Below are 55,011 nucleotides of genomic sequence, written 5' to 3'. Positions count from 1 at the left end.
ACGGACGCTCACTCGAGGAGTTCGCGCGTTCGCCGGTGTCGGAACCGGAACATGGGTTCGAAGCCGACACGGGCTAGCGGCGCGATGGCGTCGCCAAGCGGCCCGAACGGGAGGGCGTAGACCACCCGGTCGTCGACGACCGTCTCGTCCCCGTCGGCGAAAAAGCGGTGGGTGTGCTCCCAGTGGCGGAACGGTCCGCCGGCCATCTCGTCGGTGAAGTGGGCGGTCGCTCCCTCGCGTTCGCGCTCGGTGATCAGCGAGGTCCACTGCTGTCGCGGCCCGGCGCCGAAGGGTTGGACCGAGGCTTCGATGCGCGATCCGGGAACCAGAATCTCCGGATCGGGATTACCGTCCGGTCCCTGAACCTCCTCGATCCGGAGGTGCATCCACCCCGGGGTCAGCGCCTCCAGTCCACTCACGCGGGAGTGAAAGTCCCACACCGACTCCAGCGGCGCGCCGACACGCGTCCGGCGTTGGTACACGGCCATGCCTGTGTGTAGGAACGAACGGCGGATAAGCACCCGGATCACGTCTGTCGACTGATCAGGTCAGCCGGCCGACGGTATGAGGGATCTTTTTATGTGATAGATCACATCATGCCTAGCGGACGGTATTACCATGGACGAAGCTAGGCGGGAGTTCCTCAAGCGAGCAGGTGTAGCGACAGTAGCGACAACCACCCTTGCCGGCTGTTCCGGCGGCGGGGGCGGGGGCGGCGGCGATGGGGGCGACGGTGGCGGCGGTCAGGCGAGCTGGACGCTCGGCACCTCCTCGGAAGGGTCATCGTCGTTCCGGATCGGGTCCACGTGGAGCCAGTACGCGGAGCAAAACGACGCGCTCGATTCGGTCTCTGTCGACGCCGTCATCACGGAGGGGACGGGAGCGTCGTACCGTCGCTTCGACGCCGGCGAGTTCGAGATGAGCGGAACGACGACACAGCTCCTCGACGCGGCGCCCGATACGGGCCCCTACGAGGACCAAGGGCTGCAGGACTTCAGCAACCACCGGCAGGTCCGCGGCTATATGGGCTTCTACAACTTCGGCCTGTACAACGCGGACGCGGTGAGCGGCTGGGACGACCTGGAGGGGCGCCCAATCGCCATCTCGTCGGCCGGCTCCGGGACGCGGCCACCGGTCGAAGCCATTGTCGACGCCGAAATCGGTCTCGACAACGTCGACAACCGGTATATGGCCTTCGCCGACATTCCGAGCGCGCTCCGTTCGGGACAGGTCGACGCGGCGTTCACCTGGACCGTCAACCAGACGACCCCGCAGGGCTGGTTCCAGGAGATCGACGCGACGGTCAACTGGGAGCCGCTCCCGATCTCGCAGTCCACGCGCGACCTCCTCAATAACGACCTCGGCTACTCGACGTACGTCCAGCTGGACGCCGACACGGTCTCGCAGTTCGCCGAGAACTACCAGGACCCCCTCGATACGTTCACGCTGACGTACCTCTACGTCGTGAACGCCAACGCGGACGCCGACATCGTCTACGACATCGCTCGGTTCACCCATCAAGAAGGGGAGGCGCTCCTCGAACAGGACGACGTCATGGCCTTCTTCCCGGACCCGGACCGCTTCCTCGGCCAGCTCCACCCCGACATCCCGCTGCACGAGGGTGCCTACCGCTACTACGAGGAGGAAGGGCTGCTCGAAGACTACGACCTGACCGCCCCACCCGAGGCATAGCTACCCACGATGGCCACCGGCAACGACGCCGATCAGGACACCCGTTCGCTCGCGGACATAGAGCGGACTATCGACGAGAAGTTCCGGGATAGCTACTCCGAACAGATCTGGAACAAGGGGCCGGTCGAGTTGCTGGTGTACGCGATCACGGTCGTCTTCTTCCTCTATCACCTGTGGTACGCCCAGACGTTCCAGCTGCCGCGCGCTCGCCACGGGATCATCCACCTCGCGATGGTGCTCTCGCTGTGGGGCATCATCCAGATGCTGGACGAAGACTGGTCGGCGACCACGGGGAAGGCTAAGACGGTCGGATACGCGCTGTACAGCGTTATCTCGGTGATCCCGCTGTACTACATCCAGTCCAACTACGACCAGATACGGCTGACCGCGGGGGTCTACACCGACACCGCGATCATCTCCGGCGTGCTGGTGATCCTCCTGGTGTTGGTCGCGCTGGCACACGTCTCCCGGCTCATCACCGGGATTGCGCTGGTCGGCCTGGTGTACTCCTACTTCGGGCCGCTGATGCCTGGGCTGCTCTCCCACCGCGGGCTGACGGTCCAGCGGATCATCACGATGAACACCGTCGAGATGGAGGGGCTACTCGGAACGCTCCTGCAGATTTCGGCGACCTGGGTCGTCATCTTCCTCATTCTCGCCGGACTGATGGAGAAGTACGGCGGGATGGCGACGTTCATCAAAGGGATGACGCGACTGGCCGCACGTCGCAAGTACATCGAGATCGGTCAGGTGGCCGTCGCCGCGAGCATGTTCATGGGGTCGATCAACGGATCGACCGCTGCTAACACCGCAACGACCGGTGCGTTCACCATCCCGCTGATGAAGGAGAACGGCTACCGGCCGAAGATTGCGGCCGCCATCGAGGCGGTCGCCTCCTGTGGCGGGCAGGTACTCCCGCCGATCATGGGCGCCGGCGCGTTCCTGATGGCCGAACTCATCGATCCGAACTACTCCGACATCGTCATCGGCGCGATAGCGCCGGCCATCCTCTTTTTCCTCACCGTCTCGGTCGCCATCTCGCTGAGCACGAGCAACAGCGTCTCGACGACGATCACCACCGAGCCTGATCCGCGGGGTCTCGGCAAGCGGCTGTTCGATATCGTGCGTCACTTCGAGTATATCGGGATGTTCGCCATCCTGCTGTGGTGGCTGATCGGTATCGGCGCCGACCCGATGGTCGCCGGCTTCTACGCCATCGTCTCGCTGATGGGACTGCGTCTCGTCCGCGTCGCCTTCGAAGTCGTCACCGACGCCAAAGAGGAGGATCTCGCGGCCGCGTTCAAACTGTTCCTCCGTGAGTCTCTCGAAGGGATGCGCCGTGGCGCCGAGGCGACGCTCAACATCACGATCCTGCTGGCGAGTCTCGGTATCGTCATCCGAGCGCTGATCGTCACTGGGTTCGCACAGCAACTCTCGTCGTACCTCGTCTTGCTGTCCGGTGGTGTCGTCGTCGTCATGCTGTTCCTGGCGATGCTCGCCGCCATCGCGTTCGGCATGGGGATGTCGACGACTGCGGCCTACATGATCGTGGCCGTGCTCGTGGCGCCGTCGCTGGTGCAGATCGGCGTCCAGGAGTTCACCGCTCACATGTTCGTCTTCTACTTCGCCATCGTCTCGAACATCACGCCGCCGATTGCGCTCTCGGTCATCATCGGCCAGGGGATTGCCGGCTCCGACTTCTGGGAGACGGCCGTCGAGTCGCTCCGCATCGGCTTCCCGATGTTCCTGCTTCCCTTCGCGTTCTTCTACAACGAGGCACTCCTCTACCCCAGTCCGATGACGCTCGTCGCCTTCGTCATCGTCTTCGCGGGATTCGTCTCGGTGAGCATCGGGCTCACCGGGTACATCCGACAGCAGATTCCGACACTTCTGCGGCCGGTCTTCCTCCTGCTGGGACTGGGTGCTATCTTCGTCCCCACGATGATCGGTCAGGTGTTGCTCGTGGCCGCCATCGTCGCCGCCTGTGGCTACTTCCTCCGGTCGGGATCGGTGGACGTCACCACCCCCGCCGAGGGATAGGCGGCGCCTGCGGGCGATTTATTATTGTCGCGGGTGACCGCACCGTATGTCCGAAGGCTGGCAGCGCGTTCGTCCATCCGAGAGCGACCCACGTGACGACAAACCTGGAACGCGCTGGGAACTGTCGCCGAAACTCGATATCGAGCCGTTCAACCTGAACGTCGCCGTCCTCGAACCCGGCGAGCGTCTCTCCCAGAGCCACTTTCACTACCACCACGACCAGGCGGAGTTGATCCACGTCGCGGCCGGCCGGTGTCGGGTCGAAGTCGCGGACGACCGATTTATCGCCGAACAGGGCGACACTGTCCGCTTCGACGCGGGACCGGAGGGCGTCCACCTGGTTCACAACCCGTTCGACGAGCCGTGTCGGATCGTCGCCATGGGCTGGCCGCCCTCGGGTCGCCACCCGGTCGAGACGGTCAAGACGATCGGCGAACTGCTCGACGAACGCGAGTGACGGTCTCGCCGTCACCGTGCAGTTAAGTCGACGGCCGAAAACGGGGTTAGCATGCCGAGACTACTTGTCCCGATGGACCAGAACCGGGACCACATCGACCGCCTCGTGTCGGGGATCGGTGACCTTCACTACGATCCGAGCGAGACACGGCTGACGGTGCTCAACGTCTTCGAGGAGTTCGAGGTCCACGGAGAGTGGTCGGACATCGAGTCCGACGAGTTCTACGACGCCGAGGAACTCCCCGACGTCATCACGGACGCGGCCGGCCGGCTCTCCGAGAGCGGGTTCACCGTCGACGTCCACTCCCGGCACGGCGACCCGGCCGAGGAGATCATCGCGTTGGCGGCGAGCGAGGACGTGGATGCGGTCGTCATGGTCGCCCGCCAGCGCAGCGCGGTCGGCAAAGTCCTGCTCGGAAGCGTCACGCAGGGTGTCCTCCTCGGGACCGACCGCCCCGTGATCGTCATCCCACACGACGAGTGAACGGCCGCAGACAGAACGTAGAACCGGGAAGCGACCAAGTGCAGGCGACCGACGATCCAATCCATGAAGGCAATCCGATACCACGAACACGGCGACGCGGATGTACTGACAGTCGACGACGTACCGACACCGGACCCGGGCCACGACGAGGCGCTCGTCCGAGTGCACGCGGCGAGCGTCAACCCCATCGACACCTACGTTCGGGAGGGCGGAGTCAGCCCCGCGGGCGGCCTCCCACACGTCGGCGGCTCGGACGCCGCCGGCGTCGTCGAGGCGGTCGGTGACGGCGTTGAGGGCGTCGCGGTCGGCGACCGGGTGTTCGCCACCGGCCTCGGCCTGTTCGAGGACGGGACGTACGCCGAGTACGTCGCCGCTCCGGCGGCGTCGCTCGCCCCCCTCCCCGACGAGGTATCGTTCGCCGACGGCGCGGCCGCCGCGATGGCCTTCGCGACGGCGTGGCGGGGCCTCGTCAACCGGGGCGGACTCTCGGTCGGGGACACCTGTCTGATCCAAGGCGGGGCGGGCGGCGTCGGCCACGCGGCCGTCCAAATCGCCGACCACGCGGGTGCCACCGTCGTTGCCACGGCGGGGAGCGACCGGGCGTTCGTCGGTGATCTCGGCGCCGACGGCGTGATCGACTACGCCGGCGACGACGTCGCTGACCGGATCCGCGAGGCCGCGGGCGGCGAGATCGACGTGGTGCTCGAAACCCACGCCGCCGCCAACGTCACGACGGACCTCGAGGTCCTGACCCGCGGAGGACGGATCGTCGTCCTCGGCGAGGAGGAGCCGATCACCATCGACCCCGGCGCGTCGATGACCGGCAAAATCGCCGACGCCGACCTCTCCTTTATGTCGATCATGGCCTCGCGCGACGATCAAGCGCCGATCCTCGAACGGGTGGGCCGCCTGCTCGCCGACGGCACCTTCACCGTTGAAATCGAGGCGACCTACCCCCTCGAAGCGGCCGCCGAGGCACAGCGACACGTGCTGTCCGACGGCTCGCGCGGCAAAGTCGTCCTCACGGTTTCCGACGCGGCGTAACCGAGGGATTAATTCACGTCCCTCCGTCGGAGGGGATATGTCGGTTACACTCGATTCGGACGACTCGGTGGTCGTGCTCGCCCACGAGCAGTTTCCAGGCCGGGCGAAGACGGCCGTCGGCGTTCTCCGATACGCGGACTACGACGTGGCGGCGGTGCTCGACCGCGCCCACGCGGGCGAACGAGTCATCGACCACGTCCCCGACGTTGACGACGCGCCGATTGTCGAGAGCATGGACGCGGCACTCGAGATGGACCCCGACGCGCTGGTGATCGGCATCTCGCCCATCGGCGGCGCGTTCGACGAGTCCTGGCGGCCGGACGTCCAGACCGCCATCGACGCCGGCTGTGACGTGATTTCGGGGTTACACTACTTCCTCGCGGACGACCCGGAGTTTGCCGACAGCGCCGCCGAGTCCGGGGCCGATCTGGTCGACGTTCGCCGCCCGCCCGCTGACCTCGGCGTGAGCGAGGGGCAAGCGGGCCAGGTCGACGCCGACGTGGTGCTGACCGTCGGCACCGACTGCAACACGGGCAAGATGACGACGACGCTCGAACTCGTCGCCGCCGCCCGAGCGCAGGGAATCGACGCCGGATTTGTCCCCACCGGACAGACGGGGATCATGATCGCCGGGTGGGGGATTCCGGTCGACCGGACGATTGCCGACTTCGCCGCCGGCGCCGTCGAGCGGATGGTCCTCGATGCCGCCGCCGATCACGACGTCCTCTTCGTCGAGGGGCAGGGAACCATCGTCCACCCTGCCTACTCCGGGGTGACCTGTAGCCTGCTCCACGGAGCGATGCCCGACGCACTCGTGTTGACCCACAGCGCCGGCCGAGAGGCGATCCACGGCTACGAGTCCGTCGCGCTCCCACCGGTCGAGACGTACGTCGACCTCTACGAGTCGCTCGCGGCACCGGTCGCGCCGACGCAGGTAGCCGCCGGCGCACTCGACACCCGGGCGTTCGAGGCCGACGACGCGGCACGGGAGGCCGTGACGGCCTACGGTGACGCTATCGGCGCGCCCGCGACCGACCCCATCCGCTTCGGGGCCGAGACGATACTCGACGAACTCCCATGAACGCGACATTCGAGCGACTCGACCTGTCGATTGACGGTGAGTTCGCTATCTCGCGAGGGACACAAACCGACGTGGAGACGGTCGTCGTCCGAGTGAGCGACGACGCCGGGCAGACGGGAATCGGCGCCGCCGCGCCCGACGCCCACTACGGCGAGACGGCCGACACCGTGACCGCAGTCCTTCCCGCTCTCCTCGATGCCGTCGAAGCGGTCGACGACCCGCTGGCGCTGGGGCGGATCGAGCGTCGACTGCGCGGGACGATCCGTGACAACCCTGCCGCCCGCGCCGCGGTCAGTATCGCCTGTCACGACCTCGCGACCCGTCGGCTGGGGGTGCCACTCTACCGGCACCTGGGCCTCGAGTCCGGGCGTGCGCCCCCGACCTCCTATACGGTCGCCATCGACGAACCGGAGGCGATGGCGGCGACAGCCGAGACGGCCGCCACGGAGGGGTACACGGTCCTGAAGGTGAAACTGGGGACCGACCGGGACCGCGAGCGAGTCGAGGCGGTGCGGGCCGCGGCCCCCGAGGCGACGATCCGGGTCGACGCCAACGAGGCGTGGACGCCGCACGAGGCAGTCGAAAAGAGCGACTGGCTAGCCGACCTCGGCGTCGAATTTGTCGAACAGCCGATCCCCGCCGAACATGACGACCGCCTGCCGTACGTCCACGAGCGAAGCGCACTGCCCGTCGCCGCCGACGAGTCCTGTGTGGCGCTCCCGGACGTGCCACGGGTGGCCGACCGCGTCGACATCGTGAACCTGAAGCTCATGAAGTGTGGGGGCGTCCGCGAGGCGGTACGGATGGTCCACGCCGCCCGCGCACAGGGCCTGGAGGTGATGCTCGGCTGTATGGTCGAGTCGACCGCGTCCATCGCCGCCGCCTGTCATCTGGCACCGCTCGTCGACTACGCCGACCTCGACGGCGCGCTTCTCCTCGCCGAGGACGCCTACGAGGGGCCAACCTACGCCGGCGGCACCGTTACTTTCCCCGACCGACCGGGGACGGGCGTCCGGTCGACCCGCTAGCGCTGTCGTCCAGAGCGGGCCTCTCCGGCGATCATCATCCGCTGGAGCGCCGACCGAATGTGGTAGTTCTTCTCGGCGTCTTCCTCGGCAGCGAGCGCCGCTTCGAGGTGACGGCTCGTCAACGCCGAGGAGGAGACGTGACGATCCGTGGCCGACCTCCCTGATCGGTCCACTGACTCCGGATCCGAGTCGGGCGAATCGGTAGGGGGAATCATACGCTGTCCACAACGGTCGTCGAGCGCCTATACCCTCCGTTTTATTCGATTATTCACAAATCGCCGTTGACGTATCTGGCTCGGTGTCGAACACCGCTCCCCCGACGAGTCCCGGGCCACGACTCGACCGGGTAACGAAAGCAGACCGGGACAGGACCGGTGATCGTGGCAGATCAGTCCGCGGCCAGTCGGTCGGCCCAGCCGTCGGTGCGGCGTCGGCCGCCGTCACGGGTGAGAAACAGGGCCGCGAGTCCGTCGCGAGCCTCGACGAGCGACGACGCACGGTCGTCGTCCATGACGAACGCGGCCGTCGAGTAGGCGTCGGCCGTCGTCGCGTCGGGCGCAACGACGGTGACGCTGGTATCAGTGGTTGGGGACTCCCCGGACCCGGGCGTGACGATGTGGTGGTCCGTTCGGTCCTCGTCGTAGTAGATGCGGTAGTCACCGGAGGTGGCGACGCCACCGCTGTCGAGACGGAGGGTTGCGGCGAGGCCGTCGCCACGCGGGTTCTCGACCCCGACGCGCCACCGCCCGTCTCCGCCGCCGAAGGCGCGAACGTCTCCGCTCGCCTCGATCAGGCCGGCATCGACCCAGTCGCGGAGGGTGGCAACGCCGGCGTCGACCACCGCACCCTTGGCGACGCCGTCGAGGGTGAGCGGCGTGGGCGTGCGGAGTTTCGAGTCGGCGACTGTGACCGAGTCGAACGTCGCGTCGGCGACCTGCCGACGGGCGTCACGCGGGTCGTCGTGACCGGACTCGTGGGCGGTCACCACCGGCAGGACGGTCGGATCGAACGCACCGTCGGTTCGGTCGTAGACCCGCTGGCAGCGACGGAGGAGTGCGACGAGCGACGGCGAGGGATCGGCGAGGACGCCCGCCTCGTTCAGGCGTGCCACCTCGCCCGCCGCGTCGTGGCGCGTGAACACCGATTCGAGACGATCCATCGCCGCGAACGCGCGTTCGACGCCGAGTTCGGCTCGGTCGGGGTCCCGCGTCACGGCGGTAACGGTGACGAGTCCACCCATCATGAGGCGGGTGCTCCGAACTTCCGTGATCTCTCCGCGGACGAGGAGCGTCCGCCCGAGGAGTCCGGCCCCCGCGGCGCCGCCGGCGGCCGTCAGGAACGACCGGCGGTCGAGTTCACGCATCGTCGTTCCCCCCGTCGAGCCAGGCTGATCCCGAACAGCCACACGACTCGTCCGACCCTGAACACCCGCACGACTCATCCGAACCCGAACACCCGCACGCTCCGTCCGACCCCGACGGGCCGCCGTCGCCCGCCGATTGCCGGACCATGTCGACGATGGTGCCCGCGGGAACGAGGTCGGAACTTCCTGCGTACGGCTCTGGGTCACCGCCGTCGGTCATGGTGTGCTCGTCGAGGATGCGGCGCTGTTCGCCCGTCCGATCCTCGGGGCGGATGCGCTCGATGAGCGCGGGGTCTCGCCAGGCATCGACCGTGAAGCCGTGTTCGTTGTCGTACTGGAGAACGACCGGACACCCTTCGGGATCGTAGTAGTTGTCGACACAGACCGAACACTGGAAACACTGGAAGCGGTCGATAGAGCCGTCGTCCTCGATGGCCTGGAACTCACAGTCGCTCTGGCATTTCACGCAGTCGCCACAGAGGTCGTATCGCTGGATCGGCTCTCGCTGGAGGACGTTCCCGAGCGCCAATCCGGCCCCAAGCGGGCAGAGGTACCGACAGTACGGCCGGAACATGAACGCCCCCGAGACGATGAGCACCGCCGACCAGCCGATGTAGACGGGATCGGTCACCAGCGACCGGTAGAAGGCGGCCTTGAACGGTTCGACCTTCGCTAGTGTCGCTCCGAGATCCGTCGAGATCACGAATCCAATCACGATGGCGATAAAGAGCGGGTAGCGGAGCTTCTCGAGTTTGACGTGGTACTCACGGGGGAGTTCGTACTCCCACGGAGTCAGCTTGTAGAGCAGTTCCGAGAGAGCCCCGAACGGACAGATCCACCCACAGAAGACACCACGTCCCCACTTCGGGATGACGAGCGCGATGCAGATGAACGTGATGGCGACGAGTGGGGCCGAGAAAAACAGCGCCCAGCGGAACCCGCCGGTGGTCGCCCACGAGACGATTTCGCGGACGAGGATGGCGATTTGCTGAGTGGTGGGCTGGGTCGGATGGTACCAGCCGATGAACGCAAGCGTCACCACCAAGGTGCCGATCCGCAGGCGGTTGGTCGTCCACCCCGCGCGTCGGCTGATCCGCGACCGAAAGCTGAAGACGCCGACGATTCCCGTCAGGAAGACGATGAGCGCGGCGGCCGCGGGCCAGTTGTCCTCCCACGCCGACTCGACCGTGCCGACCCACGCCGGCAGTGTCCGGGCGGCCACGGCGTCGACCGGGCGCCGAACCGCGAGTCCACCGGGGCCGTAGGTCCGGCTGAGACGCTCCCCGTCCACGGTCAGGCCGAGGACGAACGGGCGAGCGGTATCGAGACCCTCCTCGATCACCAGCGCGGCGCTCCAGTCGACGCCCTCGATCTGGGTCTCGTGGATCGGCGGCGCGTACGACCGGGTCCACTGGTGGAGGCGGAGTCGCTCCGGTCGTGCCGTCGACCCCGGAACGGTGAGGCCGACCCAGATGACCGTCGCGTTGGCGTCGGGGGGACCACCCTCCCGGTCGCCGAGTAGACTCTGCCTGACGGGATCGGACTCGATGGGCGCCGCATAGAGCGTCGGAGCGTCGTTCGCGCCGCCCGAGGCGTTCGCTCCCCCGGTGGTCCACCGAGCGAGCGCCGTTCCGCGTCCCAGGTCGCTGAGTGTCATGCGGCGTTCCGCGGACTGATTCGTCGCCGTCTCGTTGGCCGCCCCCCCGTCGAGCACCGACGACGAGACGATACCCTCCGATTTGGCCACGAGTCGGGCCGACCGCGTCACCGTCTCGATGGAGGCTCGGGTGGTCACCGACGCGCCGGTGAGCGCGTCGACGTGGTGCTCGTTCGCGTCGGGGTCACGAAGCGTGACATCTTGGGTGACCGACATTCCGACCATCTGGTAGCTGAACCGGCGCAGCCGTTGGATCGCCGAGGCGCGGTCGAAGAAGGGTTCGTGCTGTTCGACGAGTTCGACCCCACGGATGGTGCCGTTGGTGTCGAGTGCGACCAGAAACTCGATGGGTTCGTTACCGTATCCATCGACGTCGACGACGTTGCTCGTGAGGAAGACGTAGCCAGCGAGTTGTCGTTCGCCGTCGACCTGCCGGTAGGCCTCGACTGTCTGGTACTGCCCCGACGGCTCCGAGAAGTCGTCGACCCCCGGGTAGACCTTCGACAGACTCCGATCGGAGAACGGATCGTCGATGGTGGACCGGTCGACGGCTGTCGCCGGGGCCGGCATCGAGAGGACGAGTAAGAGGGCGAACGCGGCCGCGATCCAGTGGTGCCGGCTCACGGGCGTTGCCACGTCCCGACCCGGGTACAGGAGCGGTTCGGTACGCCGGTGACGACGTGGGACGTCCGACGGCGGTCGGCGCCGTCGGTGATCCGCGGCGTCACGAACCGGTGGCGACAGGTTCCGCTATCGTCGCCGGGACGTGCCCCGACCACCGGCGCTGGGTCCCGACACACGGCGGCGGTCTGGGGGCCACGGTCCTCGATCCCGAGGGGCGTTGTTTCGAACACGGTTCCCATCCAGACGCCATCTATGTTAATTATAGGGGAACGTTTCAGCGTGCTAGACAGTTTCACCGTTAGCCGTGCCCGGAAGGCCCGTGTAGCTCCCCCCTACCAGTCGACGAAGGGGGTCTCGCCGCCCGCCCGCTCGATGTAGTCGCGTTGCATCCGCTCGACCGCCTCGGGGAGGGTGTCGCCGTCGGCGACCGCCTCGCGGACGCGCGCTTTCTTCCACGCGCTCGGAACGGTCCCGTCGCGGCGGCGTTCGAGCGGTTCGAGGGAGGCGTCGATGGTGTCGTCGTCGAGACCGGCGTCCCGGAGGCCGCGACGCGCGTACGCGAACAGTTCGTCGTAGACGGTCTCGGGGTCGGTGGTTCGGTCGCCGTCGGCGGTCACCCACGCGAGGGGCGCGTCCGGGCCGTCGGCAACGACGTCGTAGAAGCAGTCGCGGGCCGCCGCCCACGGCAACTCGGTCAGCGGGTGATCCGCGGTGCCCAGTCCCCGGAGAAGGCCGACGACGAGCACCTGGACGGCAATGGTGTCCCGTACCGTCGGCTGTGTGGGGAGCGGGCGGTACTCGATGCGGAGGGACGCACCGTCCGGTTCAGTGCCGACGGGGTGCCCGCCGACGACACCTCGGACCCACCGCCAGTGGACGCCGCGCTTGTGGTCGTACTCGCGGATCGTCGCCCGGTACGGGCTGGTATTGGGGTCGTCGCCGTCCGCGAGCACCGGTGCGTACGTCTCGTCGGCGACCACGCGGTCGACCACGTCCGTTGCCTGCGCTACGTCGTCGGGAAATCGGACCTTCCCCTCGTCACGGGGTGCGTCGGCGTTGATGCTCCCCTCGAAGACGGGGACCCGGAGTTCGTGGGGCGTCGCGTCGATCACCGCGGGGTCGTCGTCGTAGCAGTCCGCTGGGAGGAAGGGGGCGTTGCTCGATAAGGAGAGTACTGGCCCCATCGTCCGAAGGGCGAGGTTGAAATAGCGGGGGAAGGTCTCGACGTCGGGGATCTGGAGGTGGGGCTGGATCGACGTCGCGAGCGACTCCATGAGGATCGTCGGATACGACAGGGAGACGCCGGGGACGTCGAGGGTGATCGATCCGTCGCTTCGCTCTAGGATCTCGTTGTCGAGGGCGACATAGCGGGGGTGGTGGCGCATGTTCTCGGCAACGACGACGCCATCGCGACGCTCGACGGACCCGAGGTAGGCGTCGGTTCCCTCGGCCGGCGGAATCGTCCACATGGCGTCAAGGACGGGCGCGAGGTCGACCTCCCCGAGCGCCGACGCCGCGGCGTCGACGTTCGCCCGGATACGCTCGGCTTGGTCGGCGATCCCTGCGGCGTCGAACGTCGTCGCCGCCGAGTTCACCTCGAAGTTGTGGACGCCGAGTTCCTTCCCACAGTCAGCGCGGTCGAAGACCGCCTCGGGGACCCGCGCGAGTCGCCCTGCGTCGTCGACGGCGTACCCTTCGAGTTCCATCCCGACCGCGAACTCGTCGGTGTCCAGACGGCCCGAGCGGATATCCGCCCGGATGCGCTCGGCCTGCTCGTCGACCCGGCGTTCGAATGCCGCCCGCGTCTCGGGGTCGGTCGACTCCGCTACGCCGCCGACGAGCGACGAGTCTGTGCCCATCAGGCCGATCCCTCGTCCTCGTCGTTTCGCAACTCGTCGAGTTCGGCTTCGATTGCCTCGTCGGCGGCGTCACCGTCGGCCGCGGCCGATCCCGCTGACTCACTCGTCCCCGTACGCTCGCTTTCGCCCAGTTCGCTCTTGAGCGTCTCCAGTTCCGCGTCCACCTCGCTTTCGGTCCGGCCGGCCGATAGCTGGCGATCGATCTCATCTTCGTCGGAGAGGGCGTCGTCGAAGGTCCCCGACTCCTGCAGTTCGTCCATCGCGGACGCACGGGCCTCCATGTCGTCGGTCCGCTCCTCGGCGCGCTCCAGTGCCCGGCCCACGTCGCTCATCTCGTCGCCGACGCCACTCATCGCCTCCGAGACGCGGGTCGACGCCTCCGCAGCCTCGTAGCGGGCCTTCATCGTCTCCTTTTTCGTCCGGAACTCTTCGATCCGGCTCTGCAGATCGTTTTTCTTCTCGACTAGGTCGTCCTGTGTCGACTGGAGGTCCGCAATCTGGCCCTCCAACTCCTCGATCTGGCTCATCTTCTCCTTTTTCTTCTCCAAGGCTCGCCGCGCCAGGTCGTCGCGGTCCTGTTGGACGGCCTCGCGTGCCTGCTCGTTGTGCTTCTCGACGTTCTCCTCCAGCCGGCGTTTCTGTATCTCTAGGCGCTTTTTCTGGGTCGTCAGGTCCGCGATGCCCTGTTTGACCTCCTGTAACTCGTCGCGCATCCGCTCGTAGGAGTAATCGAGCGTCTCCGTGGGGTCCTCGGCCCGATTCAGGAGGGCGCTGAGCTTCGACCGGACGACGTAGGAGGCCCGCGAGAGTATTCCCATACCCCCCGTTCGGGACGCGAGCCTTAAAATCTCACCCGCCGAACGGTGGGATTGAGGTGCCCGGCCGTCTATGGCCGGCCGTGCCGACCGAACGCGTCCACCTCCCCGGCGGCCGAGCGGGACGAGCGAGTCTGGACACCGACGCCGACGCCGACACCGTCGTCGTCGCCTGTCCTCCCCACCCCCAGCACGGCGGTGACCGCCACGACCCCCGTCTGACCGCCGTGAGCGATGCGCTCCCCGACCGGATCGACTGCCTGCGCTTCGACTACGGCCCCTGGGACGAGGGTCGGGGCGAACAGGCCGACGCCCGGACGGCCCTGGCGTGGGCCACCGACCGCTACAACCGGGTCGCGCTCTTCGGGTACAGTTTCGGTGGTGGGGTCGCCCTCCTGACCGCCGCCGAAACGCCCGTCGCCGTCGCCGCCCTCTCGCCGGTCGCCACCCTCGACGACGGAAGCGACGTCGCCGCCGCCACCGCCCGAATCGACGCGCCGCTATGGGTGGGATACGGCACTCGGGACGACACCGTCGACGCCGCAGCCGTCGCTGACGCGGTGGAAGAGAGGGGGACGGTAGCAACCTTCGCGGCCGATCACTTCTTCGTCGGCCAGGAGCGGACGGTCGGCGAGCAGGTGGCTGCCTTCTTCGCCGAGGTCATATAACACAGCCGACAGTACTTTGCGGCGGCGGCCGTACGCCAACCCGTGTCGCCGATACGTTGCACGCGACGGGCCGCTCTGGGACTGCTCGCGGCTGTCGTCGGACTCGCGGGCTGTGCCGGCGGGGACGGTGGCGACAGCGAAGCGTCACCGTCCAGCGCCGGGACGACGGGAGCGTCCACGGCGACGGCCGCAACCGACCTCGACCTCCGAGAGGCAAACGTCGTGGACGTTGCCGTCGAGTCGGGACCGGACGGTCACCAGTTCGACGTGACGCTGTACCACGACGACGACGGCGAGGCGGGGTACGCGAACTGGTGGCAGGTAGAGACGCTCGACGGCGACCGACTCGGTCGTCGTGACCTCGCACACGCCCACGGAACGCGGCGGTTCACGCGCTCGGCCACCGTCTCGGTGCCCGAGGGGGCGACCTGTGTCGTCGTCCGGGGCCACGACCGAACGCACGGCTACGGCGGACGGGCGGCGCTCGTAAACGTAGAAACGGGGGCGACCGACCCCGTCTCTCAGGGACCCGAGCGGGGATCGATGGCCGGTCGCGAGTGTCCGGGCGGGTGAGTTACTCCTCGGTGTCGGTCGTGTGTTCGTCCGCTTGCTCCTGTTGTGACAGTTTGAGGTACGCGGCGAATCCGAGGATGGTGCCGGGCCACAGGCCGACGAACTGGCCGCGTTGTTCGTCGCCGCGGACGTAGTAGTAGTAGAGGGCGAGGGCGACCGAACCGATGGACGCCAGCCCCGCGGGTCCGAGGCCGCTTTCTTCGAGTTCGTCCGCCAGTGCGTTCGTCGAATCGTCGTCGGTTGCTTGACTCACGTCCTTCAGTTGGGCCACAGACACATATACTGTCGGGCCGGGCCGACGAGTGGGAGAACGGGCAGTCGTGGGGCAGACTCAGTTGTACTCGCGCCACCGGTAGCCACACTCCTTGCACTTGAAGAATCGCGTTGGGGGTTCGTCGGCGGCGCCGGTCTGTTTGATTGTGTACCACGCCTCACCGTGTTCACACTCGTCGCAGACCACGTCGGTGGCCGTCGGTTTCCCCTCGAAGTCGGCACCCTCCTCGGTTTCGATCAGGTCGTCGTCGCTCTGAGATTCCGTAGAGACGAACTCGGCGGCGCGTTCCTCGTCGCGTTCGCTAGTGGCGCCACAGGAGGTACAGACCATCTCGCCGTCGCGGGTGACCATCATCGACCCGCAGTCGTCGCAGAACTGCATACCGACGGTAGCGGGGCCGGCCACAAAGGTCCGCTCATTCGAGGGGCGCGGCGTCCCGTTCCTCGGCGACGATGGGGCAGTTCCGGACCCGAAGGTGGTCGGCGTCGACCACCTCGAGGATAGTCGTTCCCTCGTGAGTGCAGGCCGTCTCCGGCGGGTCGGCGAAGTGGGGGCACCGCTGGCAGAACTTCCGCTTCGGAACGACAGCCTCCTCGTCGTCGTCGGGCGTCACCTCGGGGTCGGCACCCACGCCCACCTCCGTGTGGGTCTCGCGTTCCGTCTCGTCGTCGAACGCCGCCCACACGGCCTCCTCGTCGAGTTCGGGGACTTCGACCGATTCGAACGGGTCGTCGGTGGGGTCGAGGTCGACCTCGTCGGTCGCCTCGCGGGCCGCCTGCTTCTCGCGAACCTCGCGGGCCAAGTCGTCGAGGGGCGCGTCGTCGGGGTCGGCCTCGCCCGTGTCCGCCGCCTCGTCGTCGTCCTCAGACACCGCCAGCACCCCCGTCGCCGGCGCCGCCGTCGGTTTCCGTGTCGACGTCAAGCAGGTCGGCGGCGTCGTCGGGGCGCGCCCGGTCGTCGGTCCCGTCAGTCAGCGCGGGCCGGTCACCGGTGACCAGCGTGGCGCTGGCGAAAAAGCCGGTCGCGGGTTCGAAGTCGACGTAGGTGGCCTCGCAGTGAGGGCAGTGGGGACGAGAGAGCAGTCCGAGATCGATTGTCGCCCCGCAGTCGGCACAGGCCGCCGTGCGGGCGCCGTGTCGGTTGGCGGCCGTCCGCAGGGTGTCGACTGCCTCCCGGTCGTGTTCGGCGGCGGTGACACGCTGGAGATCCGAGCGCACGTCGACGACGGCGCCGGCTAGACGGGTGACCTTCCGGTCGAGGTCGTCGGTGACGTCGGTTAGATGCTCTAGGATCTCCTCGTAGTTCTCGAAGCCGCGTTCGAGACGCCGGTCGAGGCGTTCGACCCGCTCGTCGGCCGTTTCGGCGGCACTGTGGGCCGCATCGACCCGCGCGTCGAGGTCCGGATGGTCGTGGTCGCTGGGGGCCTTCGTGTCGGTCTCGCGTTTGACCTGGATCACTCGCTCGCGGACGTCTTCGATCTTCGTATCGAGGTCGTCCTCAACCGCGGCGACGCGGTCGTCGAGGGACTCGACCTGATCGTACATCTCGGCGACTCGCTCGGGGTCGACCCCCGGATCGAGCGGATCGGAATCGGGGGGTGTCCCGTCGGCGGCGTCGACTTCGGCGTCGAGCGCCCGGTAGACTCCCACGGCGTGGGCGAGGATCGCCTCGGGGTCTGTGTCGCGCTCGGCCGCCTTCCGTTCGATCCAGTCCCGGAGTTCGTCCGGGAAGGCTTCCGAGTGCTCGCCAGCCATTGTACGTGCCTAGTCGGGGCGTGACTTAAGTATCGGTCGGCCTAGCGGATCTTTCGGACGCCGCTCACGTCGAATCCGGCCTCGTGGACCTCCGTCTCGAAGCGGATGATGTTCTCATCCTCGAGGCGGGAGAGGACCCCCCGGAACTCCTTGACGAACATCGTCCGGGTGCGTTTCGATCCGCCGCTCTCCCACTCGAACTGCATGGTCCCGGAGGCGGCGTCCATCAGGTGGCCGAGTTCGGTCGGTTCGAGCGTTTCCTGTTGAACGAGCAAGAGGATGAGTCCACCCCAGTCGTAGGCTGCCTTCTGGATCCCCTTCATCAGCAGGGCGATGTCGCTCCAGGTCATGTCGTCGCTGACCGCGGCGACGAGGTCGGTGATGGAGTCGACGATTACGAGGTTGCCCGGCGCGTGCTCGCCCAGGTAGTCACCGAGGGCGCTCAGCGCACTCTCGAGACGCTCCCGCGTCGCCAGGTCACTCACCGACTGGGCCTCGCCGGCGTACCACTCTCGGGGGATCGGACTCAACTGGAAATACTCCGGTGAGAGGTCACGGAAGTGGATGTGTTCGACCGCCGAGCGGACGAGGTCCTCGTCCATCGTGTAGGCGAGTTCCTGGGCGAGGTGCTCACGGTCGGCGGTAAAGGAGACGTAGTGGACCTCGGGCGGCGGCTCAGCGCCCGCCTCCACGTCGCCATAGTGGAGTTCGAACGCGTCACGGTCGCCGTGATACAGGCCGTTCATCGCGGCGCTGGTGTGGAGAAACTCGCGGGCACCCGCACCCGCCTCCCCGGTCAGGAGGACGACACTCCCTGGGGGCGCGCCCCCGTCGATGATCGAGTCGAGTCGGGAGATTCCGAAGGGAACCCGGGCCATGCCCGCCGTAGGTCCGGTCGGGGGTTAGTCGTTGCGGCGCTCCTTCGGGCACCCGATGTCAACCGAGCAGGTTTATGTCGGTGCGTGAAAAGGTCTGTCTCATGGGGGGAGTTCTCGACGAATCGCGGGGTGTCTCTGCGGTCATCGGGTTGGTCCTGCTGGTCGCCGTCGTCGTGGTCCTCAGCGCAACTGTCACGGGCTACGTCCTCAGCGATGGGGGCGACGTCCCGCCGCCATCGCCGAGGATCAGCGTCTCACACACGACGGTCGACGACGGGGGCGACGCGACAGTCGCGGTGACGCTCGAAGGCGGCGACGCGGTCAGGACCAACCAACTCTACGTTATCGGGTCGAAGCCGCTGGATATCGGTGGCCCGCCGGGCAATTCACAGTCCGCGAACGATACGTACGCGAGCGAGCGAGAGAACTTCATCGAATCGTCCGGGGGGAGACCGCCACAGGTCGGAATCGGCGAGACCTGGGAGGCCGGCGAGACCATCTATCTGGATCCGGAAGGTGAAGCCGACGGCGTGACGATTCGCATCTACTGGAACACCGAGCCGATTCAGGACGTGAACCCAGGAACCGTCACGGGCGACGACTCGTACCAACTCGCCAAGTTCACCGTCTCGACGTCCTGACGAGGGCCGTGTCAGTCTGGGCCGTCAGCGCCCCGGTTTCGGCCTGCGGCGACGAAGACACGCCCGTCGACGTCCGCCGTCTCGAGGGCGCGTCGCCCCGCTTGTCGTGCCGTCGCGGCGCGGTCGGCGTCGGTTACGCCGTACACCGATGGTCCCCAAGAAGACTGCCCAGCACCGTACACCGCCGGGTCGTCGTCGAGGGCGGCGACGAGTTCGCCGGCCGGCGGCCGGTACACCCCACCCTGTTCGTCCGCGTACCAGGTGCCGTTAAGGCGTCCGACCTCGGCGACGGCGGCGCCGAAGCGCTCGGCCGAGCCCTCTGTGATCGCCGGCAACACCCGTCGGAGGACGACGCCCGCGAGGCGGTCGCTCGGCTCCGGCGCCGCCGACTCCACGGCCGAGCGCATGCTTCGATCCTCGGTGTCGCCGCTCGGCCCTGCGGGGCCGTCTGGGACGACGATCAGAAACCGCCAGTCGTCCGGAACAGGATGCCGGGCAGCGACTGGCGGGACCGACCACCGTCCGACCGCCGGCCGATCCGTCGTGAACCGGGCGGTCGGGTGGCCGGCATCGAGAACGAACCCGCCGTCCTCGAAGGCCGCAACGCCGACACCCGACCGGCCGCCACGGCCCAGGTCCGGGGCCTGTCCCCGAACGTCGACGGGTTGGTCGTGTGCGCGGGCGACGGCGACGAGTGTCGCGAGCGCGAACTGCGTTCCACTCCCCAAGCCGACGTGTCGGGGGAAGACTTCCTCGGCAGTCACCGCCGCGCCGTCGACGCCGAGTAGGTCGACCGCCCGCTCGGCGTACTCCCGGATCGAGTCCCGTTCACACCGGACGGTCTCGGCGGGCGACGCGGTGACCGTCACCGACGGTCGGTCGAGTGCGACGCCGAGGCTCCCGTAGAGACGCTCCCGTGCGAGACTCAGGTTACAGAAGCCGAAGTGAAGGCGGGCGTTGGCGGTGACCGTGACGCGTGTCATACTGCGGGCCGCTCACCCGGACCCGGGCAGGGGACAGAGACTGGCGGTGAAGGTTGCGACCTCGTCAGTCTCGTTGCGGGCGCCGTGGCGCACGCCGCGGTCGTGGTGGACGACACCAGGAGCTTCGATATCCTCCGCGGAATCGCCTTGAATCACCGTCACCGTCCCGTCGAGGACGTGAAAGACGTTCGTGCTGTCGCCGTGTTCGTGCGGGTCCAGTTCCGCGCCGGGACCGAGGGCGAAAGCCTTCACCAACACGTCGTCGTCGGCGACCAGTTCGGCCGTCACTACCTCCTCGGGGGCTGGATCGAGCGCCTCCAGTCGGTCGAGTGGCATAGGTACAGATCGGCCGCCCGCGTCTTAACGCTGCGGCTTCAGCGGTGCCGACCAGCGGCAGCGCGGGTGCATCGACCGAGCCGCATAAATATATCGCATAACACAAAATACAGTAGGATGGATGAGGGGATCGTGGTTGGCTACGTCGCCGACGATGCGTCCGTCGCGGTGGATGTCGACCGCCGGAGAGCTCGGATCACGACCGAGCACGTTCCACGGGCCGAAGCCTGTCTCACCCGACTGACCGATAGCCGCTACGACTGTCTCGTCTCCGCGTACGACCTTCCGGAGATGGACGGCCTCGACTTCGCCGCGGCCGTCCGCGAGGAGTACCCGCTGTTGCCGTTCGTGCTCTGTCCCGAGCGCGGAACCGAACGGATCGCTCGCCGCGCGATTTCCGTCGGCGTCTCGGAGTACGTTCCCCTGGCCGAGACGTCGGAGCCGGCTGCGGCATTGGCGGACGCGGTCGAGGACGCGGTTGTCGAGCACAGCCGGCGACGAGTCGACGGCCCACAGGAGCAACTGGCCCTATTCTTCGAGGAGTCGCCGATGGGGGCGGTCCAGTGGGACGACGAGTTCCGATTCGAGCGAGTCAACGAGACTGCCGAGGAGATACTGGGCTACTCGGAGGCCGAGTTGCGAGGCCGGTCGTGGGAGACCATCGTCGTAGAGGCCGACCGACAAAGGGTGGGAGAGGCTGTCGACGGCCTCCAACAGAAAGACGGGGGTACACAGGTCCGCAATCGGAACGTCCGCAAGGACGGCACCGAGATCACGTGTGAGTGGCACAACCGTGCAGTCACCGACCGAAACGGGGAGGTCCGGAGCATCTTCTCCAAGTTCGAAGACGTCACCGAGCAAGAGCGGTGGCGGCGGGAACTGGAGACGATCAATACCTTCTTCGAGCACGACCAGGATCCCGGATTCCTCATCGACACGACCGGTGAGGCGTTCACTATCGAACGGATCAATCCAGCGTACGCACAACAGGGCAGCGTCGACAGATCGCAGTTCGAGGGCCAGACGTTGCGCGAAGCGCTGGGGGAAACCCAAGCCGAAAAGCTCGAGCGTCGGTACCGCGAGTGCATCGAGCGACGAGCGCCAATCGAGTACGAGACAGAACTGATGTTTCAGGACCGGCCAACCGTCTGGTGGACGCGGCTCGCGCCGGTCGTTATCGACGACACCGTCGAATATCTCGCCGGATCGACGCGTGAGGTCACGGAGCAGCGGCGGCGAAAGGCGGAGCTGGAACGCTACGAGACAGTCATCGAGGCGCTAAACGACGGCGTGTACGTGCTCGACGAGACGGGGCGATTTACCTACGTCAACGACGCGTTTACCGAACTGGTCGGCTACGACGAGCAGACGCTCCTCGGAAGCACGCCGGCGCTGATCAAGGATCGAGAGGGTATCGAGCGTGGCGAACAGCACCTGCGGCGCCTCCTCTCGGCCGACGGGCCGGACGAGGTCACCTTCGAGATCGATATCCAGCCCCGCGAGGGGGAGACAATCGTCTGTGAGGATCACATGGGTGTTCTCCCCTACGACGGAGCGGAGTTCGAGGGGTCGGTCGGAACGATCCGAGACGTCACCGCACGACGAAAGCAAGCACGAGAGCTGCGATGGCTCAGGCGCGTCGTCGAGAGTGCGGCACACGCGATCTATCTCACGAAACCGGACGGGACGATCACGTACGTCAACAACGCGTTCGAGGAGATCACCGGCTACGCCTGGGAGGAAGCCGTCGGGAAAACCCCGAGTCTGTTGCACGCGGACGCTCGTGACGAGGGACGCGCCGAGCGGCGGCGGGCGGCGCTTTGCGACGGAGAGGTGTGGGAAGAGGAGGTTGTCAACAGTCGAAAGGGGAACGGCGAGTACACGGCGCGGCAGTACGTCGTGCCCGTGACCGGTCCGGCCGCGGACGTCGAACGCGTCGCCACCTTTCAGGTCGACATCTCGGAGCGAAAGGAGCGGGAGCGACATCTGAACCGCCTCGACCGACTGCTCCGACACAACCTGCGTAACGACCTGAACGTGATCCGTGGCCGAGCCGAGGGCATCTCGTTACGGGCCGACGACGAGAACACGGCCGCCGCCGAGCAGATACTTCGCAAGACCGACCATCTCCTAGACAAGGCCGAAAAGGAGCGGGCGATAGCGACGATGTTGTCGGCTCGCCCCGAACTCAGGCGGATCGACATCGCGTCGGCGGTGCGAGACGCCGTGGCACAGATCGAAACCGAGGAGCCGACCGCGACGATTCGTGTCAGTTCCCCGTCCGACCTCGGCGCACTCGCGACAAAGCGGATCGGGCAAGCGCTCGAGGAACTCCTCAGAAACGCGATCACACACGGAGAACCGGCACGGCACGAGGTCTCTGTCCGCGTCGAAACGGTTGCGGATCGCGTCCAGATCGAAATCGAGGACGGCAACCACCCGATTCCGGAGATGGAGTCGCGACTGCTGGTCGAGGGAGAGGAACTCAATCCGCTGTATCACGGAACCGGACTCGGCCTGTGGCTGGTGTATCTGATCGTCACGCGGTCGAACGGGACCGTCGCGGTCGACGAGCGTGAGTCCGGCGGGAACTGCATCCGAATCGAACTCGACCGCGGAGAGCGCGACCGGTCGTGAGTCGACGGACGAGGTGACTCTCAGGCCAGTTCTTCGGCGACCATCTCGACGCCGAACAGCGTCGGATCCATCGCGAGGTCGGCTTGGCCACGCGCGAACTCCGGCAGAGAGTCGTGGCTGTAGACGACGACCCGAACGTCGGGGTTGCGGTCCTTGGCGACGGTGATGGCCGTCGCCTCGTCGAGGTCCGTGAGGACGAACAGATCGGCGTCGGCAAGGCCGGCATCGTCGAGGACGTCGGCGGTGAGGACGCCCTCGACGTGGGCGACGTCGATCCCTTCGCTCTCCAGTGCGGTGCCGAGACCGGCGTCGTCCGGGCCGGCGAGGATGGCTCGGGTCACTCGTACTCGATGGTCGCCGGGGGTTTGTGCGTCACGTCGTAGACGACCCGGGCGACGTCGTCGTTCTCGCCGGTGATGCGGCTCTGAATCCGCTGGAGCGTCTCCCACGGGAGATCCTGTGCGCGGGCGGTCATACCGTCGCGGCTCTCGACCGACCGGACGGCGACCACCCAGCCGTGGACGCGGTTGTCGCCCTTGACGCCCGTCGCCTTGCCGATGACGGCCGCGAAGGCCTGCCACGGGTCGTGGTCCGCGACTTCCTCCTCGACGATGTGACACGCCTCGCGGGCCACCGTCAGTTTCTCCTCGGTTACCTCGCCGAGGATGCGGACGGCGAGACCGGGACCGGGGAAGGGCATCCGCTCCGAAACGACCTCCTCGAGGTCGAGGGCGCGCGCCACCTCCCGAACCTCGTCCTTGTAGAGGTCGCGGACGGGTTCGACGATACCCTCGAAGTCGATCACTTCGGGCAAGCCGCCGACGTTGTGGTGAGACTTGATGTTGCCCTCGCTCTCGATGCGGTCGGGGTAGATGGTCCCCTGAACGAGATAGTCGGCGTCGGCCTCACGGGCCTCGCGTTCGAACTCGCGAATGAACCCCTCGCCGATGGCGTGGCGTTTCTCCTCGGGGTCGGTCACGCCTTCGAGGGCGTCGAGAAAGCGGTCCTGCGCGTCGACGACCCGCAGGCTGTCCATGAAGTCGAACGTCTCCCGGATGGCCTCGGTCTCGCCTTTCCGCATCAGCCCGGTGTCGACGTAGACGGGGGTGAGACGGTCGCCGATGGCTCGGTAGGCCAGCGCGGCCGCGACCGATGAGTCGACGCCGCCGGAGAGGGCGATGATGGCGTTTTCCTCGCCAATCTCGGATTCGATCTCCGCGGTTGCCTCCGTGATGAACTCGTCGACGTCGACCATCAGGCCTCCACCTCCCGTTCGTCCGCGACCGTGTCGAGAACGGCGTCGACAAGGCCGACGAATGGGGGGCTGGCGCGGTCGGGGCGCGAGCGGAACTCGGGGTGGAACTGCGTCCCGAGGAAGTAGGGGTGATCGTCGAGTTCGACAATTTCCATACGGTTACCAGCGCGCCCGGAGAACCTGAGGCTACCGGCTTCGAGGTCGTCGATATACTCGGGGTTGACCTCGTAGCGGTGGCGGTGGCGCTCGGTGCAGACTTCGGCGTCGTACACCGTGTGAGCGAGTGTCTCCGGGTCGATCTCGGTCTCGTGAGCGCCGAGACGCATCGTCCCGCCCAGATCTTCGAGGTCGTACTGCTCGGGCAGGAGGTCGATCACGGGATAGGGCGTCTCCTCGTCGATTTCGGCTGAGTGGGCGCCGCCGAGACCGAGGACGTTCCGGGCGTACTCGACGACGGCCATCTGAAAGCCGAGACAGAGACCCAGGAATGGCACGTCGTTCTCGCGGGCGTAACGGATCGCCTCGATCTTCCCCTCGGCCCCGCGGGAGCCGAAGCCGCCGGGCACGACCACCGCGTCGGCCTCGCGGAGGCGCTCGGTGTGGTGATCGCGCATCTCGTCGGCGTCGACCCAGAGGACGTCCACGTCGACCTGTTTCTCGATGCCCGCGTGTTTCAGCGCCTCGTGAATGGACATGTACGCATCCTCGAGGGCGTACTTACCGACGAGGGCGACCTGAATCTCGCCCGTCCGCTCCCGGGTGACGAGTTCACGCCAGCGACTGTCGCGTTCGTCCGCCGGCAGCGCCTCGTCCGCAATCTCCAACTGCTCCATCACGTACTCGTCGAGTCCCTCTTCTTCGACCATCAGGGGGACGTGGTAGATGTCTTCGACGTCGGGGTTCGAAAAGACGGCGTCGGTGGGAACGTCACAGAACAGCGCAATCTTCTCTTTGGTTTCGGGGTCGAGACGGTCCTCACAGCGACCGACCAACACGTCGGGTTGGAGGCCGATAGAGCGCAGTTCCTTCACGCTGTGTTGGGTCGGCTTGGTCTTCTGCTCGCCGTTTTTCGAGTACGGAACGAGCGTCACGTGAGCGAACAACACGTCGTCGTCGTCTTCTTCGTGAGAGAACTGCCGGAGGGCTTCGAGATAGGGCATCCCCTCGATGTCTCCGACGGTTCCCCCAACCTCGACGAGACACACGTCGGTCCCCTCGGCGGCCTCGCGGATGCGCCGCTTGATGTCGTCGGTGATATGCGGGATGATCTGGACCGTGTTGCCCAGGTAATCGCCCGCCCGCTCTTTCTCGATGACGTGTTGGTACGTCTTCCCCGTGGTGACGTTGTGATCGAACGTCATGTCGGTACCGAGGAAGCGCTCGTAGTTCCCCAGGTCGAGGTCGACCTCGCCCCCGTCTTTCAGCACGTACACCTCCCCATGCTGGTAGGGGTTCATCGTCCCCGCGTCGACGTTCAGGTACGGATCAATCTTCACGGCAGTCACGTCGAAGCCCGCGTTCGACAGGAGGCGACCGGTGCTGGCGGCCGTAATCCCCTTGCCGAGCCCGGACATAACACCCCCCGTTACGAAAACGAACTTCCGACCCAGTTCTGGGTCGTACCCTGTCTCGGGTTCGGTCGGCATACCGACCGTGCGCGAGCGCGCATGAAAATCGTTTCGCCTGGATCGGTGGCGTGGGGGCAACTCGCACGGCTGAGTCGCGAACGAACACGGCCGTATTTTCGGCCAACGGCGCCCGTGGCCGGGCACTTCGTCATGCTTTTCACTGCCCGCACCAAGGTTTGGACATGAGCGCGGACGACAAGTATCCCGAAGACAGCGGCCGGCGACGGTTCGTGAAAGGGGTCGTCGGCGGCTCGGCGCTCGCCGGCGTCGGCGCCGTCGGGACGGTTACCGTCAACAGCGCGACTGCCTCGCCAGGGTCCGGTGGGGGGACCACCCAGGCGTGGGCCATCGAGAACACCGGCGGGCCGGCACCCCGCGGGATGCCACAGATCCCGCTGGAAATCGACGACGAGGGCTACGTCAAAGGTATCTGGCCCGACGTCGAGACGGTCAATCAGGGTGGCCGGCAGGTCCAAGTCGCCGAAATGGACCTCGGAGGGTCGACCTACACCTCCGAGTGGTTCCAGTACTGCGGCGTCGAGGGCTATCAGGGCATCCAGCCGGGCTACGAGAGTGAGAACTACTTCCACTCGGACTCGGCCCCGCCGTACGACTGGCAGTCCTCGAACAAGGAACAGGGCGACCGCTTCCACGTCGACGACTTCGACGACTACACCGAATGGGGGAACGGCATCGGCTCCGCAGGCCTGGGCAAGCCTGCGACCGGGACCTGGCGGTCACAGGACGCCGAGGACGTGATCCCCATCCAGTTGCTCCGGAGTCCGCGCATCGAGGAGGCCGCCCAAGACAACGAGTGGCTCCAAGCTAGCACCGACCAGGGCTTCATCGCCTGGCTCAACAAGTGTACCCACTTCTGCTGTGTGCCAGGGTACAAGCAGTCCGACAGCGCCGCGCGCTTCGGCGGCGCCGACGGCGTCTACTGTCAGTGTCACCAGTCGGTGTACGATCCCTTCTCCATCGTCCAGACGCTGTTCACCGCGCGCCCGCGGCCCGACTAACGGCCGCCGCTGACCGGCGGGAACAGCGCGAGTTCGTCGCCCTCGACGAGCGTCGTTTCGAGGCCGTCGTCCGCACCGACGTTCTCGCCGTTACGAAGGACGTTGATGTGATCGGCGACCGCCCCGGAGTCGTTGAGGACCCGGTCACGAAGCGCCGGTTGCGCCTCGAACAGTGCGTCGAGTGCGTCGCCGACCGTCGCACCCGGCCCGACGTCGACACGAATCTCTCGGTCCCCGGCTACCTCCGCGAGATCCGCGAACAGCTTCCACTGCATGGTCCTCATTCGCGTCCCCCCGGGCAAGAGGATTACGTCTCCGGACCCGGTGACGCGGACGGGGAACTCGACGCGTCCAGCCGGCGGAAGGTCTCCGGCCGACTCACGAGATAGACGGCGTCGCCCGCGGCGAGGGTGCGGTCCCGCGCGAGCGTGTCGATCCCGCCGTCGGCACCCTTGACCGCGACGACGGTGGCGTCGAGACCGGCGACGGGGCGACCCACTAAGTCGCTTCCGTCGTCGACCGTGACGACGTACATCGTCTCCGCGGCCGCGCGCAAGAGCGAGGCGAACTCCCGTTCGGCCTGGGGTTCCGCGGGGAGGGTCACCAGGCGGTAGGTGGTGGTGGCATCGAGACGGGCGGCGTCTTCCGCATCGACGGCGAGGGTCGCCACGTCGTCGACGTGGGCCCGAAGCTCCGCGGTCACCAGCCGCTTTGGCTCCGGATCGGTGCGCCACACCTGCACACGGTCACCAGGGCTGGCGGCGTTGGCGGGGTCGGCCCGGACCGCGACGGCAACGGTACCTGGCGCGAGCGTCGGGCCGATACCCGTCGCTCGACTCCCGAGCGCGAGATACTCGACGGTGCCGTCGGCCGATAGCTCTACGTCGACGTGTCCCACGTCGTAGTCGTCTTGGAGGCGGGTGACGAGTCGCGCCTCCAGATCAGCAATCGTCAGTCGGCGGGGGAAGATGAGCGTCTTGCCCGCCAGTGACTCCTTGATCGACAGAGCGACGGGATCGTACCCCTCCAAGTCCGCGATGTCGGCAGGCTCTTGCGGGAGGGTCACGTCGGTGATCCGGCTCATCGAGCGGACGATACGGCTCACCTCGACGTCGAGTTCGCGAGCGCCGGTGACGGCGAACACGTCGGTGGCGACCCGGTCGCCCACGAGACGGCCGAAGGGGGCGGCAAGGGCCCCCACGGCGAGCGAGAGGACGTTGAACACGACGACCGACGGCGAGAAAACGGACGTCTCACCGCGAAGGAGGTCGGAGAACGCGCCGACGGTGTTGAGATAGAGGGCGACCACCGAGAGTCCCAGCAGGATCGATAGCCACGTCGGGAGACGGAGTTTCGTGTACCACCGGTAGCCAAGCGCCGCGGCGCCGGCGGCGAGGGCGGCACCGACACCGAAGGCCAACAGTCTAGCGGCCGTCACCACCAGCGTCGGCTCCACCGCCGGCACGGACACCTGAAGCGGCGTCACGCGACCGCCTCCCGGAACGTCGCGAGCGCGTCGGGTTTCCCGACGGCGAACAGTTCGTCGCCGACGGCGACCGACTGTGAGCCACGGGGGGCGAACCGCCAGGACCCCTCGTGGCGGACGGCGAGGACGGTCACGCCGTAGGTGTCCCGGACCGACGCCGCACCGATGGTCCGGCCCGCGAGCGGCCCGTCGTCGCCGACGGTGACTTTCCGGACCCGGTCGCCGGCCTGACGGAGCAGGCTGAGCAGTTCGTACTCGCGGCGGGTCCCGCGGGACCGGACGAGGAGGCGGTCGACGGACGCGGCGAGCAGCGACTCCGTGCCGGCGGCGTCGACGGCGACCGTCAGCCGCCCGTCGCCGCCATCGGCGACGGGAAGAGTCGGTGCAGACGTCGGGACGGCGGCCCCTGGCGTGGCGCCCGGGTCGATGGGGGTCCCACCCCCGCCGGCCGCGTCGTGGGAACGGTCGCTCCGGAGGCTCACGACGCTCCCCCGGTAGGTGCGCCCGGGGGTTACAATCGACACCTCGTCGCCGCGAGCGGTGCCGGTCGGGAGGAGGCCACGGACGGAGACGGCGCGTTTTCCCGGAGAGATGCGCTTCGAGAGACCGCCGAGTGGGGGGGCCGCACTCACCGTCGCCCGTGCGCGCTCATCCAGCGTCACGGCCACGTCGGCAAGGTCGAACTCCGTCCGGAGGCGGTCGGCGACCCGCGTCTCCAACTCGGCGACGGGCACGTCGGCGGGGAACGCCGCCGACCACTCGTGGAGTTCGCGTCTGAGTTCGGTCGGGACGGGCGGATACCCCTCCATGTCGCCCACCTCCCCGGAGACGGTGACGCGCACCTGCCCCCGGCCGCCCGCGAGTTCGATGACGTCCGTCGAGAGGGTGCGCTCGGTCAGCTTGCGAAGTGATAGCTTCCGCGGAAACTCCGCGCCCATCCGGTCGCCGGCGTTGTGCGCGTACAGTGAAATCATCAGGACGACGATGACGGCGACGGTCAGACGGACCTGGTTTGCCGACTGGGTAAACGTCGGGTCGTTCAGCGCCAGCAACCCCCCGTTGACGCCGGCGATGGCCACCGCGAGGACGACGACACCGAAGGCAGGAACCGTGACCCCGGTCACGTACTTGAAGATAAAGCCGAAGGCCCACGAGACGAGCGCCGGGACGATACCGGTCAGGACCCCGAGATAGAGACCGAAGAGCAGTTCGACGGGGAACGAAGCCATGATCGGGTCTCGGCGCCGAGGCGTAAATCGCTACCGGGCGCGGACCGGCCCTTTATCAGTCCCCTCCGCGAGGGGGTAGATATGGCCGCGAGTCGGAGCGACCGGTTTCTCGGCATGCAGGCGGCGGTGGGGTTGACGCTTCTGGCCGGGGCGCTCTCGATGGTCACGGGAATCGTCCACATGAGTGCGCCCGTGGGCCGGCCGCTCGTCCCGTTCGTGCCGCCAGTGGCGCGGACGACAGCCGGGTTCACCGGTACGCTCACCGGCTTTCTCCTCCTCGGGAGCGCACTCGGCCTGCGTCGAGGGTTGCGGTCCGCGTGGTACTCGACGCTCGGTCTCCTCGTCGTGGCGGCGGGACAGGGGCTCGTCCAGGCGAGCGAGACGTCCATCCCGCTGGTGGTGTTGTCGGTGCTCGCCCTGCCGGCCGTCGCGCTCAACCGCCGGCGCTTCGACCGCTCGGTCGACTTCTCGACGACACAGCTGGCAGCCCTGCTCGCACTCGGGGGGTCGCAGGTGTACATCACCACGGGCGCGTACGGGCTTCGCGAGGAGTTCGGGGGAATCGAGACGCTCGTCGACGCCGTCTACTTCGCCGTCGTCACCTCCAGTACCGTCGGCTACGGCGACATCGTCCCGCGGACGGCGGTGGCGCGCCTGTTCGGCATCTCGGCGCTCGTTGTCGGGACGGCGAGTTTCGCCATCGCGCTCGGTGTGCTGTTGACCCCTGCTATCGAAGCCCGACTCGTCAAGGCACTCGGAAAGATGACACAATCAGAACTCGACTTACTCGACGATCACGTGCTCGTCCTCGGTCACGGCGACCTGACCGAGGCGGTCATCCAGGAACTGCAACAGGGAGCGACTCCCTTCCTCGTCGTCGTCCCGGACGCGGAGACGGCGCGGGCACTCGGCGAGCGCGGCATCGACACGCTCACCGGCGACGCCAGCGACGAGGCGACGCTCGAACGGGCCAACATCGAGGAAGCGCGCGCCGTCGTCGCGGCGACGAACGACGACGCGGCCGACGCGTTCGCCATCCTGACGGCGCGGCACCTCGACCCCGATATCCACATCGTCGCGGCGGCGACTCAGCGCGAGAACGTCGACAAACTCCGGCGCGCAGGGGCGGATACGGTCATCAGCCCGGCGAGTATCGGCGGTCACTTGCTCGTCGAGTCGGCGCTCGGCGGGCGCAACGTGGACACCGAAGCGGTCGCGGACCGCTTGCTCAAGGAGATTTAGGGCCGCCCACGGTCGACGACCGCCACGTCACAGTCCACGTCCCGCAGTCGCTCGAAGGTGGGCGGGGAGACGAGCCGCGAGGCCCGGGAACGGTCGCCCGAGGAGCCGATCACCAGCAGGTCGTAGGCGGCGGCGTTGGCGCCGATAAACGCCGTGACATCGCTTCGGGCCACCCGCGTCTCCACGTCGACGTCGACGGTTTCGGCGAGATTGGCCAACTGTGACTCGGCGGTCCGGCGCTCCACCTCGCTGTCGATGCAGGTACAGACGCTCAGACTCCCGCTACGGCCGACGAGGCGGGCGGCGAAATCGAGCATGGCGTGGGCGACGTCACCCGGGCGGGAGACGGTCACGAGCACACGCTTCCAGCGACAACGCCCCGTCGTCGACCGGAAGGCGACGGCGTCGTACCGGCTCTCGAACACCCCTTGGACGTACGGCGAGAGGAGGCCATCCTGCTCCCCGTAGGGCATGACCACCAGGTCGCAGTTGGCGTTCGCCGCCGCGTCGGCCGTCGTCGGGACGGGCGCGCCACGGGCGACCACCACCTCGCAGGGGACGCCCGCCTGCGTCCGGACCGTCCGGGCAGTCTCTTCGAGGTGTTCGGCGGCGTCCCGCGTCGCGGCGGGTTCGTCCTCGTCGTCGGTGGCGTCGTCGTCGAGAATCGCCAGCAACACCACCTTCCCGGCGTCGTGGGCGGCGGCGAGGGTCGCTCCGAACAGTACCGTCGCCTCGGCGGCCTCGGGGTCACCACGCATCGGCACGAGGACGTGATCGTCGCCCTGCGCGGTGTCGTAGAGGTACTCGGCGCGGCGCTCGTAGAAGCGGGAGCGCCAGACCGAGAAGACCCCGGCGACGAGGGCACCGAAGGCGGTGACGCTTGCGACGTACGCCTCGGGGGAGGCCTGGTCGGTGACGAGAACGAGCAACGCCGTCGAGAAGGCCGCAGGCTCTTCGACGTCGAGGAGCCACGTCGCGGCACCAGTCAGGAAAATCGAGAGGGCGGCGCTGACGGGAGAGACGGTCGCCATCCCGGCGAGTCCCGGCATCGAGAGACCGAGCGCCGCCCACCCACAGCACGCGCCGACGACGAGACCAATGGTGAACTTCCACGGGGAGGCATAGCGGCCCTCGGGGTCCGAAAAGAGGGTGTACGTCCCGGAGGCAAGCGGCGGGAAGAGCAGAAAGGAGAGTTCGACGAGCGCGTTCGAGATGAGCGTCACGAGGCCGATGAGCAGGGGGACCGCGATCAGCACCGTCAGATGGAGGAAGTTGCCGGTGTGCTGGATCCAGCGGCCGAAGGCCGCAAGCTCGCGGCGTTCGAACCGCCGGAGACGGCGGACGGCGGCGACGGCGCGGGCGAACACCCCCTCCAGCATCGTCAGCCGAGGGCCACGGCGGCGTCGAGGGCCAACTCGATCATCCGCGCGACGTTATTCCGGGCCTTCGGCGGGAGTTCGTCCTCGCTCACGTCACCGCTGCCCTTCTGGGCGCCCGCGACGAGGTTCCCGTCGACGGTGCAGATGGCACCCGCACGGAGTCCCTTCCGGCGCGCCAAGGTAAAGAGCGCGGCCGCCTCCATCTCCACGGCGAGGAGGCCGGCGGCCTCCCAGTCGGCGACGTAGTCGTCGGTCTCGGCGTAGAAGGCGTCGTCGGTGACGACGGGGCCGACGTGGACGTCCTCACCCGCCGACTCGGCGGCGTCGGTCAGCGCTCTCACCACCTCGAAGTCCGGGACAGCGGGGTACTCCACCCGTTCGTAGCGCTTGGTCGTCCCCTCCTCCTTGGCGGCGCCGGTCGCGACTACCATGTCGCCGACCTCGATATCGGCCTGGAGCGCCCCGGTCGTCCCCGGTCGAATGACCGTGTCGACGCCGATGGCCGCGAGTTCCTCTAACGCGATGGCCGCCGAGGGCGATCCAACGCCGGTCGAACAGATCGTCAGTGGGGCGCCACGGTACTCCCCGTTGACGAGGCGGTACTCCCGGTTGTGAGCGAGTTCCTCGACCGCGTCACAGCGGTCGGCGATCCGCTGGACGCGCCCCGGATCGCCGGGGAGAAGCGCCACGTCGTGTACGTCGTCCGCGTCGACCCGCAGATGCGGCTGGATGGCCATACCGGAATCACCCGCGCCGTGGAGAAAATACCCCGGGATCGCGTGGGGTCGGTCAACCGTCCCTTTCAGTCACCGGTGGCCCCTTGTGTCGCGGTATTGACCCTCCCGCATGGACCGACGACGCTTCCTCGCGGCGGGCACGGCGGCCGGACTCGCCGGACTGGCGGGGTGTCTCGACGGCCTCGGTGGCGGTGGCGGCGACGACACGGGGCGGACCCTCCGGCTCCGCCTCTCGCGGACGTCGACGCCGCTCCGGTCGAGATACGTGATCAACCTCGAAGCGACCGAGCGCCCGGACGACGCGGACGCCTTCGCGGCCGCGCTCGACGGCGAGGCGTACACGACCCAGTACCGACGCCCGTTCGGCGCCCGGCCCGACGACCCGGTCTACACCCGTCACGAGGGGACCTACTACCGCCTCGGATCGGTCGTCGTCGACGAGGCGGCGGTCACCCACCCGGTGCTCCGCCTGTCGCGGGTCGCCGACGCCGACGACCCGGACGCGCCGGCGGCCGTGGCCGTCGACGACCTGTCCGAGCGAGACCGGGGCGTCGTCCACGTCGCCCACATGGCCGCCCGGGCACGGGGCAACGCGGGCGGGATGCCGGTGGGACTGGTGGAGCGCGGCGGCTACGTCTACCGCGACGCCGAGCGGGCCGCGGCGAGTCGCCTCGTGGGCGAGGACGCCCCGACGCACGTCGCCTACCGGGACGCCGTCTACGCTGTCGACGTAGGCCGCGAGCGGTTCCACGAACCGGTCTACCGGGCGACGGCCGACCCGGTGGCGGAGACGCCCGAGCGCATGGAGGCCATCTTGCGGGCGCGGTTCGTCACTGCACGGCTCTCGGGCGAGGATCTGTCCGGGCAGGCCCGGTCCATCCTCCGGGACGCGCGGGGCGAGGGCTACGGCGAGACGCATCCGTACTCCGAGGCCTACCGGGCGGTCCTGACGGGACTTCACGCCCGTGCCTTCCTCGACGGGAACGTCGAGAAGGACGCCCACGTCGAGGACCCCGGGAGCGGGGTGGTGCTGTACGACGGCGCGTACTACGACTACCGGTTGCGCTTCTTAGACGGCGAGTGAATCGGGTCAGGCGACCGCAAACAGGAGGACGTTGTGGACCCCGGGACCGAGACCGACGGCGGCGACGAAGCCGAGGAGGAGACGACCCTCGGTGGGTTCCTCGCTGACCGTCTCGGTGAGGAGGGCGACCACCCCGCCCGCGACGACGAGTTTCACGAGGACGAACAGCCATCCGCTTCCGAGGAGGGAGGCGGTGGGAAGCGACGCCGCGAAGTCGATGACCACGGCGGAGAGAGGGGTCCGTTCTCCGAAGCCGAGGAGGTCGATCCCGACGGCCGTCGAGACGCCATCGAGGGCGTGGCCGGTGACGGCGAGGGCGCCGATCCGGCCGGTGACCGCCACGTCGGGCCAGGTTCGCCGGAGGAGCGTCCACGCACCGGTGGCGACGAGGGCGGTCCCAACGAGGATGCCGGCCGAGGGAGCAACCCGAAGGGTATCGCGAGCGAGGCCGACGCCGACGACGGCCGCGACGACGGGCAGGAAGACGGCGGCGCCGACGCCGCCGACGAGCGTGGCGGTTCCCCGCGCCGTCGCGTCGGCGACGAGCCACGTCGCCCCGGCGAGGACGGCGACGGAGAGATAGACCGCGGGCGTGCCGGCGAACGGGCGGATAGGGGTGGGGAGCGCCCGGAGGACATAGAGGACGTGGACGGCGGCGCCGAGGACCATCCACGGCGTCGCGGCGAGGACGAGGCGCTCGGTGACGGGTGGGCGGCGACGAGAGAGGAGGGCAGCGACGGCGACGAGACCGGCGAGCAAGGCGATGAGGTAGGGGAGCGGCGGGAGGGCGAACCCCTCGGGGAGCAACGCCAAGCGCATGGAGGGTAGGCGGGGAGTCACCGGGAAAGCCTTACGCTCCGCGGCCGCAAGACGAGGGGTATGGACAGAGCCGAGTTCGCCGCCCGCATCGATCACACCGTCCTCGGCCCGGAGACGACGGCGGCCGACGCCCAAGAGGTCGTCGTGGCGGCGGCCGAGTACGGCACCAACGCCTGTGTTCCCCCGTGTTACGTCGACGAGGTGCGAGCGGCGGCCCCGGACGTCACGCTCGCGACGGTCGTTGGCTTCCCGCACGGACAGCATGCGCCGGGGGTCAAACGCGAGGAGGCGGTCGCGGCTTGGGAGGCCGGCGCCGACGAACTCGACGTAGTGGTGAACGTCGGGCGTCTGCGGGCCGGCGACGACGACGCAGTCGTCGACGAACTGTCCGAACTCGTGGCGGCGGTGCCGCTCCCGGTGAAGGTCATCGTCGAGGCGCCGCTGTTGACCGAGGCCGAGACGCATCGCGCGGGCGAGGCGGCCGTCGCGGCCGACGCCGACTACCTGAAGACGGGGACGGGCTTTGCGGGGCCAGCGACCGTCACGGACGTGGAACTGCTGGCGGCGTATCTCCCGGTGAAGGCAAGCGGCGGAATCGACACGACCGAGCGGGCGCGGGCGATGCTCGATGCGGGCGCAGAACGGATCGGCGCGTCGGCGGGGGTCGCCCTCGTCGAGGGATTCGAATAGCGGACCGTCGCGCTTTTCTCCGCGCGGGCGCTAGCTCGGATAGCGAATGGCCCGCTATCACATCGAGACGTACGGGTGTACGGCCAACCGGGGCGAGAGCCGGTCCATCGAGCGACGGCTCCGTGACGGTGGGCACCACCCCGCCGAGGGGCCGGACGACGCCGACGTTGCCATCCTCAACACCTGTACCGTCGTCGAGAAGACGGAGCGAAACATGCTCCGCCGGGCCGCGGAACTCGAAGCCGAGACGGGCGACCTGGTGGTCACGGGGTGTATGGCGCTGGCACAGGGGGATGCGTTCGCCGAGGCCGACGTCGACGCCCAAGTGGTCCACTGGGACGAGGTGCCCGAGGCGGCGATGAACGGCGAGTGTCCTACCACCACGCCGGACGCCGAACCGATTCTCGACGGCGTCATCGGCATCCTCCCCATCGCCCGCGGGTGTATGAGCGACTGCTCGTACTGCATCACCAAGCGCGCGACGGGGCGACTCGACTCCCCGTCGGTCGAGGAGAACGTCGAGAAGGCGCGGGCGCTGGTCCACGCGGGCGCGTCAGAACTCCGTATCACCGGCCAGGACACCGGCGTCTACGGCTGGGACCGCAATCAGGGCGAGAGCCTCCTGCCGGAGCTACTGGATCGAATCTGTGACATCGAGGGCGACTTCCGCGTCCGTGTCGGGATGGCCAACCCGAAGGGCGTCCACGGCGTCCGCGAGGAACTCGCCGACGTCTTCGCCGCCAACGAGAAAATCTACAACTTCCTGCACGCGCCCGTCCAGTCGGGGTCGGATACGGTACTGGCCGACATGCGCCGCCAGCACCGGGTCGAGGAGTTCCTCGAAGTCGTCGACACCTTCGACGACCGCCTCGACCGCTGGACGCTCTCGACGGACTTCATCGTCGGCTTCCCCAGCGAGACGGACGCCGACCACGAGCGGAGCATGGAGCTTCTGGCCCGGGTTCGCCCGGAGAAGATCAACGTCACCCGCTTCTCGAAGCGGCCGGGGACCGACGCCGCCGATATGAAAGGTCTGGGCGGGACGCTCAAGAAGGAGCGCTCGAAGGCGATGTCCGAGTTGAAACGTGAGGTGGTCGGCGAGGTACACGCGTCGATGGTGGGCGAGCGCCGCGAGGTGCTTGCGGTTCGGCCGGGCACCGGCGACTCGGTGAAGTGTCGAGACGGCGCCTACCGGCAGGTGATCGTCCAGAACGCCGACGAACACGGGATCGAACCCGGCGACCGGGTCGACGTGGAGATCACCGCCCACGAGACGATGTACGTCTTCGGCCACCCGGTATGAAGTGGCTGCGAAGTGGCCTCCGGCGCGACATCTGCGTGATCGTCGCGAGCGAGGGGACGCCGACGGCCCAGGAGTGCAAGGCGGCGTTGGAGTCGCGCTACGACGAACGGATCGAACCCAAGACCTTCTACGGTGCGCTGGAGACACTGACCGACACCGGACACCTCGCGAAGACGGCCGACGGCATCCACGACCGCTACGAACTCACAGGGGCGGGCGAGCGAGCGCTCCACGACCACTACGCGTGGGTGACGGAGACGCTCGATTAGCGGAGGGTCGTCGACGGCGAGGAGCGCTCGGAGGCGTCCTTCCACTCGCCGAGGCCCGCGGGGTCGAGGTGGACGTGTACGTCGGAGACGGGTTCGATCTCGCGAACCCGCTCGCGGAGTTCGGTCTCGATGTCGTGGGCGGCCGCGAGCGAATGGTCGCCGTCGATCTCGGCGTGGAACTCGACCTCGATCACGTGGCCGGAGTAGTAGGCGACGAAGTCGTGAACACCGCGAACCTCGGGGTGTGAGCGGATCGCCTCCTCGATCCGCTCGCGTTCCTCGGCCGGGGGCGCGCCGTCGGAGAGATACCGGATGTTCTCCCGTGAAATGTCGATCCCCTGATAGATGACCAGCAGGCTCACCAGGCCACCGGCCAGCGGGTCGAAGATGGGATAGCCAAGCGCCATGCCACCGACGCCGACGAACGCGGCGAGCGTGGTGTAGATGTCGTTTTTGCTGTCGGCGGCGAGTGCCCGCAGACTCGGGGATTCGACGTCCCGGTTCACCAGACAGGTGTACCAGTAGCAGGCATAACGGTCGACGAGAGCAAAGAGAAGGCCGACGACGAGGATTGCGCTGTACTCGGCGCTGGGACCGGTGAGGAGGGCGTTCCCGGAGTCGTACAGCAGTTTCAGACCGAGGAGGACGAGCACACCTCCGACGAAAAGCGCCGAGAGGGGTTCGAACCGGTCGTGGCCGTGTGGGTGGGAGGCGTCGGGGTCGTCGTAGACGAATCGCCCCCAGACGAGGACGACGGCACTCGCCAGCAGGTCGGCCACCGAGTGAGCGGCGTCGGCCATGAGCGCGAGGCTCCCCGAGAGAACGCCGAGAATCCCCTCGACGGTGATCTTGAGGACGTTCGAGACGACGTTGACCCACGACGCCTTCAGGAACGCGGCGCGGTCGCCTGGCATGTAGCCCCATCGAGGAGCCAGACCCACATAAGCGGTGTCATTAGGGGTGTAGAAGCGAGGTTTCGACTCGGTCTAATCGAGCGTGAGGGGGACGGCGCGGTCTTCGTCGGGGGGCGCTGTGTCCGCGTGTGCCGCGAAGGCCGCGTGGAGGCGGTCGTAGGTGTCCGTGACCGCCTCGACGATGACCTTCGTGTCCGCGACGACGGGCATGAAGTTGGTGTCGCCGTCCCACCGGGGGACGACGTGGGTATGAAGGTGGTCGTCGATGGAGCCACCGGCCGGGCCGCCGCCGAGGTTGAGGCCCACGTTGAGGGCGTCGGGGTCGAAGGCCGTCTCCACGGCGTCAATGGTGCGCTGTTTGAGTCGAGCGTGATCGAGCAACTCCTCGGTATCGAGCGTGCGGTAGTCCCCGTCGTGGCGGTCGGGGACCACCATCGCGTGTCCCGGGTTGTACGGGTAGTTGTTCAGGATGACGAAGGCGTGGTCGCTCCGGGCGACGATCAGATTCGCGCGGTCGTCGTCACGGTCGGGGAGGACACAGAGCGGACAGCCGTCGACATCGTCGGCGTCGTCGCGGGTCACCCACTCGATGCGCCACGGGGCGAACAGTTGCTCCATGTGGTCGCGGGGGAGAGCCAGCCGTATATACCGCCCGCCACGCGGCCGGCGCTCGGCGGTCGAAGCGGGGGCCGCCGCCGCCCGGCTCGTGTGACGTCTGTCTGACATCGGCGGATTCTCACGGGTGAAAATCCGGTTGCCACCGGATTAACCGGGTTTAATCCGGGTTAACCGACTGCGGGGCTTATGCAAACGGCACCGAAAGGGAGAGTCGATGAAGGCGAAACGACCGGACCCAGACACCAACCACGAACTGTGTCCCGACTGTGGCCGAGAGACCAGACACGCGGTCAGGGTGGAGATCAGAACGGAGAACCCCGCCTCGGCAAACGCCGCGTTCTCACGGGAGCCGTATCGGGTCGCGGTCTGTGCGGTCTGTGAGGCGGAGTCGATCCAGCGGATGAACGACGCCTAAGCGGTCGTGACCTCACAGCCGTCTTCGGTGACGATGAGGGTATGTTCGGCCTGGCTGACGAGACGGCCCTCCTCCTCTTTCAACACGGGATAGCCGTGAATCACGTCCTGTTGTTTGAGTCGCCGGAGCGCCATATCCGTGCGGCGCCCGTCGAACCACCGGCCGGCGAAGGGTAGCGTGCGGTACTCCTCGGTGACCGTCTCGAGGATCTGCCGGGCCTGGCGGTTGCGCACCGACCGCTCGTGCTCCAACCCGTAGATCTCCTCTTTGTTCCCCTCGCGCACCTTACCGCGGCCGTCGGTGGCGAACGGTTCGATGGCGATCACGTCACCGGCCTCGAGTTCCGCCCCGTGATCGACACCGCGGTTCGGGACGCTCGGCCCCGTGTGGGCATCCCACTGTTCGACGCCGTGCCCGGAAAGGTTGAGAACGGGCGTGTAGTCGTACCCCCGGATCACCTCCTCGATTTCGGCGCCGATGGTTCCCGTGTCGACGCCGGGAGCGACGGCGTCGACGGCGACGTCCAAGGCCTCCTCCGCGGCCTCGACGAGTTCGGGGGTGCCCGAGAGATCGACCGTCGTCGCGGCGTCGGCGATGTAGCCGTCGACGTGGACGCCCACGTCGAGACAGATCATCTCCTCGCCGAACTCCGTGTCGTCGTCGCGGGCGGGCGTCGAGTGGCTGGCTTCCTCGTCGACGCTGATGTTGACGGGGAAGGCGGGGCCGTCGGCCAACTCGTCGATCCGCGCCTCGGCGTGTTCCGCGACTTCGAGGTGGGAGACACCCGGTTCGATCATCTCCGCCGCCTCGTCGAGGACGGTGCGCAACGCCTCGCCGGCCCGGCGATACTTCTCGACGGTCGTCTCGTCGAGGGATCCAACGCTCATGGCTGCCATTGGCGTGAGCGGCGGAAAGAGGTTGCGCATCCCCGGTGCTATATAGCCATCCGGATTACAACTAGCGCCGCTTATGTGCGCCTGCGGACCAACTGCGTGTGATGATCGACACTGCCGGGCTCGACGCCGCGCTGGGGGACGCCCACCGTCGCATCGACGTCGACGCGTGGGCGAACGTCTACGTCGTCGGCGACGTCCACGGCTGTTTGACGGAACTGGAGGCGCTGCTCGACCGTCTATCACCTGCGGACGGCGAACTCGTGATCTTCGTCGGCGACCTAGTGCGGAAGGGACCGGACAGCGCCGGCGTGATCGAGCGCGTGCGGTCGCAGCCGAACGTCCTGACCGTCCGCGGCAACAACGAGGAGAAGCTGCTTCGCGGCGAGAAGTCCGTCGACGGCCTCGACGATGACGACCGCTCTTGGCTCGCCGACCAGCCCGTGGCGATCAGTTGGGACGGCGGCCTCGTCGTCCACGCGGGTATCGACCCGCGCAAACCCCTCGCTCAACACACCGTCGACGATGTCCAGAACGTACGCGAACTCGGCGACGGCGACTACGAACCCCCGTTCTGGTACGACGCCTACGACGGCGACACACGCGTGTTCTTCGGCCACACGCCGCTCGACGCGCCCGTCGTCCGACCGGGGGCGGTGGGTCTCGACACCGGCTGTGTCTACGGCGGCACCCTCACCGCCTACGACCGGCGACGCGACCGATTCGTGAGCGTCACGCCCGACCGAACCGTCCAGGAGCGCCCCGCCCGGAAGTTCGTGACGCCGCGTCCTACAGCGGTGCGCTAGGCGCTCGTCGAACCCACTCTCGACGCCCGTCGCGGCACGGACGCGGACTCCGTCACGGCGGCGAGCGTCGCGACGGGACAGGCCATACCGCGGTCGTTCGGGGATAACGGCAGTTCTTTCACGATGGTGGGCGAACTCAGCGACGATATGAGCTACGACAACATCGAGGTTCCCGACGACGGAAATAGTATCACCGTCGACGCGGACACCGGAGAGCTCGCTGTACCGTCGGACCCGATCATCCCGATCATCTACGGCGACGGCATCGGCTCCGATGTCGCCCCCGCTGCCCAGCAAGTACTCGACGCCGCCGCGGAGGCCACGGGGCGCTCGATCAGTTGGATGCGGCTCTACGCCGGCGAGTCCGCGCGCGAGCGCTACGACGAGAATCTGCCCGACGAGACGGTCGAGGCCATCCGCGAACACCGCGTCGCGATCAAGGGGCCGCTGACCACGCCCGTCGGCTCCGGCTTCCGCTCGCTGAACGTCGCTCTGCGGAAGCGACTCGATCTGTACGCGAACGTCCGCCCGACCTACCACCTCGACGGCGTCCCCTCGCCGGTGACCTCCCCCGAGAAGATGGACATGGTCAACTTCCGGGAGAACACCGAGGACGTCTACGCCGGCATCGAGTGGGAGGCTGGCACCGACGCGGCGGAGCGCGTCCGCGAGTTCGTCGAAGACGAGATGGGCGAGACGGGCGTCATCCACGACGGCCCGGTCGGCATCGGTCTCAAGCCCATCTCGGAGTTCGGAAGCAAGCGCCTGATCCGAGAGGCCATCGAGTACGCCCTCGAGAACGACCGCGACTCGGTGACGCTGGTTCACAAGGGCAACATCATGAAGTTCACCGAGGCGGCCTTCCGAGACTGGGGCTACGAACTCGCCGAAGAGGAGTACGGCGAGGCAGTCATCACCGAGGACGAACTCTGGGAGGAGTACGACGGCGAGGCCCCCGAGGACGTCGTCGTCGTCAAGGACCGCATCGCGGACAACATGCTCCAGCAGCTCCTGACGCGGACCGAGCAGTACGACGTGCTGGCGATGCCGAACCTGAACGGGGACTATCTCTCGGACGCCGCGGGCGCCCAGATTGGCGGCCTCGGCATCGCGCCGGGCGCGAACCTCGGCGACGGCCGCGTGCTTGCCGAACCCGTCCACGGCTCGGCGCCGAAGTACGCCGGCGAGGACAAGGTCAACCCCACGGCGATGATCCTCTCGGGTCGGATCATGCTCGAACAGCTCGGCTGGGACGACGCCGCCGACCTGGTCCGTGACGCCGTCGAGACGACCATCTCCGCGGGCGAGGTTACCTACGACCTGCACCGACAGATCGAGGGCGGCACGAAACTCGCCACCAGCGAGTTCGCCGACGCCGTCTGCGAGCGGATCGCAGACCTGTCGTAGTCGGCCCACCGCTCACGCGCGCGATTCCTTTACTCATTTATACTCGGAGGCGGAGCTACCCGTATGAGCCAGCCACACGTGCTGTTGCTCGGTGCACCGGGTGCGGGCAAGGGAACCCAGAGCAAGCGCCTCGCCGAGACGTTCGACATCGAACACGTCACCACCGGCGACGCCCTCCGGGCGAACAAGGACATGGACATCGGCCACATGGACACGGCGTACGACACGCCGCGAGCCTACATGGAGGCGGGCGAACTCGTCCCCGACGCGGTGGTCAACGAAATCGTCAAGACGGCCCTGGAGGACGCGGACGGCTACGTCCTCGACGGCTACCCGCGCAACCTCGATCAGGCCGAGTATCTCTCGGAGATCACCGACCTCGACGTCGCCGTCTTCCTCGACGTGAGCGAGTCGGAACTCGTCGAGCGACTCACCGGTCGACGGGTCTGTGACGAGTGTGGCGCCAACTACCACGTCGAATTCAGCCCGCCGGCGACTGCGGGCGTCTGTGACGACTGTGGCGGCGATCTGATTCAGCGGGACGACGACACCGAGGAGACCGTCCGCGAACGCCTCCAAGTGTACGAGGACAACACCGCGCCGGTCGTCGAGCATTACCGCGAGGAAGGTATCCTCGTGGAAGTCGACGGCGAGGGGACGCCCGACGAGGTCTTCGAGGCGCTCCACGACGAGGTCGACGCCGCGACCTGACGCGAAACCGGTATTTCGCCGGCGGGCGACGACCCTAGCGTGCACGCGACCACTCACCGACGGCTGTGTGGCGCCCTCGGCGCCGGCCTACTGGCGTTGATCGGCGGCATCCTCGTGCTCGCCGGGGCGGCCCCGTTCGGCACGCCGGCGCTGGCCGTCCAGGTTGTCCTCGTCGTCACCGCGGGGGCGTTCGATGTCGTCGCCGCGTTCGAGAACCCGGCGACCGCCCGAATCGACTGGGTTCGACTGAGCGGGGCCGCGAAGGTCGCGCTCGGGCTGGCCCTGCCGGTCGGGGTTGGCGGACAGGCGGGCGGCGTCGGGGGGCCACTGGTGCTCGTCGCCGCGGCAGCCGGCGGGCTCTCGCTGGTCGCCGTCGGCGTCGACATGTGGTACTACGCCGGGAGGCACGTCTACGGGCGGCCGCTGAGCGTCGACACGGAGAGGGGCGCGAACGAGCGGTGACGGCGGACGGCTCCCGTCGGGGACGGAGTAAAAGGTTCATAACCGGTGGGAGGTTACTCGGTGGCAATGGCACGGATCGAGCAGAAGGTGCGGGACCTCGTCTCCGACGACGCGGAGATGGAGGCGGTCGTCCAGACGGTCCTCGACCGCGCGGAGGACGGCGAGGTCAAGTGGGTCGACGTCCGGGACGACCTATCGAGCGGACAGTGGGGCCGCCTGATCGAGAAGGGGGTGTTGATCGACGGCGAGGCTGGGTTCAGGTTGGCCGATCCCGAGGCGACCCGCGACGCACTCAGCGATGGGGCGACAGCGACCACCTCGGCCGACAGCGACGATAGCGACTCGTCGTGGTCGAAGTGGGACAAGGGCGCAGCGGTGGTCAGCGTGGGACTCATGGCCGGCTACTCGTGGTCGCCGATGCGAAACATCATTGGCACCGCCATGGACGTCCCCCTCGGGCCACTGAACACGGCGCTGCCGTTCTACGCCGTCGTCATGGTCCTCGCGGTGGTGACGGGGCTGTACTCGACGCTCCTGCAGGCGAATCTGATGGACTCGGAGATGATGGGCGAGTATCAAGAGAAGATGCAGGAGATCCAAGAGCGACGCAAGGCGGCGAAAGAACGGGGCGACGACGAGGCGCTCGACCGCATTCAGGACGAGCAGATGGACGCCATGGGCGACCAGATGGGCATGTTCAAAGAGCAGTTCCGCCCCATGGTGTGGATCATGTTCCTCACCATCCCGGTCTTCCTCTGGATGTACTGGAAGGTGGGGATCGGCGACCCCTCCAGCGGACAGTTCGGGACCATAGTCCTGCCCTTCCGCGGATCGGTCGCGTGGAAAGAGCAGATCCTCGGGCCAGTGCAGGTGTGGATCGTCTGGTATTTCATCTGCTCGATGGGCTTCACCCAGATTATCCGCAAGGGGTTGAACATCGACATCAGCCCCACCGGGACCTGATCCCGCGGACCCCGGTTCCAAGGCGGGCAACGGAGCACGCTCGCGCGGCGAAGTGAACATACTCTTTTAGACGGCCACCATGAGTGGCGATATGTTACTCACCGTGTCCGGGCCGGCGGGCAGTGGGAAGAGCACCACCGCCGCCGGGCTTGCGGAGGCGCTCGATCTGGAGCACGTCAGCGGCGGCGACATTTTCCGTGACCTCGCGGCCGAGCGGGGGTACTCTCCGGTCGAGTTCAACGAACTCGCCGAGGAGGACGAACAGATCGATCACGACCTCGACCGTCGGCTGTACGAGATTGCCCGGGATCGGGACAGCCTCGTCCTCGAATCCCGGCTGTCGGGGTGGATCGCCGGCGATCACGCCGACTTCCGCCTCTGGCTCGACGCGCCAATCGGCGTCCGAGCCGCCCGCATCGCCGAGCGCGAGGAAAAGTCCGTCGAGCGCGCACGCGAGGAGACCGAACGCCGCGAGCGCAGTGAGCACAAGCGCTACGCCGACTACTACGGGATCGACATCGACGACCTCTCGATTTACGATCTCGTCGTGAACACCGCGCGGTGGACCGCCGACGACGTACGGGCGATTCTCACGACCGCGGTCGAACGCTACGACCCCGCAACCGACGAGGGTCGCTACCCCGTCGCGGTCGTCGACGACTTCCAGCCGTGAGCCTGCGCGATCCGCCCGGCGACCGGTCGCTCGACGACCGCCTCGCGTTCGGCGTCGTCAACCTCGACAAGCCGCCCGGCCCCTCCGCACACCAGGTGGCCGGGTGGGTGCGCGATATGGCCGGCGTCGACCGGGCCGCCCACGCGGGCACGCTCGACCCGAAGGTGACCGGCTGCCTGCCGACGATGCTCGGCGACGCCACCCGTCTCGCCCCCGTCTTTCTCGAAGGCCGCAAGGAGTATATCGCCGTCCTCGAACTCCACGGCGCTCCGCCGGCCGACCTCCCAGATGTCCTCGCGACGTTCGAAGGAGAGATCTACCAGAAACCGCCCCGCAAGAGCGCCGTCTCCCGACGGCTCCGCACCCGCCGGGTTCACACCCTCGACCACCTCGAAACGCGGGATCGGCAGGTCCTCCTCCGGATCGAGTGTGCAAGCGGGACCTACGTCCGCAAGCTCTGTCACGACCTCGGCCTCGCGCTCGGCACCGGGGCGCACATGGGAGACCTCCGGCGGTCGGCCACCGACCCCTTCGACGACTGCGACCTAACGACGCTCCAGGATCTCGCTGATGCGCTCGCCTTCGCGGAGGACGGCGACGAGGAACCGCTCCGCGAGGTGGTCGCCCCCGCGGAACGCATCCTCACGGGGCTACCCGCCGTGACCGTCGCCCCCAGCGCCGCCGAGCAGGTGGCGACCGGTGCGCCGGTCTACGCCCCCGGTGTGCTCGACGCCGACGACGCGCCGAAAGACGCGCTCGTCGCCTGTTTCACCCCCGACGGGTCGGCGGTCTGTCTCGGCCGACTCGTCGGCGACCCCGGGGCCGAATCGGGCATCGTCGTCGACCTCGAACGAGTGTTGGTGTAAAGCGGAAACGACACGCTTAACCCGGACACGGTCGTGCCTGAAAACGCGGGACCGTGGGGTAGTGGTATCCTCTGCGCATGGGGTGCGTTGGACCCGTGTTCGAATCACGGCGGTCCCATTCCGCATTTTCGTGGGTCGACACAGACGGTAGCTCAGCGCTTCGCTCGTCAAACTACTTCGATAGTCTCGATGTAGGCGACGTGATCCCCCGGTCGTCGGTCCGAGCGGTCCCACCGGATGGCGTCTCGATGGCACTATTGGGAAGACACCACGGAGGGCGATTCGGGTGTGTGACCACGCTACGCGCGGAAGCCGGCCGAGTAACCACCTCGTCTCGGGCGTCCGATCCGCTTACCGGCCGGTGTGGGGTTCGGACGTCACGCTTGGGCGCCGACGTCGGCGCCGCCGTCCTCGGGCGTCTCGTCGTCGCCAACCGTTACCTCGATGTCGTCGAGCGAGTGGTCTTTGCGGCTGAGTCGTTCAGCGATCAACCACTTCTGCAGGCGGTCGAGTTGTTCCCAGTGGAGGTGTGCCGGCGGGTCCGCGGCCAGCGCATCGAATCGCTCGACAACCACAGTGTTGACGAACCGACCGAACTCGTCGCAGACGGGGCAGGTTCGGGACAGATGCGACACGTCGAACTCGCGCGTCACTGTCGACTCCATGCAGCCGATGCATCGATATTCCGAGACGTTACTCACACGTTCCGTTCGGGCGCAGTAAACTTGTATTCGGGGATCTGTCTCACACACCGGCATCGCGTCGTCGCTTCGGCCGAGGCCGTTGCCTGCTGAAGCGACGGGGGGAACGTCTCGAACGGCGTCACAAGCGGGTTCGACGGCTCCAATTCGTGTCACGGTGGCCGAAGGGTGTCGGCCGACGACGGAACGTTGTCCGGGGAGAGACGCTGTAACGTGGTCACCGAGCAGCCCTGATCACAACGTCGACGCGATTGGCAAGAACCGGCATCGACCCGGCGGCGAGGTTATCCTTCCGTACGAACTCGGTCACGCCTGCGTCGAGGGCTTCGGCCGCGATGGTGTCGATCTCCGCGGAGGTGAGTAGGATAATAGGAATATCGGACGGGGCCGACTCGATGAGTTCGATCCCCGTCTGATCGGAGAGTTCGTAGTTGACGAGCGCACAATCGACCGCTTCGGTTTCGAGCATCTCGAGGGCCTCCTCTGCGGAGCGGACGTGAGTGATGTCGTACGTGGGCGATTGAAGCGCCTCGAGCACGCGCTGTGCCATGAATTCGCTATCTTCCGCGATAAGGACGTGGGAACGTTCCAGTGTCATCGGTCGAGGTAGAGTTTGTACCGTATCGGTCTATGGTTGTCGGGAGTGACGGACACCGAGTCTTCCCACGGATAGAGCCGCCGGTGTCGTCCGAGGATTCGAATCCCGTGGTGACGGGCGTGCGTCACCGAGGCGGCCGGATGTAGACGGGCGGGAAGGCCACAGGCGTGCTCTGCGATGGTCCGGGCAGGGAGCCAGGCCGACGCCCTCACTCACACCGTAGCGGTGTGAGGATCTGGAAGCCCTGAGGCGAGGGTGAGATAGACCGCGACACAGTTCCCGTATTGGTGCCCGGCCATCGAAGGGAAGACTCCGAGCCACCCCTGCTGAGGCGCGAGCGGCGACCAGATATCTACGTTTCACCCATACGACGCGCCAGATACTGAACGAGCGCCGAGCCGCCCAGAAATAGCACGCCGACGAGTCGCACGCGCCGTGTCGCGTTCGGGCGGGGTTCGAAGTCGACGGCGAGGACGCGGGCGTACCCCCATTGAGCGGCCGCTAGGAGTCGGTCGGCCAGGAGTAGGTGGGCGATGCCGCCGAGCAGTCCGAGAATCGAGAGCAACCGGAGGCGAGTGCGGAGCGAAACCATCGGCCGTACCTGGGTCGGGACACGTATCACGGTTCGGGGTGGCGACCCCACGGTGGACACGCTTTTGCGCGGCGCGGCCCGAGCGGGGATATGCTCGGCCTCCAGTACGTCGCCTGTGACGCGTGCGGGACCGTCAGTGCGACGCCGACGGTGCCGGACGCCTGTCCGCGGTGCGGGACGGCAGAACCCACGGACATCACGGATCGGCTGGGGCGGCCCGCGTACTTCGCCGAGGACTGAGGGAGTTAGGGCGGGTCGCCGTCAGTGTCCTCGTCGGCGACGACGACGGCCCACCAGCCGTCGACGGGGGCGTCGAACATGTGCTCGGGGACGAGGGGGGCCGGAACGGGACGGAAGCCGTCGTCGCGCATCGCCCCGATGCCGGGATACCGCTGGACCGGACGCCCGGCGAAGTCGACGACGCGGATCTGTTTGTCTCGGTCGCGTGCGTAGGCGTAGGGGAAGCGCTCGCGGGCGGGGCAGTCGAGGGCGTCGACACCGGCGAGACGAACCAGTACCTCGTCGTCGGCGAGCAGTTCAAGCCACGGACCGTCGGCGTCGGGCGTCGAGTCGTCGGGAAGCGCGGAGGGGTCAGCGTCGGTCTGGTCGGTCGCGTCGGCTCGAATCCCGCTAATCGCCCGGACGGTGGTCGACTCGCGCCACCGGAGATCGGTCCCCGCGGGCACGGCGGCGTAGCCGCCTTCGGCGAGAGGCACCCGATCCGGCCCGGAGTAGAACGTTCGGCCGCGGTCGTCGGCGGCCCGGACGCCGACGGGGTCGGCGAGAAGCGTCTCGATGCGTGCGGCCCGCTCGCGGTCGGGGACGACGAACAGCGCCGCCCGCCCGTTGCGGTGGTCGTTCCAGAGGCGGGACAGGACGAGCGTCGGAGAGGGGTCGCGAATCGGTTCGACGGCCACCGGTCGCCCGTCGGCCACGAGGGAGGGGAACGGGCCGGTGGCATCTCGGGTTCCGTCGGAGCGTGGCTGCGCGACCGCAGGGGGCTGTCCACCGTCCGCTGGGCGGGTGACGGACAGGCCGGCCCGTCGACAGCAGTCGATCCCGGCCGTCACCAACTGGTCGGTCATCGCCTGCCGTAGGGGACAGCGGGACAAGTGTCTGTCCCACGGCGAGGGCGTCGCCGCCGAGCGTGATGAGAGGACCGCGCATTCGAGGCCGGGAATCGCACGCTGGCGGCCGCGATAGCGACTGAGTCGGCGGTGGCCCGACACCTCCGACCGCTGGATCGGGGAGTGGCTCGGACGGTGGACCGACACTGCACGGCGAACCACAGGGATGATTAGCGACTCGTACGCGGTGTGACGTATGGATCAGAGGTCACTGCGAACGCTCGCAGCCGTGGCGATGCTCCTCGTTGCGGGGTGTGCTGGCTTCGGGCCGAGTGAGACGCCGTCGGCGACGCCGACTGGGACGCCGACGGCCACCGACACACCCGTTCCGGCGACGCCCACCGACACGGCGACCCCCAACCCGTCCTACCCCGCCGGGTGGTCCGCGGCGGGCGTCGAGAACGGAACGGTCGCCGTCGACGCGCACTACCGGGCCGTCCTCACCGGTCCCTCAGCGACAGTCAAATACCGATCCCGGGAGGTCGACACCGAGGGCGAGTCGGCAAACGAGACCACGCTGGGCATGGCCTACGAGACGGGGACGGGACGGCTGTACGCGTCGATAGCGGGGACGGACGGTCACCGGGAGGTGTACCTGCGGGACGGCACGCTCTCGCAGTGGGACGTCCGAAACGAGAGCCTCGTGGGACAGTCGAACGCACGGTTCCAGCGGGTCGTCCAGTCGATCGATCGCCGGGTGTTGCTCTCTCAACTGCTCCTCTATACCCTCGAACACGAGCGAACCGTCGAGCGAAACGGTACTGTCGCGCACGTCTACAACGTCACGGGCGTCCACGACAACACCGTCTCGAACACGTACGGCGCCGGGACGGACGCGTCCGGAACCGTCGTCGTCGCGACGGACGGCCGGATCCTCGAACTCGAGACGGAGGTGACCTACACGGGCGGAACCCTCAGATACCGGTACGTTCACACACGCCTCGGGGAGACGACCGTCGAGACGCCGGCGTGGGCCCGGACGGGCTGATCGCGGTGTGTGACCGTCGGGAGGAGGACAGCGAATTATACATTTATTATCAGGAAGAACCATACGCCGATGGCGCCCGGCGCCCATCGAGGGGCTGGGGCCCGCCCCGTGTCCCACACGCGGCGATTACGGCGTGAGTCTCGGGGGTATCCCCCCCAGTCTCCCCCTCACGCCGTCGCCGATACCGCCGAGTAGCGACGTTGTGCGGTATTTGGGGTGGGAGTGAACCACCCCCCATGGTACGAAAGGAGCCGTCGGGACGGGGTCGATGCATGGTCGATCCGACTCGACGGCTGGCCGGTCGGTCGTGGGCCGACGGGCCAGTCGGAGTCACGGCGGGTCGATATACAAAAGTACCGCCCTGATTTTCGCTGCCGAGAATCCCGGGGTGGTAGTGCGCGGCGGGTGAGAGGCGACGAATCAGCCGTCCGCGGGCGGTAGTCCTTCTTCGTTGACCTGGGTGCCGTCGTCGTCGACGGTGACGACGCCGCGGTTGTTGACCGCGTAGGGGTCGAGGCCAATCTCCTCCATGAATCCCTTGTAGAGTCGCTCGACCGTCTCGCCGTCCTTTTGTCGGTCGGAGGCGCGGTCACAGAGGGCGATCAGATCCTCGGGGACGTCGTTCTCGTGGACGATCCAGTGGTTGATGAGATCGGAGAGTCGTCGGATGGGAGAGGTGAAGTGGCCGTAGATGTCGAAGTTGAGCGCGTGGTGACCGCCGAAGGGGTCGTTCATATACTTCGCGCGGGGCATCACCTTCAACACGGCACGCTGAATCTTCGAGAGCATCCGATCCGGTGCGGTCTCTAGGGCGCCGTTGACGGCCTTGCGCGGGTCGTCCCACTTGTCGGTGGGAATGGAGACGCTGTCGAGTTCCTGAATCTCGCGGAGCGCGTCGTTCCACTGGTCGGGCGTGGGCTGAGGGTGGACGCGATACATCGCCTCGACGCCGCGGTTCCACATCAGTTCGTGGGTGACGGCCTTGTTCGCTTTCAGCATACACTCCTCGATGATGGTGTGAGCGCGGTCACGCCGAGGGTTGAGGACGAGCGAGCCGTCCTCCTTGCGCTGTTCGTGCATCTGGTCGGCGAGTTCGAACGCGAGGACGTTCTCCTCGTGGAGCGGCGCGTCGGGGTCCTCTAGTCGAGTTTCACACTCGCCGTAGGTGAGTCGCTCGTCGCTCCGAATGACGGACTTGTAGATGTCTATCTCCTCGAAGGAGAGCGTCTCGGGGTCGAGTTCCATCTCGACGGTGTGAGCGAGGCGGTCCTCGTCGGGGACGAGCGAACAGACCGTCTCCGCGAGCGTCGGCGGGAGCATGTGGATGGTGTAGGCGGGGAGATAGACGGTGTTGCCCCGCTGGACCGCCTCCTCCCACATCGCCGAGTCGGGGTGGACGTAGTGGGTGACGTCGGCGATGTGGACCCACAGGCGGTAGGCGTCTTCCTCCTCCCGGACGCTGATGGCGTCGTCGAAGTCCTGGGCGTCGATGGGGTCGGTCGTCCACGCGGTCAGATCCCGGAGGTCGCGGCGCTCGTCGAGTTCCGCCTCGATCTCCTGTTGGACGCCTTCGGTCCGCTCGCGCGCCTCGCGGAGCACCTCGGGTGGGAACTCGTCTCTGATCTCGAACTCCTCGAATAGATCCTCGCGTTTCTCCTGTAACTGCCTGGCCTCGACCGGACTGATCTCGACGGGGCCCTGCCCTTCGGCCGTCCCGGCCTCGGCTTGTGCGTCGTTCGTCATACCCCGAGGTAGACGTGACGGGTAGTTAGACGTGTCGGGCGAGGCTTCGGCGCGGGGTCAGGACTCGGGTTCCTCGGCCGAGTCGTACCGCTCCTCGACGGCGCCGTAGTACCGCTCCAGAAAGTCGCTCCGCGAGAGTGCCTCGTCGTCCGCGATGTCGACGAGCAACGCTTCGAGTTCGTCTCGCGGCTGGTGACAGAGGTTCCGGTAACACTCCTTACAGAGGTGTTCGAAGTCTTTCCCTCGTCGATTCCAGCGATCCCCTTCCTTGTCGTACTCGCGAGCGTCGGCCCGGCGCAGCGAGGTGCCACACGCGATGCAGACGACCGTCTTTCCGTCGCCGCCACCGTCCGCTCCCGAACGCCACATAGTCGAGGCCAGGCACCACGCCCACTTAGCGTTTGTTACGCGTCCGACGCGCGACGAACGACCTCACCGCCGACCCCTTCACCGTGAGAGGGTCGGGGAGCGTTGAATCCGTGAGTTTATCCGATAGTATTGTATAATATGTCCACAAGCATGAATCATCGAACGGCCAGAGTCGGTCGAGCCCTCCTGTCGGTTGGCGTCGCCGTCCTCGTCCTCGCGGCGACGGGAACGCCGGCGGTTGCGGCGTCGTACGACGAATACGGGAAACCGGAGCTGGTGCCGACGGTACAGGGGTCGAACGTCGTCGCTCCGGGCGAGACGACGACGCTGACGGTACGGTTGGAGAACCGCGGGACCGCGATTACACACGGTGAGGGGAGCGTCGACCGACTCGCCGCCGTCGTCGACAGCCAGGGTGTCACGCCCGGAACCGCGACGTCGACGACGGTATCCGTCGCGTCCGGCGACGCACCCCTAGACGTCAGGTCGGGCAAGCAGAGCGTGGGCAGCATCTCGCCCCGAAGCGGGGGGGCGCTATCGCTCGAACTTGACGTCGACGAGGGCGCACAACCCGGCACCTACGAGCTACCGGCGGTCATCGAGTACCAGTACGTTCACCGGATCAGCGCCGGCGACGACGAGTTCTTCGTCGTCCGCAAGGACGTGCAGGTCGAGAAACAGATCACCGTCCGCATCGACGAGTCGTTCCGACTGTCGGTCGTCGACGTGACGGGTGAGAACCTCCGCGACGGAGAGGACGGGACCGTCTCGGTGACGGTGCGAAACGCCGGGAGCGAGGCGGGGACCGACGTCAACCTCCGGTTGATCGGGTCCGATCAGCTCCAGCCCCGGACCAACGCCGTCTCGTTGGGAAGACTGGCTCCCGGGGAGACGGCGGCCGCCGAGTTCCGTGTCGGCGTCCGGAACATCGAATCGGCCGGCAACTACTCCATCGGCGTCCGCGCCGGCTACGAGGACGAAGGCGGCGACGTGAGACGCTCCGAACCCAGAAGCGGAGCCGTCAGCATCGAGGACGCGCCGTCGTTCGCCCTCGGCGCCACGGCTGAGTCCCTCTACGTCGACTCGACGGGAGCGGTGGCGTTGGAGGTGACGAACACCGGCGACACGACCGTTCATAACGCGCGGGCGGTGCTTCACCCCGCCGAACCGTTCGTCCCGCTCACGACGAGTGCGAGTCTCGGGACGCTCGCCCCGGGCGAGAGCGCAACGACCCGCTTCAAACTCGAAGTCGCCGACCGGGCCGTCCCGCAGACGTACCCACTCGTGTACACCGTCGAGTACGACGACGCCTACGACGAACGCGTTGCGACCGAGGAGCGGACGGTCCCGGTCGCGGTCGGCCCCGAGATGACCGTCGCGACCGACGGGTCACCCAGCGTCGCCGCCGGGGCGACCGAGCGTATCGACGTGACCGTGACGAACACCGGTGACGGCGTGATGCGCGACGCGGTCGCACGGATCAACGTAGACACGCCGTTCGAGACAGACGACGACACGGCCTACGTCGGCGACCTGGCGCCCGGTGAGTCCCGGACCGTCACCTTCACCGTGAGCGTCGACGCGGGTGCGACCGCGAAGCCCTACGCCGTCGACACGACCGTCAAGTACGACAACGCCTTCGGTCGCACCGTGGTCACGGACACCGAATCCACGTCGGTTACGGTGACCGAGGGAGGCGGTGGTCTCCTGCGGGCGATCCTGGACTTCCTCGGCGCATGAGTCCGACGAACGGTGGACGAGGCGTTCGCGATGTGCTAGAGGGGGTCGGCCGAGCGGCCGCCACGAACCGGCGAACCGTGTTCGCCGTCGTCCTCGTCTTGCTCCTCGTCTCCGGTGGCGTCGCGGTGACGTCGCTCCGGATGAGTATGGGGATGACCCTGTATATCGACGACGAGTCCGGGACGGCCGAGGACTGGGCGATGCTGAAGGAGGATTTCGACACCGGCAACAACGTCTTCGTGCTGGTGCGGACGGATCGGCTGTACGACCCGGCGACGATCCGGGCCATCGACCGACTCGACCAGCGATACACCGGTCTCGACGAGACCGAACGGGTCACGAGCCTAGCCGAACTCGTCAGGATGGGCAACGACGGCCGAATCCCCGACACCCGGCGCGGGGTCGAGCGGTCGCTGGATCGGGTCCGCGAGACCGATCCCGCGGCGGCCACGCTCCTCGAGCAACTCGTCCCCGAATCGGGGACTACAGTCGTTCTCGTCTCCTACGGCGAGGTCGGAACCGTCGACCGCGGGGCCTTCCTCCCGCAGCGCGGTGCCGACATCGTCTACACCGAGATGCAGTCCGAAACCGACCGGGCCGTGTTGCCGCCCGGGATGGACGTGACCGTGACCGGCCAGCCCGTCTTCGAGAACGCCGCCTTCGGCCTGATGCTCCCCGAGATGATCACGCTGTTCGCGGGCGCGTTCGCACTCATCGTCGGCGTCGTCTACGTCGTCATGCGGCGGAAACTCCAGCGGGGCTGGCACGTACTGCTCCCGCTGGGGACGGCGATGACCGCGCTGGTGTACATGACCGGCGCGATGGGCGTCCTCGGCTACCGGTTCAACGCGATCATGCTGGGTGTGATGCCCATCGCACTGGGACTGGGGATCGACTACGGACTCCAGATCCACGCTCGCTACGTCGAGGCGCGACGGGACGGCCGTCCACCCGTCGATGCCGCCGGCGTCGCGTCCCGAACCACGGGGCGGGCGTTGCTCATCGCGATGGCGACGACGGTCGTCGGCCTCGGCTCGCTGACCGTCTCCGCGGTCCCACCGGTCCAGCAGTTCGGGGTCACCAGCGCCATCAGCGTCCTCGCCAGCATGCTTCTCTCGGTGACGCTGTTGCCCGCCCTGCTGGTCTCCGTCGATACGGGCGATGTGGAGACCGAGGGAGTCGACGACGACGACGACCGTCTCGAAACCGTTACCGAGCGGGTTACCCGCCGGGTGACCGCCGGCAATCCACTTCCCACGCTCCTCCTCGCTCTCCTGCTGGTCTCGGGAGGGGCGTACGCCTACCCGCAGGTCCAACCGGAACAGGAGATGATGGACTTCTGGCCGCAGAATCTAGACGCCAAAGCGGACATGGATCGGCTCTCGGGGACGGTCGAGC

At 67.5% G+C, this 55,011-nt stretch carries 61 protein-coding genes and 1 tRNA gene (1 of these 62 cut by a window edge); 30 read left to right on the top strand and 32 right to left on the bottom strand.

Features of this window, described 5'->3' with window-relative positions; translation table 11 throughout:
- Positions 1-8: 8 nt before the first annotated feature.
- Complete coding sequence (locus NO878_RS16460; protein ID WP_256407057.1) at positions 9-488, bottom strand: SRPBCC family protein; 480 nt, start codon at positions 486-488, stop codon at positions 9-11.
- 130 nt (positions 489-618) lie between these two features.
- Here NO878_RS16460 and NO878_RS16455 point away from each other — a divergent pair, with 130 nt between their 5' ends.
- The 7 genes from NO878_RS16455 (at position 619) to NO878_RS16425 (ending at position 7,825) form a co-directional block, all read left to right on the top strand.
- Complete coding sequence (locus tag NO878_RS16455; protein ID WP_256407056.1) at positions 619-1,692, top strand: TAXI family TRAP transporter solute-binding subunit; 1,074 nt, start codon at positions 619-621, stop codon at positions 1,690-1,692.
- A gap of 9 nt (positions 1,693-1,701) precedes the next feature.
- Positions 1,702-3,732, top strand: coding sequence for a TRAP transporter permease (locus tag NO878_RS16450; protein WP_256407055.1), 2,031 nt, complete (start codon positions 1,702-1,704; stop codon positions 3,730-3,732).
- A 46-nt stretch (positions 3,733-3,778) separates the two neighbouring features.
- The gene (locus NO878_RS16445) at positions 3,779-4,189 is read left to right on the top strand and encodes a cupin domain-containing protein (RefSeq protein WP_256407054.1); all 411 of its coding nucleotides are present in this window, start codon (positions 3,779-3,781) and stop codon (positions 4,187-4,189) included.
- A 51-nt stretch (positions 4,190-4,240) separates the two neighbouring features.
- Positions 4,241-4,672: a universal stress protein gene (locus NO878_RS16440; protein ID WP_256407053.1), complete on the top strand. Its 432-nt coding sequence runs from the start codon at positions 4,241-4,243 to the stop codon at positions 4,670-4,672.
- A gap of 63 nt (positions 4,673-4,735) precedes the next feature.
- On the top strand, positions 4,736-5,716 hold the full coding sequence (locus NO878_RS16435; RefSeq protein ID WP_256407052.1) for an NADPH:quinone reductase: 981 nt from the start codon (positions 4,736-4,738) through the stop codon (positions 5,714-5,716).
- Between the two features lie 37 nt (positions 5,717-5,753).
- Positions 5,754-6,797, top strand: coding sequence for an N-acetyltransferase DgcN family protein (locus tag NO878_RS16430; protein ID WP_256407051.1), 1,044 nt, complete (start codon positions 5,754-5,756; stop codon positions 6,795-6,797).
- Positions 6,794-7,825, top strand: a complete 1,032-nt coding sequence (locus NO878_RS16425) for a dipeptide epimerase (protein ID WP_256407050.1) — start codon at positions 6,794-6,796, stop codon at positions 7,823-7,825. Before NO878_RS16430 ends, NO878_RS16425 begins: the two co-directional genes overlap by 4 nt.
- On the opposite strand, the gene NO878_RS16420 is transcribed toward NO878_RS16425, so the two are convergent.
- The 6 genes from NO878_RS16420 to NO878_RS16395 form a co-directional block, all read right to left on the bottom strand.
- Complete coding sequence (locus NO878_RS16420; protein ID WP_256407049.1) at positions 7,822-8,040, bottom strand: hypothetical protein; 219 nt, start codon at positions 8,038-8,040, stop codon at positions 7,822-7,824. The two genes, NO878_RS16425 and NO878_RS16420, sit on opposite strands and share 4 nt — an antisense overlap.
- Positions 8,041-8,213: 173 nt before the next feature.
- Positions 8,214-9,188, bottom strand: coding sequence for an FAD:protein FMN transferase (locus NO878_RS16415; protein ID WP_256407048.1), 975 nt, complete (start codon positions 9,186-9,188; stop codon positions 8,214-8,216).
- Positions 9,181-11,469 carry a 4Fe-4S binding protein gene (locus tag NO878_RS16410; RefSeq protein ID WP_256407047.1) on the bottom strand — a complete coding sequence of 763 codons (2,289 nt, stop codon included), beginning with the start codon at positions 11,467-11,469 and terminating at the stop codon, positions 9,181-9,183. The genes NO878_RS16415 and NO878_RS16410 overlap by 8 nt, the downstream gene beginning before the upstream one ends.
- Positions 11,466-11,699, bottom strand: coding sequence for a hypothetical protein (locus NO878_RS16405; RefSeq protein ID WP_256407046.1), 234 nt, complete (start codon positions 11,697-11,699; stop codon positions 11,466-11,468). The genes NO878_RS16410 and NO878_RS16405 overlap by 4 nt, the downstream gene beginning before the upstream one ends.
- Positions 11,700-11,801: 102 nt before the next feature.
- Positions 11,802-13,328: a glutamate-cysteine ligase family protein gene (locus NO878_RS16400; protein WP_256407045.1), complete on the bottom strand. Its 1,527-nt coding sequence runs from the start codon at positions 13,326-13,328 to the stop codon at positions 11,802-11,804.
- Positions 13,328-14,146 (bottom strand): PspA/IM30 family protein, encoded by an 819-nt coding sequence (locus NO878_RS16395; RefSeq protein ID WP_256407044.1) that lies wholly within the window; start codon positions 14,144-14,146, stop codon positions 13,328-13,330. Before NO878_RS16395 ends, NO878_RS16400 begins: the two co-directional genes overlap by 1 nt.
- Positions 14,147-14,226: 80 nt before the next feature.
- On the opposite strand from NO878_RS16395, the gene NO878_RS16390 reads away from it, so the two are divergent.
- Both NO878_RS16390 and NO878_RS16385 read left to right on the top strand, forming a co-directional pair.
- Positions 14,227-14,811, top strand: a complete 585-nt coding sequence (locus tag NO878_RS16390) for a dienelactone hydrolase family protein (RefSeq protein WP_256407043.1) — start codon at positions 14,227-14,229, stop codon at positions 14,809-14,811.
- Positions 14,812-14,853: 42 nt separating this feature from the next.
- On the top strand, positions 14,854-15,384 hold the full coding sequence (locus tag NO878_RS16385) for a hypothetical protein (protein ID WP_256407042.1): 531 nt from the start codon (positions 14,854-14,856) through the stop codon (positions 15,382-15,384).
- Between the two features lies 1 nt (position 15,385).
- On the opposite strand, the gene NO878_RS16380 is transcribed toward NO878_RS16385, so the two are convergent.
- From NO878_RS16380 to NO878_RS16360, 5 genes are all read right to left on the bottom strand, one after another.
- Entirely contained in the window at positions 15,386-15,637 is a 252-nt protein-coding gene (locus NO878_RS16380; RefSeq protein WP_256407041.1) for a hypothetical protein, read from the bottom strand.
- A 78-nt stretch (positions 15,638-15,715) separates the two neighbouring features.
- Positions 15,716-16,039, bottom strand: a complete 324-nt coding sequence (locus tag NO878_RS16375; RefSeq protein ID WP_256407040.1) for a transcription factor S — start codon at positions 16,037-16,039, stop codon at positions 15,716-15,718.
- 34 nt (positions 16,040-16,073) lie between these two features.
- Positions 16,074-16,529 (bottom strand): DUF8135 domain-containing protein, encoded by a 456-nt coding sequence (locus tag NO878_RS16370; protein WP_256407039.1) that lies wholly within the window; start codon positions 16,527-16,529, stop codon positions 16,074-16,076.
- Complete coding sequence (locus NO878_RS16365) at positions 16,522-17,412, bottom strand: hypothetical protein (RefSeq protein WP_256407038.1); 891 nt, start codon at positions 17,410-17,412, stop codon at positions 16,522-16,524. Before NO878_RS16365 ends, NO878_RS16370 begins: the two co-directional genes overlap by 8 nt.
- A 41-nt stretch (positions 17,413-17,453) precedes the next feature.
- Positions 17,454-18,290, bottom strand: coding sequence for an RAD55 family ATPase (locus NO878_RS16360; protein ID WP_256407037.1), 837 nt, complete (start codon positions 18,288-18,290; stop codon positions 17,454-17,456).
- Positions 18,291-18,391: 101 nt separating this feature from the next.
- Here NO878_RS16360 and NO878_RS16355 point away from each other — a divergent pair, with 101 nt between their 5' ends.
- Positions 18,392-18,931 carry a type IV pilin domain-containing protein gene (locus tag NO878_RS16355; RefSeq protein ID WP_256407036.1) on the top strand — a complete coding sequence of 180 codons (540 nt, stop codon included), beginning with the start codon at positions 18,392-18,394 and terminating at the stop codon, positions 18,929-18,931.
- Between the two features lie 11 nt (positions 18,932-18,942).
- Here NO878_RS16355 and NO878_RS16350 read toward each other — a convergent pair whose 3' ends face one another.
- The gene (locus NO878_RS16350; RefSeq protein WP_256407035.1) at positions 18,943-19,914 is read right to left on the bottom strand and encodes a beta-ribofuranosylaminobenzene 5'-phosphate synthase family protein; all 972 of its coding nucleotides are present in this window, start codon (positions 19,912-19,914) and stop codon (positions 18,943-18,945) included.
- A gap of 12 nt (positions 19,915-19,926) precedes the next feature.
- Positions 19,927-20,250, bottom strand: a complete 324-nt coding sequence (locus NO878_RS16345) for a cupin domain-containing protein (RefSeq protein ID WP_256407034.1) — start codon at positions 20,248-20,250, stop codon at positions 19,927-19,929.
- Between the two features lie 117 nt (positions 20,251-20,367).
- Here NO878_RS16345 and NO878_RS16340 point away from each other — a divergent pair, with 117 nt between their 5' ends.
- Positions 20,368-22,887, top strand: a complete 2,520-nt coding sequence (locus NO878_RS16340; RefSeq protein ID WP_256407033.1) for a hybrid sensor histidine kinase/response regulator — start codon at positions 20,368-20,370, stop codon at positions 22,885-22,887.
- 20 nt (positions 22,888-22,907) lie between these two features.
- Here NO878_RS16340 and NO878_RS16335 read toward each other — a convergent pair whose 3' ends face one another.
- The 3 genes from NO878_RS16335 to pyrG are packed head-to-tail and all read right to left on the bottom strand — an operon-like array spanning position 22,908 to position 25,788.
- A complete protein-coding gene (locus NO878_RS16335; RefSeq protein ID WP_256407032.1) occupies positions 22,908-23,228 on the bottom strand; it encodes a DUF7126 family protein in 321 nt (106 codons plus the stop codon).
- A complete protein-coding gene (gene guaA / locus NO878_RS16330) occupies positions 23,225-24,142 on the bottom strand; it encodes a glutamine-hydrolyzing GMP synthase (protein WP_256407031.1) in 918 nt (305 codons plus the stop codon). The genes NO878_RS16335 and guaA overlap by 4 nt, the downstream gene beginning before the upstream one ends.
- Positions 24,142-25,788: a glutamine hydrolyzing CTP synthase gene (gene pyrG, locus NO878_RS16325; RefSeq protein WP_256407030.1), complete on the bottom strand. Its 1,647-nt coding sequence runs from the start codon at positions 25,786-25,788 to the stop codon at positions 24,142-24,144. Before pyrG ends, guaA begins: the two co-directional genes overlap by 1 nt.
- A 164-nt stretch (positions 25,789-25,952) precedes the next feature.
- Here pyrG and NO878_RS16320 point away from each other — a divergent pair, with 164 nt between their 5' ends.
- Positions 25,953-26,789: a Rieske (2Fe-2S) protein gene (locus tag NO878_RS16320; protein WP_256407029.1), complete on the top strand. Its 837-nt coding sequence runs from the start codon at positions 25,953-25,955 to the stop codon at positions 26,787-26,789.
- Here NO878_RS16320 and NO878_RS16315 read toward each other — a convergent pair.
- The 3 genes from NO878_RS16315 to NO878_RS16305 are packed head-to-tail and all read right to left on the bottom strand — an operon-like array spanning position 26,786 to position 29,504.
- Positions 26,786-27,064: a ubiquitin-like small modifier protein 1 gene (locus NO878_RS16315; RefSeq protein ID WP_256407028.1), complete on the bottom strand. Its 279-nt coding sequence runs from the start codon at positions 27,062-27,064 to the stop codon at positions 26,786-26,788. The two genes, NO878_RS16320 and NO878_RS16315, sit on opposite strands and share 4 nt — an antisense overlap.
- 32 nt (positions 27,065-27,096) lie before the next feature.
- Positions 27,097-28,275 carry a DUF8167 domain-containing protein gene (locus NO878_RS16310; RefSeq protein ID WP_256407027.1) on the bottom strand — a complete coding sequence of 393 codons (1,179 nt, stop codon included), beginning with the start codon at positions 28,273-28,275 and terminating at the stop codon, positions 27,097-27,099.
- Complete coding sequence (locus NO878_RS16305) at positions 28,272-29,504, bottom strand: potassium channel family protein (RefSeq protein WP_256407026.1); 1,233 nt, start codon at positions 29,502-29,504, stop codon at positions 28,272-28,274. Before NO878_RS16305 ends, NO878_RS16310 begins: the two co-directional genes overlap by 4 nt.
- A gap of 81 nt (positions 29,505-29,585) precedes the next feature.
- On the opposite strand from NO878_RS16305, the gene NO878_RS16300 reads away from it, so the two are divergent.
- A complete protein-coding gene (locus NO878_RS16300; protein ID WP_256407025.1) occupies positions 29,586-30,746 on the top strand; it encodes an NAD-binding protein in 1,161 nt (386 codons plus the stop codon).
- Here the strand turns inward: NO878_RS16300 and NO878_RS16295 are convergent.
- Both NO878_RS16295 and NO878_RS16290 read right to left on the bottom strand, forming a co-directional pair.
- Positions 30,743-32,125, bottom strand: a complete 1,383-nt coding sequence (locus tag NO878_RS16295; protein ID WP_256407024.1) for a universal stress protein — start codon at positions 32,123-32,125, stop codon at positions 30,743-30,745. The genes NO878_RS16300 and NO878_RS16295 overlap by 4 nt on opposite strands.
- Positions 32,126-32,127: 2 nt before the next feature.
- Positions 32,128-32,862 (bottom strand): nucleoside phosphorylase, encoded by a 735-nt coding sequence (locus NO878_RS16290; RefSeq protein WP_256407023.1) that lies wholly within the window; start codon positions 32,860-32,862, stop codon positions 32,128-32,130.
- Between the two features lie 109 nt (positions 32,863-32,971).
- Here NO878_RS16290 and NO878_RS16285 point away from each other — a divergent pair, with 109 nt between their 5' ends.
- Positions 32,972-33,946, top strand: a complete 975-nt coding sequence (locus tag NO878_RS16285; protein ID WP_256407022.1) for a hypothetical protein — start codon at positions 32,972-32,974, stop codon at positions 33,944-33,946.
- A gap of 6 nt (positions 33,947-33,952) precedes the next feature.
- On the opposite strand, the gene NO878_RS16280 is transcribed toward NO878_RS16285, so the two are convergent.
- Positions 33,953-34,759 (bottom strand): DUF63 family protein, encoded by an 807-nt coding sequence (locus NO878_RS16280; protein ID WP_256407071.1) that lies wholly within the window; start codon positions 34,757-34,759, stop codon positions 33,953-33,955.
- A 66-nt stretch (positions 34,760-34,825) separates the two neighbouring features.
- Between NO878_RS16280 and deoC the strand changes: the two genes are divergently transcribed.
- Genes deoC through NO878_RS16265 form a run of 3 tightly spaced genes read left to right on the top strand, consistent with a single transcriptional unit; the run spans position 34,826 to position 37,027 of the window.
- On the top strand, positions 34,826-35,455 hold the full coding sequence (gene deoC / locus NO878_RS16275) for a deoxyribose-phosphate aldolase (protein ID WP_256407021.1): 630 nt from the start codon (positions 34,826-34,828) through the stop codon (positions 35,453-35,455).
- A gap of 46 nt (positions 35,456-35,501) precedes the next feature.
- Positions 35,502-36,758 (top strand): tRNA (N(6)-L-threonylcarbamoyladenosine(37)-C(2))-methylthiotransferase, encoded by a 1,257-nt coding sequence (locus tag NO878_RS16270; protein ID WP_256407020.1) that lies wholly within the window; start codon positions 35,502-35,504, stop codon positions 36,756-36,758.
- The gene (locus tag NO878_RS16265) at positions 36,755-37,027 is read left to right on the top strand and encodes a PadR family transcriptional regulator (protein WP_256407019.1); all 273 of its coding nucleotides are present in this window, start codon (positions 36,755-36,757) and stop codon (positions 37,025-37,027) included. Before NO878_RS16270 ends, NO878_RS16265 begins: the two co-directional genes overlap by 4 nt.
- Here NO878_RS16265 and NO878_RS16260 read toward each other — a convergent pair.
- Both NO878_RS16260 and NO878_RS16255 read right to left on the bottom strand, forming a co-directional pair.
- Complete coding sequence (locus NO878_RS16260) at positions 37,024-37,941, bottom strand: cation diffusion facilitator family transporter (protein ID WP_256407018.1); 918 nt, start codon at positions 37,939-37,941, stop codon at positions 37,024-37,026. The genes NO878_RS16265 and NO878_RS16260 overlap by 4 nt on opposite strands.
- A gap of 72 nt (positions 37,942-38,013) precedes the next feature.
- Positions 38,014-38,559: an HIT family protein gene (locus tag NO878_RS16255; RefSeq protein ID WP_256407070.1), complete on the bottom strand. Its 546-nt coding sequence runs from the start codon at positions 38,557-38,559 to the stop codon at positions 38,014-38,016.
- Between the two features lie 214 nt (positions 38,560-38,773).
- Here NO878_RS16255 and NO878_RS16250 point away from each other — a divergent pair, with 214 nt between their 5' ends.
- Complete coding sequence (locus NO878_RS16250) at positions 38,774-38,974, top strand: DUF7835 family putative zinc beta-ribbon protein (RefSeq protein ID WP_256407017.1); 201 nt, start codon at positions 38,774-38,776, stop codon at positions 38,972-38,974.
- Here the strand turns inward: NO878_RS16250 and map are convergent.
- Positions 38,971-39,861 (bottom strand): type II methionyl aminopeptidase, encoded by an 891-nt coding sequence (gene map / locus NO878_RS16245; protein ID WP_256407016.1) that lies wholly within the window; start codon positions 39,859-39,861, stop codon positions 38,971-38,973. The two genes, NO878_RS16250 and map, sit on opposite strands and share 4 nt — an antisense overlap.
- Positions 39,862-39,971: 110 nt before the next feature.
- On the opposite strand from map, the gene NO878_RS16240 reads away from it, so the two are divergent.
- From NO878_RS16240 to NO878_RS16205, 8 genes are all read left to right on the top strand, one after another.
- Positions 39,972-40,673, top strand: a complete 702-nt coding sequence (locus NO878_RS16240; RefSeq protein WP_256407015.1) for a metallophosphoesterase family protein — start codon at positions 39,972-39,974, stop codon at positions 40,671-40,673.
- A gap of 147 nt (positions 40,674-40,820) precedes the next feature.
- A complete protein-coding gene (icd, locus tag NO878_RS16235) occupies positions 40,821-42,080 on the top strand; it encodes an isocitrate dehydrogenase (NADP(+)) (RefSeq protein ID WP_256407014.1) in 1,260 nt (419 codons plus the stop codon).
- A 63-nt stretch (positions 42,081-42,143) separates the two neighbouring features.
- On the top strand, positions 42,144-42,791 hold the full coding sequence (locus NO878_RS16230; RefSeq protein WP_256407013.1) for an adenylate kinase: 648 nt from the start codon (positions 42,144-42,146) through the stop codon (positions 42,789-42,791).
- A 39-nt stretch (positions 42,792-42,830) separates the two neighbouring features.
- Entirely contained in the window at positions 42,831-43,253 is a 423-nt protein-coding gene (locus NO878_RS16225) for a DUF7994 family protein (RefSeq protein ID WP_256407012.1), read from the top strand.
- A 66-nt stretch (positions 43,254-43,319) separates the two neighbouring features.
- Positions 43,320-44,216, top strand: a complete 897-nt coding sequence (locus NO878_RS16220; protein ID WP_256407011.1) for a DUF106 domain-containing protein — start codon at positions 43,320-43,322, stop codon at positions 44,214-44,216.
- A gap of 91 nt (positions 44,217-44,307) precedes the next feature.
- On the top strand, positions 44,308-44,889 hold the full coding sequence (gene cmk / locus NO878_RS16215) for a (d)CMP kinase (protein ID WP_256407010.1): 582 nt from the start codon (positions 44,308-44,310) through the stop codon (positions 44,887-44,889).
- Positions 44,890-44,891: 2 nt separating this feature from the next.
- Complete coding sequence (locus tag NO878_RS16210; protein ID WP_256407069.1) at positions 44,892-45,755, top strand: RNA-guided pseudouridylation complex pseudouridine synthase subunit Cbf5; 864 nt, start codon at positions 44,892-44,894, stop codon at positions 45,753-45,755.
- A gap of 47 nt (positions 45,756-45,802) precedes the next feature.
- Positions 45,803-45,873, top strand: a tRNA-Pro gene (locus tag NO878_RS16205).
- A gap of 259 nt (positions 45,874-46,132) precedes the next feature.
- Here NO878_RS16205 and NO878_RS16200 read toward each other — a convergent pair.
- The 3 genes from NO878_RS16200 to NO878_RS16190 all read right to left on the bottom strand — a co-directional run bounded on the left by NO878_RS16200 (position 46,133) and on the right by NO878_RS16190 (position 47,646).
- Positions 46,133-46,420: a hypothetical protein gene (locus tag NO878_RS16200; RefSeq protein ID WP_256407009.1), complete on the bottom strand. Its 288-nt coding sequence runs from the start codon at positions 46,418-46,420 to the stop codon at positions 46,133-46,135.
- Between the two features lie 253 nt (positions 46,421-46,673).
- Positions 46,674-47,054: a response regulator gene (locus NO878_RS16195; RefSeq protein ID WP_256407008.1), complete on the bottom strand. Its 381-nt coding sequence runs from the start codon at positions 47,052-47,054 to the stop codon at positions 46,674-46,676.
- A gap of 352 nt (positions 47,055-47,406) precedes the next feature.
- Complete coding sequence (locus tag NO878_RS16190) at positions 47,407-47,646, bottom strand: hypothetical protein (protein WP_256407007.1); 240 nt, start codon at positions 47,644-47,646, stop codon at positions 47,407-47,409.
- Positions 47,647-47,736: 90 nt separating this feature from the next.
- Between NO878_RS16190 and NO878_RS16185 the strand changes: the two genes are divergently transcribed.
- Positions 47,737-47,886, top strand: coding sequence for a hypothetical protein (locus NO878_RS16185; RefSeq protein WP_256407006.1), 150 nt, complete (start codon positions 47,737-47,739; stop codon positions 47,884-47,886).
- Between the two features lie 5 nt (positions 47,887-47,891).
- On the opposite strand, the gene NO878_RS16180 is transcribed toward NO878_RS16185, so the two are convergent.
- Entirely contained in the window at positions 47,892-48,731 is an 840-nt protein-coding gene (locus NO878_RS16180; RefSeq protein ID WP_256407005.1) for a hypothetical protein, read from the bottom strand.
- Between the two features lie 238 nt (positions 48,732-48,969).
- Here NO878_RS16180 and NO878_RS16175 point away from each other — a divergent pair, with 238 nt between their 5' ends.
- On the top strand, positions 48,970-49,761 hold the full coding sequence (locus tag NO878_RS16175; RefSeq protein ID WP_256407004.1) for a hypothetical protein: 792 nt from the start codon (positions 48,970-48,972) through the stop codon (positions 49,759-49,761).
- Between the two features lie 420 nt (positions 49,762-50,181).
- Here NO878_RS16175 and NO878_RS16170 read toward each other — a convergent pair whose 3' ends face one another.
- Both NO878_RS16170 and NO878_RS16165 read right to left on the bottom strand, forming a co-directional pair.
- Positions 50,182-51,504: a ribonuclease catalytic domain-containing protein gene (locus NO878_RS16170; protein ID WP_256407003.1), complete on the bottom strand. Its 1,323-nt coding sequence runs from the start codon at positions 51,502-51,504 to the stop codon at positions 50,182-50,184.
- Between the two features lie 57 nt (positions 51,505-51,561).
- A complete protein-coding gene (locus tag NO878_RS16165; RefSeq protein ID WP_256407002.1) occupies positions 51,562-51,873 on the bottom strand; it encodes a DUF7562 family protein in 312 nt (103 codons plus the stop codon).
- Between the two features lie 150 nt (positions 51,874-52,023).
- On the opposite strand from NO878_RS16165, the gene NO878_RS16160 reads away from it, so the two are divergent.
- Positions 52,024-53,613 carry a COG1361 S-layer family protein gene (locus NO878_RS16160; protein WP_256407001.1) on the top strand — a complete coding sequence of 530 codons (1,590 nt, stop codon included), beginning with the start codon at positions 52,024-52,026 and terminating at the stop codon, positions 53,611-53,613.
- A protein-coding gene (locus NO878_RS16155; RefSeq protein ID WP_256407000.1) for an efflux RND transporter permease subunit crosses the window boundary here: on the top strand, positions 53,610-55,011 show its 5' portion. It continues 932 nt past the right edge of the window; the window shows 1,402 of its 2,334 coding nt (coding positions 1-1,402); the start codon lies at positions 53,610-53,612; the stop codon falls past the right edge of the window. The genes NO878_RS16160 and NO878_RS16155 overlap by 4 nt, the downstream gene beginning before the upstream one ends.

This window comes from Haloplanus ruber (assembly GCF_024494725.1).
GTDB classification, from domain to species: domain Archaea; phylum Halobacteriota; class Halobacteria; order Halobacteriales; family Haloferacaceae; genus Haloplanus; species Haloplanus ruber.
The sequence above is the reverse complement of the archived record's forward strand: the minus strand, read 5'-3'. Positions and strand labels throughout refer to the sequence as shown.

Bases quoted from the DNA above. Each gene is read 5' to 3' on its own strand.
- NO878_RS16460 (WP_256407057.1), bottom strand. From the start codon at position 488: ATGGCCGTGTACCAACGCCGGACGCGTGTCGGCGCGCCGCTGGAGTCG.
- NO878_RS16455 (WP_256407056.1), top strand. From the start codon at position 619: ATGGACGAAGCTAGGCGGGAGTTCCTCAAGCGAGCAGGTGTAGCGACA.
- NO878_RS16450 (WP_256407055.1), top strand. From the start codon at position 1,702: ATGGCCACCGGCAACGACGCCGATCAGGACACCCGTTCGCTCGCGGAC.
- NO878_RS16445 (WP_256407054.1), top strand. From the start codon at position 3,779: ATGTCCGAAGGCTGGCAGCGCGTTCGTCCATCCGAGAGCGACCCACGT.
- NO878_RS16440 (WP_256407053.1), top strand. From the start codon at position 4,241: ATGCCGAGACTACTTGTCCCGATGGACCAGAACCGGGACCACATCGAC.
- NO878_RS16435 (WP_256407052.1), top strand. From the start codon at position 4,736: ATGAAGGCAATCCGATACCACGAACACGGCGACGCGGATGTACTGACA.
- NO878_RS16430 (WP_256407051.1), top strand. From the start codon at position 5,754: ATGTCGGTTACACTCGATTCGGACGACTCGGTGGTCGTGCTCGCCCAC.
- NO878_RS16425 (WP_256407050.1), top strand. From the start codon at position 6,794: ATGAACGCGACATTCGAGCGACTCGACCTGTCGATTGACGGTGAGTTC.
- NO878_RS16420 (WP_256407049.1), bottom strand. From the start codon at position 8,040: ATGATTCCCCCTACCGATTCGCCCGACTCGGATCCGGAGTCAGTGGAC.
- NO878_RS16415 (WP_256407048.1), bottom strand. From the start codon at position 9,188: ATGCGTGAACTCGACCGCCGGTCGTTCCTGACGGCCGCCGGCGGCGCC.
- NO878_RS16400 (WP_256407045.1), bottom strand. From the start codon at position 13,328: ATGGGCACAGACTCGTCGCTCGTCGGCGGCGTAGCGGAGTCGACCGAC.
- NO878_RS16395 (WP_256407044.1), bottom strand. From the start codon at position 14,146: ATGGGAATACTCTCGCGGGCCTCCTACGTCGTCCGGTCGAAGCTCAGC.
- NO878_RS16375 (WP_256407040.1), bottom strand. From the start codon at position 16,039: ATGCAGTTCTGCGACGACTGCGGGTCGATGATGGTCACCCGCGACGGC.
- NO878_RS16365 (WP_256407038.1), bottom strand. From the start codon at position 17,412: ATGGCTGGCGAGCACTCGGAAGCCTTCCCGGACGAACTCCGGGACTGG.
- NO878_RS16360 (WP_256407037.1), bottom strand. From the start codon at position 18,290: ATGGCCCGGGTTCCCTTCGGAATCTCCCGACTCGACTCGATCATCGAC.
- NO878_RS16355 (WP_256407036.1), top strand. From the start codon at position 18,392: ATGGGGGGAGTTCTCGACGAATCGCGGGGTGTCTCTGCGGTCATCGGG.
- NO878_RS16350 (WP_256407035.1), bottom strand. From the start codon at position 19,914: ATGACACGCGTCACGGTCACCGCCAACGCCCGCCTTCACTTCGGCTTC.
- NO878_RS16345 (WP_256407034.1), bottom strand. From the start codon at position 20,250: ATGCCACTCGACCGACTGGAGGCGCTCGATCCAGCCCCCGAGGAGGTA.
- NO878_RS16340 (WP_256407033.1), top strand. From the start codon at position 20,368: ATGGATGAGGGGATCGTGGTTGGCTACGTCGCCGACGATGCGTCCGTC.
- guaA (WP_256407031.1), bottom strand. From the start codon at position 24,142: ATGGTCGACGTCGACGAGTTCATCACGGAGGCAACCGCGGAGATCGAA.
- pyrG (WP_256407030.1), bottom strand. From the start codon at position 25,788: ATGCCGACCGAACCCGAGACAGGGTACGACCCAGAACTGGGTCGGAAG.
- NO878_RS16320 (WP_256407029.1), top strand. From the start codon at position 25,953: ATGAGCGCGGACGACAAGTATCCCGAAGACAGCGGCCGGCGACGGTTC.
- NO878_RS16315 (WP_256407028.1), bottom strand. From the start codon at position 27,064: ATGCAGTGGAAGCTGTTCGCGGATCTCGCGGAGGTAGCCGGGGACCGA.
- NO878_RS16305 (WP_256407026.1), bottom strand. From the start codon at position 29,504: ATGGCTTCGTTCCCCGTCGAACTGCTCTTCGGTCTCTATCTCGGGGTC.
- NO878_RS16300 (WP_256407025.1), top strand. From the start codon at position 29,586: ATGGCCGCGAGTCGGAGCGACCGGTTTCTCGGCATGCAGGCGGCGGTG.
- NO878_RS16295 (WP_256407024.1), bottom strand. From the start codon at position 32,125: ATGCTGGAGGGGGTGTTCGCCCGCGCCGTCGCCGCCGTCCGCCGTCTC.
- NO878_RS16290 (WP_256407023.1), bottom strand. From the start codon at position 32,862: ATGGCCATCCAGCCGCATCTGCGGGTCGACGCGGACGACGTACACGAC.
- NO878_RS16285 (WP_256407022.1), top strand. From the start codon at position 32,972: ATGGACCGACGACGCTTCCTCGCGGCGGGCACGGCGGCCGGACTCGCC.
- deoC (WP_256407021.1), top strand. From the start codon at position 34,826: ATGGACAGAGCCGAGTTCGCCGCCCGCATCGATCACACCGTCCTCGGC.
- NO878_RS16270 (WP_256407020.1), top strand. From the start codon at position 35,502: ATGGCCCGCTATCACATCGAGACGTACGGGTGTACGGCCAACCGGGGC.
- NO878_RS16265 (WP_256407019.1), top strand. From the start codon at position 36,755: ATGAAGTGGCTGCGAAGTGGCCTCCGGCGCGACATCTGCGTGATCGTC.
- NO878_RS16260 (WP_256407018.1), bottom strand. From the start codon at position 37,941: ATGCCAGGCGACCGCGCCGCGTTCCTGAAGGCGTCGTGGGTCAACGTC.
- NO878_RS16255 (WP_256407070.1), bottom strand. From the start codon at position 38,559: ATGGAGCAACTGTTCGCCCCGTGGCGCATCGAGTGGGTGACCCGCGAC.
- NO878_RS16250 (WP_256407017.1), top strand. From the start codon at position 38,774: ATGAAGGCGAAACGACCGGACCCAGACACCAACCACGAACTGTGTCCC.
- map (WP_256407016.1), bottom strand. From the start codon at position 39,861: ATGAGCGTTGGATCCCTCGACGAGACGACCGTCGAGAAGTATCGCCGG.
- NO878_RS16240 (WP_256407015.1), top strand. From the start codon at position 39,972: ATGATCGACACTGCCGGGCTCGACGCCGCGCTGGGGGACGCCCACCGT.
- icd (WP_256407014.1), top strand. From the start codon at position 40,821: ATGAGCTACGACAACATCGAGGTTCCCGACGACGGAAATAGTATCACC.
- NO878_RS16230 (WP_256407013.1), top strand. From the start codon at position 42,144: ATGAGCCAGCCACACGTGCTGTTGCTCGGTGCACCGGGTGCGGGCAAG.
- NO878_RS16220 (WP_256407011.1), top strand. From the start codon at position 43,320: ATGGCACGGATCGAGCAGAAGGTGCGGGACCTCGTCTCCGACGACGCG.
- cmk (WP_256407010.1), top strand. From the start codon at position 44,308: ATGTTACTCACCGTGTCCGGGCCGGCGGGCAGTGGGAAGAGCACCACC.
- NO878_RS16200 (WP_256407009.1), bottom strand. From the start codon at position 46,420: ATGGAGTCGACAGTGACGCGCGAGTTCGACGTGTCGCATCTGTCCCGA.
- NO878_RS16195 (WP_256407008.1), bottom strand. From the start codon at position 47,054: ATGACACTGGAACGTTCCCACGTCCTTATCGCGGAAGATAGCGAATTC.
- NO878_RS16190 (WP_256407007.1), bottom strand. From the start codon at position 47,646: ATGGTTTCGCTCCGCACTCGCCTCCGGTTGCTCTCGATTCTCGGACTG.
- NO878_RS16185 (WP_256407006.1), top strand. From the start codon at position 47,737: ATGCTCGGCCTCCAGTACGTCGCCTGTGACGCGTGCGGGACCGTCAGT.
- NO878_RS16180 (WP_256407005.1), bottom strand. From the start codon at position 48,731: ATGACCGACCAGTTGGTGACGGCCGGGATCGACTGCTGTCGACGGGCC.
- NO878_RS16175 (WP_256407004.1), top strand. From the start codon at position 48,970: ATGGATCAGAGGTCACTGCGAACGCTCGCAGCCGTGGCGATGCTCCTC.
- NO878_RS16170 (WP_256407003.1), bottom strand. From the start codon at position 51,504: ATGACGAACGACGCACAAGCCGAGGCCGGGACGGCCGAAGGGCAGGGC.
- NO878_RS16165 (WP_256407002.1), bottom strand. From the start codon at position 51,873: ATGTGGCGTTCGGGAGCGGACGGTGGCGGCGACGGAAAGACGGTCGTC.
- NO878_RS16160 (WP_256407001.1), top strand. From the start codon at position 52,024: ATGAATCATCGAACGGCCAGAGTCGGTCGAGCCCTCCTGTCGGTTGGC.